Origin of the sequence: Cellulomonas cellasea, from assembly GCF_006538745.1 — a bacterium.
GTDB lineage: Bacteria > Actinomycetota > Actinomycetes > Actinomycetales > Cellulomonadaceae > Cellulomonas_A > Cellulomonas_A cellasea.
In genome coordinates this window covers 1-55,104 of sequence record NZ_BJLR01000013.1, presented here as the reverse complement: position 1 = coordinate 55,104, position 55,104 = coordinate 1, and the positions used below count along the sequence as shown (strand labels likewise).

Here is a 55,104-nt window from a genome sequence, read left to right as displayed (position 1 = left end):
GTACACGGACCCGCTCGCGACGATCGGTTGCCGCCAGCCCTGCTCCTCGCGCAACGTGGCGTAGGTGTACTCGCGTGGGCAGCCCGACCCGTTGGTGATCTTGGTGTAGTCCTGTGCTGCGTACCTGCCCGAGCTGTAGAACACGCGGTACGGGTACGAGACGTACGTCGAGAGACCGCATCCCGCCGCTGCGGCCCTCCCGACGACAGGCGGGGACAACACTCAGCACGATACGACTGCTCAGCAACCGCTTCAACGGTCGTGACGATGTCGGCCGGCGGGGACGATCGGGGCCGCAGCCGACGGCGCGGAGGACGTCGACGAGCACCACCCGCCGCATCACCACTCGCCACTCGCCGCAGCGCCACTCGCCGCAGCGCCACTCGCCGCAGCGCCACCCGACGCAGCGGCGACACGGGGTCGGCGGCTCGCCGTCAGGCCAGCCGGTGCCTGAGCTGCTCGCGCTCGGTCACGGTGGCCGACCTCAGCGCCGCGAGGTCCACCTCGGCGTCGCTCCCCAGCAGCGCCTGCAGGACGTCGTCGTAGCCGAGCATCTGCGGGCTCGGGCTGGCGAGCGCATCGGCGTAGAGGCTGCCCTGTAGACCGTCCACGGCGAGCGCGAGCGCGACGTCGACGGTCCCGCAGGTCGGGGCACCGCGGAATCGCGCGATCTCGCTCGCGGTCGTCAGCACGGATCGCGCGTCCGGGGTGAGCCGCAGCACGTTCACGAGCTCCGGATGAACATGCGCGAAGCGGAGCCGCCCGTGGGAGGCGTTCGAGAGCAGTCGTGCTGCCCGCGCGGCGCCCCAAGAGCGGTCGCGGCGACGAGGTCGACTCGGATAACGCGCATGCGAACCACCCCCGTGAGGTCTCGGCGCGCCCGACGATCCGCGTCCGCTCGTCCGCCGTCAAGACCGAGCACGGAGGCGGGCCCTGGTGGGGCGCCCGTGCCGAGGGCCCGTCCGCGCGGTCTGGTCCGCCGGTCAGCCCTGACTGAGGCGCGCTCCGCCGTCCTCGTCGACGGGAGCGCGGGAGCCGCGCTTCACCGCCGCCTCGAGCCGGGTGCACTGCCGGACCCACGGCGCGAGCACGTGCACCCCGACGACGGCCGCGACCGCGCCACCGAGGGTGTTGAGCAGCACGTCGTCGACCGTGGAGAACCGCCCGAGGCCGAGCACGTACTGCGCCGCCTCGATGCCCGCGGACGTGACGGCGACGACCGCCGTGGTGCGCCCCACGGTCCAGCGGCGTGACGACACCACGGGCAGCAGGAGGCCCAGCCAGAACAGCAGCGCCAGGTTGCCCGCGATCTGCATGGGGGTCGTCGTGGTCATCCCGGCCGCCAGCGCGGTCCGCAGCGGGACCAGGTCGACCGCGCGACCGTCGCGCGCGCCGGCCGGGGTGAGCGTGGCGAACGCCGTGCCGAGGCAGAGCACCGCGAACGCGACCCGGGGGCCGACGCGCGCGAGGTAGGACGACCAGGTGGCGCCGTCGCGCACCGCACGGGCACCCAGGAGCGCGAGGGCGACGCCGCACCCGGCCGCGACCAGCCCGAGGAGGGCGATCAGGCCCCCGAACGCGTGGAGGTACTGCTGCACCTCGACCCACCCTTCCGTCGTGCGCGGCGGCGGACCGCGCGGCGGCCGACCAGCCCGGCCGCGACGACCCTAGGGTCCGCGCCTCGGGGAGGGGTGGAGCGTTGCCGGGGAGAGCGAGGGGGTCCTGTGAGGGCCCGACGCGCCGACGGCCGCCGGTCACGGGGACCGACGGCCGTCGTCGTGCAGCGCGGTGGGCTCAGCTGCAGGGCGCCCCGTTCACCGTGAACGCCGTCGGCGCCGCGTTGGCGCCGCTGTACGAGCCGTTGAACCCGAAGGTCGTCGTCCCGCCCGCGGGCACGGACCCGTTCCACGCCGCATTCGTCACGGTCACCGCGGAGCCCGTCTGGCTGTAGACGGCGCTCCACCCCTGCGTGACCTTCTGGTCACCCGGGAACGTGAACGCGAGCTTCCACGACGTCCACGGCGTCGACCCCGTGTTGGTCAGGGTGACCGAGCCGGTGAACCCGCTGCCCCACGAGTTCGCGGAGTACGTGACCTTGCAGCCGCCGGGCGGCGTCGTGACGACCGGCAGCGTCCGGAACGCGACGCTCGGGGACACGGACGAGAGCTGGCCCGCGGTGTCCTTGGCCCGCACGACGAACGTGTGGTCCGTGTCCGCCGTGAGGCCGGTGAGGACGGCCGACGGCGTGGTCGACGTCGCCACCACCGTCTGGGTGCCGCCCTGGACGCGCAGCACGTCGTACCCGGCGACGCCCGTGTCGTCGCTCGACGGCGTCCACGTGAGCGTCGCGCCCGTCTGCGTTACGGCCGAGGCCACGGGCGCGCCCGGCGTGGTCGGCGGCGTGTCGACCGGGGAAACCCCGCCCGTCGTCCGCACGGTGATCGGCTGCGAGTCGGCGTACAGCCGGGCGTTGTTGCGTGCCCGGACGACGAACGTGTGCTCGGTGTCGGCGGCCAGGCGCGTCACCGTGACGGAGGTCGCGGTCGTCGACGCCACGATCTGCAGCGAGTCGCCGGCGATGCGCACGACCTCGTAGCCGGAGACGCCGCTCTCGGGGTCGGTCGACGCGGTCCAGGTGAGCGTGACGGACGTGTCCGTGATCGCGCTCGCGGTCGGCGTGCCCGGGACGGTCGGCGGGGTGGTGTCGACCACGGGTGCGCCGCCGACGTGCTCGGCGGCCCAGCTCGCGAGCCAGGCGAGCGCCGAGTTCCAGTTGATCGCGACCTCGTTGACCGAGTACGCCTCGATGTGGTCGACGAAGCACTTCTGCGCAGCGCAGCCGGCGAGCTGGGCGGCGGCGATCGGGTCCTGCAGCTCGCTGTTCGGTCCGCCGGAGAACGACCCGGGCGGCGCGATCGGCAGCGACGCGTCGTTCTGCTTCGCCCAGAACCGGTGGTGCAGGTTCTGCACGGCCTTCTCGCCGTACCCCGCGATGTAGGACACGTTGAGCGGGTTGCGGCCCTGGAAGTAGTCGAGCGCGGCGTAGACGCCGGTGCGGTACTTCGCCTGGCCGGTGAAGTCGAACGCGAGCGCGAGGGCGTTGGCGTTGTTGGCGACCTGGCCGTTCGAGCCCCAGTAGTAGACCGACCCGGCGTTGTTCGGCGCCGGGTACGCCTGGGCGTTCGCGCGGGTCAGCGCGGAGTCGGCGAACGCGACGATCGCGGCGCGGGTCGCGGCGACGTCCGCGGCGGGCAGGGCGGTCGGGACGAGCGCGAGCGTCGTGTCGCCGAGGCCGCCCGTCCAGCCCCAGTCGTACCCGCGCTGCGCGAAGCTGCCGCCCCGGTACAGCGACGAGCCCGTGACGTCGGAGCGGTAGGTGTCCGAGCCGGTCGTCGCGTAGAGCTCGGCGGCGGCCCAGTAGAACTCGTCGGTCACCGAGGCGTCGCTGTACGCGCCGCCGCCCGTGCCGTCGGTGCTCGACGCGAGCCGGTTCGGGTTGGCCTTGGCCGCCGCGTACGCGGTCTGCGCCGCGGTCAGGGCCTTCGCCGAGAACGCCGGGTCGAGCGTCTTCCACAGCCGCGACGCCTGCGCCGCGACCGCGGCCATGTTGAGCGTCGCCGCGGTGCTCACCGGCGAGAGGAGCCGGCGCTGGCTGTCCTGCGCGGGGATCGTCGGGATGCCCGTCCAGTTCTCGTCGTGGATCTTGTGGTGCACCATCCCGGCGTCCGTGCGGCCGGCCGGCACCTGCATGCGGAGCAGGAACTCGACCTCCCAGCGCGCCTCGTCGAGCACGTCGGGGGCGCCGTTCGCGCGCTCGGGGATCGCCATCGTGCCGTCGGCCAGCGCCGACCGGTCAGCGCCCGCGACGTGCAGCGTCCGCTCGTACGCGTTCTGCAGCTGCCAGGTCGCGATGCCGCCGTTGACGACGTACTTGCCCTGGTCACCGGCGTCGTACCAGCCGCCGCGCACGTCGAGGCTGTAGCCGCACGACTGCCGGCAGGGGACGCTCGTGTCGCCCTGGTTCGGCGCCACGCCGAGGTGGCCGGCGGCGCGCGCGTACGTGCTGCCGACGTACTGCGACTCGATCGCGATGCCGCTGCGCTGGTGGTAGAAGAACGCGAGCGCGTCGTACCGGAGCTTCTTGACCGGGTCGGCGGAGATGTCGAACGGGAGGCTGCTCGACCCGCCCGCGGACAGCACGTAGCCCGAGCCCGCGGTGTCGAACGCCGAGAAGTCGATCAGGTGGGTCCGGTCGCCGGACAGCGCGTCGGCGCCCCAGACCGTCGTCTGGCCCTCCGCGACGACCGCGCCCCCGGCGTTCCGCAGCGTCCACGGGACCGGGGACGTCGACGAGCTGACCAGCGTCGCGACCTTCGCGACGCCCGGGACGTAGGCGACCTGGTTGACCTTGACCGGCGAACCCGGGTCGGGCGCGGCGACGGCGGCCTGGGGTGCGACGACCCCGGCGACGACCAGTGCGGCGGCGAGCGCGAGCACGGCGGCTCGCCCCCGGCGCGGCCGGCGGTGGTGGGTGATCGGTGACATGGCAGTCCTCTGCTGGGCGGACGACGTGGCGGTGGCGGCCACCAGGCACGGCACCGGCCCGGCGCTGGGACGGTCGTGGCGGGAGCGCTCGGTCCACGCTAGGGCTGCGCCGCACACCGCTTGAGGGCTCGGGTAGAGCGGAATCGATTAGGCGTTGTGGTGCCATGCGGAGGCGCGCGGTGCGGCACGAGAGCGTGGCGTACGTGCGGCCCGCGGCTCCGAGCTGTTCAGGCGAGCGATCACGTCGGTCGAAGTTCGTGCAGTGTCATGCAGTGTCATGAGGGCGCCCCGGTTCGCCCGCCGCTTCCCGCCTGTAGCGCAGAAAGACGTGCTGACCCTGTAGCAGGCGCATCAGCGCCGCGTTCTGCACCCCCTCGGCGTCGGTGTCGGTCGGCCTCTCGACGTTCATCAGGTCGTACATCGTGAATCGATCCAGGTCCATGCACGCGGCCATTGCGGCACCCCACTCACCGGCGGCCGCGACGGCTCCCCGATAGGTGAGGTAGGCGAAGGCGTAAGGGACCAGCGCGAGAAGGAGCCACCACCCGGCGCCGAGCAACCACACCGTGGTGATGACCGTGGCCGCGAGACCGAAGAACGAGAGCCGGATCGAGACGTCCATCTGCTCACGCGCGTCGTCGATGTACGACATACGGGAGGGAGCCGCCGACACGGCAAGGTGCGGAGCCACCGTGATCAGCCGGAGTCCGTACTGCGATCCGACGCTGTCCTCGACCCGGCGTAGAGCGTTTCCGAGCCGGGTCGGCAGGAGGCGGTCCGCGTCGCGCGGCATCTCGGCGAGCACCTTCTTCATCGCGTCGCGGGCAATCACCAGGTCATGCACGGCCGCTCCCTCTGGTGACCGACTCTGAATCGCGCGCCGCTCCCGGACCCGCTCGGCAAGACGGGCGAACTCGGCTTCACCGATCTCCTCGCGGATGCTCTCGTCGAGCTCACGACGCATCTGGCGCCCCACCTCGGCCGATCGCTCCTCGAGCCTGTGCTGACGCGCTCGGTGGCGCAGCGCGAGCGCGGCCGCCAGACGCACCGCGAACGGGCGTGGTCCCCAGTAGCCCTCGAGCAGCTGTGTCGTCGCGAAGAGAAGGGGGTGCACGACGAGTCCCAGCAGGAGAGACGCGCCGAGCACGATGCCGGTCTTCTCCAGGCTCCAGCTGGTCAGCGCCTCCACCGCGCCGTCAGGATCGAACCCGGCAAACGGCGACGCCGCTCCCTGGAGTGCCAGGAGCCACACGATGAACAAAGCCGACGGAAGGAGGGACGCGAGACTGAAGTAGCGACCGATCTGCGTGCCGACGGCCGCAGCAGACTCCGCCATGCCGGTCATCAGCGGGTTTCCGAGGGGCGCCGTTTGCAGCTCTTGCAGAAGAGCCCCTCAGCATCCGACTTCAGCGTCCCGTTCGGGCAATGGGGGCATGGCTCGTCTTCGGCGAAATCGTCAGTCCCGGCGGCACGTCGCGGCGGCCCCGGATAACCGAGAACGAGGGCCGAGAGCGCTGCGGCCGGCACGAGGAGAACCCGTGAGTGAGCGCCCATCGGCCACCTCCCCGTCGAAGAACCATCATGACGCGATCCGAGTGGGACGGCCAGGGTTGCGGCGCGCCGATGCGGGCAGGAGGACGGTTCGGACAAGAATGTGCTGGTCGTACGAAAGGAGCGAGGATGCGCGCGCGACGCGGGCCCCGCGCTCCGTGGCCCCAGCTCCCGGTGTGGGTCGTCCCCGCACTCGTCGTCACGGCTCTGGCGTGGGCGAGCGCGCGATGGGGATACTCGGCGGCCGCAGTCGGCCTCGGGCTGGTGCTCGCGGCGGCGGCGGGGTGGGTCGTGGGAGCGGGTGTCGACGCGACGCCGGAGGATGGGTCGACCACAGCGCCGGTGTCGCAGCCTGCCCGGCAGGGCTCCACAGCGGTTCAAGGGGTCGAGCCACCTCGCGGCGCGATCTTGCGAGGCGCAGACCTCACCGGGGCGGACCTCACCGGCGCGGACCTCCGTGGAGCCGATCTGCGAGACGTCGACCTGACGGGGGCCGTCCTGCGCGACGCGGACCTCCGGGGCGCACGGCTGTCGGACGTTTCGGGGACGCCGGGGCGTCGTCGTGCTCGACTCCGGGGGACGCAGGTACCTGCCACTCCGAGGGTTGCTCGTCGTCGTTGAACGGTAGGGCGACGACATCGAGGGTGCCGAGGGGGCACCCGACCGAGGGGGCGAAGTCGTCGGACGGTTCTGGCCTGGGCGGCAGCGGTGACGGCTAGCGTCGCGGCATGTCGAGAGAACCGTCGCAGTACGAGCTGACCGCCTGGGCCGACCTTGCACGGGCGCGGTCACGCCGGCCGGCGTCGCGCGCCGCGGCGGCCGTGAACGACACCGTCCAGGGCGCTGCCGGTCGCGTGGGGGACGCGGCGCGGGGCGCCGTGAACGGCAGCCCGCGTGCGCGGCGCATGGTGGACAGGATGACGACAGCCGGAGGCGCGGTCCGGGGCAAGGTGCCCGACGGTGTGGCGGCCATTGGCGCGAAGGGTGTCGGGGCGGTCCAGAAGGTCGCCGAAGGCGGCGCCCGGGCGGTCTCCCGGGTGGCGACCGCGGGGCTGAGCCCGACTCGGGTGGTGAAGGCGCACGTCCGGGCCGGGCACGAGGTGGCCGCGCTCGGAGACCTCCGCCGGCTCGACCTCGAGCAGATCGACCGGATCAAGCCCAGGTCCCTGGACGTGGCGTACGCGGCGGTGGCGGCCGCGTCGGGCGCAGCCGCGGGCGTGGCCATCACGGGGACCCAGCTGTCGGTGCCCGTGAGCGGCGGCGTGACGGCCGCGCCGGCGGTGCACGTGGTGCTCGGCGCCTTCGCGGCGGACGCGACCGCCGTCATGGCCCTGGCCAGTGCCGTCGTCGGGCACCACGCCCTGCACTACGGGTATGACCCGGCACGCCCCGAGGAGAAGGTGTTCGTGCTATCGGTCGTGAACTGGGGTACGGCGGCGACGGTCGCGTCGAAGGCGACGGCGTTCGCGGACGTGAGCCGCCTGACGCAGGGCCTGGTGCGCGGTGCGAGGTGGACGCAGCTGAACGACTCGGCGGTGACCCTGGTGACGCGCGCGTTCACCGAGGCCTTCGGGGGCCGACTCGTCCAGCGCGGCCTCGGCAAGGTCGTCCCGGTCGTCGGTGTCGTCGCCGGGGTGTCGTTGAACTGGCTGACGCTCGAGCAGATCGCAGACGCTGCCGATCTGGCCTACCGACGCCGCTTCCTGCTGGAGAAGTACCCGCACCTGGCCGACGACGCGCCCGAGCCGGTCCTGCTCGGCGAGGAGGAGTCCGGAGCCCGCGACGACGAGGTGATCGCCGTGCTGGACCTCGTGCCAAACCCGGAGGGCGACTCTGACGACCAGGCGCAGCCTGCGCAGGTGTGACGGGCGACGAGCCGCTGCCCGCGAGTCGCGTGCACGCAGCGACATGCGCGTGGTGACGACGCCGTTGTATGGGCAGCGCCCGTCGTCGGCAGCGTCGCGGCTACGGCGGGGGGACCTCCCACAGGTCCAGCACGACCTCGAACTCGGGACCGAGATCCACCTGCAGCGCTCCGCGAAGCCGGACCGCTTCGCGGCAGTGGGCGCCCGCAAGCACCGGGTCGTCCCAGCCGTCCCGCCAGTGCTAGTGCTTGTCGAACACGCGAGCCCATGCCCTCAGCTCGCGAGAGAGCGGCTCGGAGATGGGCGGAGCGTCGTCGCGCGTGGCGCCACCGGTGACCCACAGGGGCCACGCGACGCTGTACTCGTTCATCAGCCGGACGCGGGATCGCACCTCGGACACCCCCGGTCCCTGCAGCGGACGTGACCACGGGCAGCCCTGGGGACCGGGGCCTGGGAGCGCAGACGCCCTCGCTCCGCTTGGGAGCGCAGCGTCTGGGAGCCTGCCACGCACGATGCCGACGCACCCACCGGCTTGACAGCAGGGACCCCAGGGGGCGACGGTTTACAACGTCGTAAATCCGTCGGGGGAAGGCTTCCGCAATGCAGCGAGCACGTGTGTCCATCGACCCGGCCTTCGTGGTCGCCCCGGTGAGCCGCCGGATCTTCGGGTCCTTCGTCGAGCACATGGGGCGGTGCGTCTACACCGGCATCTACGAGCCGGGTCATCCCACCGCCGACGAGGACGGTTTCCGCGGCGACGTGCTCGACCTCGTCCGGGAGCTCGGGGTCACCACCGTGCGGTACCCGGGCGGCAACTTTGTGTCGGGGTACAAGTGGGAGGACGGGGTCGGCCCGGTCGAGCAGCGGCCGACGCGGCTGGACCCGGCGTGGCGCACGATCGAGACGAACGCGTTCGGCCTCAACGAGTTCATGCGGTGGACCAAGGTCGCCGGCGTCGAGCCGATGATGGCGATGAATCTGGGCACGCGCGGCCTGCAGGAGGCCATCGAGCTCCTCGAGTACGCGAACTACCCGGCGGGCACGGCGCTCTCGGACCTGCGCATCGAGCACGGCGCCGAGCAGCCGCACGACATCCGGATGTGGTGCCTGGGCAACGAGATGGACGGACCCTGGCAGCTCGGCCACATGACCGCCGAGGAGTACGGGCGCCTGGCCACGCGGACCGCGCTCGCGATGCGGCAGTTCGACAAGGACCTGGAGCTGGTCGCCTGCGGGTCGTCGAGCCGGGCGATGCCCACGTTCGGCGCCTGGGAGGCGACCGTGCTGGAGCACACCTACGAGGTCGTGGACTACGTCTCCGCGCACGCCTACTACCAGCTGCTCGACGGCGACCACGCGAGCTTCCTGGCGTGCTCCGCGGACATGGACCGGTTCATCCACCAGGTCGTGGCCACGGCGGACCACATCGGCGCCAAGCTCTCCTCGGACAAGCGCATCAACATCTCGTTCGACGAGTGGAACGTCTGGTACCTGCGCGAGCTGCAGAGCGGCCAGGGCGGGCTCCCGGAGGACTGGACCGAGGCCCCGCGCACCAGCGAGGAGGCCTACACGGTCCTCGACGCGGTCGTCGTCGGGTCGCTCCTCATCACGCTGCTGCGCCACGCCGACCGGGTGACGGCCGCCTCGCAGGCCCAGCTCGTCAACACGATCTCCTCGATCCGCACCGAGCCCGGTGGGCCGGCGTGGCGGCAGTCGATCTTCCACCCGTTCGCCCAGACCGCCCGCCACGCGAAGGGCACGGTGCTCGACCTGCGCCTGGACGCCCCGACGCTGACGACCGCGACGTACGGCGAGGTCCCGGTGCTCGACTCGGTCGCGACCTACGACGCCGAGGAGGGCCGCGTCGCGCTCTTCGTCGTCAACCGGCACCCGTCCGAGCCGGTGTCGCTCAGCACGAGCCTGCGCGCCTTCGGTGACGCCGCGCTGGCCGAGGCCCTCGTCCTCGCCGACGACGACCTCACCGCCGCGAACACCGAGTCGGACCCGGACCGCGTCGTGCCCCGTGCGCACGGGGACGTCAAGGTCGACGACGGGGTGCTGACCGCCGAGCTCGCGCCCGCCTCCTGGAACATGTTCCTGCTCCAGGTCAGCTGAGAGGCGTCGACGATGATGACCGAGCACGTGCTGTCCCGCCGCGCGTTCCTGCGCGCCGCGGTCGCGGCAGGAGGGATCACCGCCCTCGCCGGCTGTGGGTCCCCATCCGGCGGTGGGGGCGCCGTCCCGCTCGCCTACTGGAACTTCTTCGTCGGCGGCGACGGCGAGCGCATGGTCGGCCTCGTCGACACGTTCCGGGACGAGGCGCCGCGCACCGACGTCACCGCGACGACCCTCGCCTGGGGCGCCCCGTACTACACGAAGCTCGCGATGGCGTGCGCCGGCGGGCGGGCACCCGACCTCGCGACCCTGCACGCCTCGCGGCTCGCGACGTTCGGCAAGGAGCTCGTCGACGAGTGGGACCTCGCCGAGCTCGAGGCGCGCGGCGTCACGCCCGACCAGTTCCCCGCGCCCGTGCTCGAGCGCGTGACGATCGACGGGAGGCTCATGGCGCTCCCGCTCGACACGCACCCGCTCGTGCTCTTCTACAACACCGAGGTCTGCGCGCAGGCCGGTCTCCTCGCGGCCGACGGGACGCTCGCGCCGATCCAGGGCGCCGAGGCGTTCCTCGACGCCGGCCGCCGGGCGGCGGCGGTCACCGGGGCCAACGGCATCGCGTTCGGCGCCGCCGACGCCCTGGCGACCTGGATGGTCTTCTGGTCGCTGTTCCGCCAGCTCGGCGGACGGATCGAGCTGCCCGAGGGCGGGCCCGCGGAGGTCGACCGGGACGCGATGGTCGAGGCGATGGCCTTCCTGCAGACCATGTGCGACGGCACGATCGCCTCGAAGACCCTCGACGGGCCCGCCGCACCGGCGAGCTTCGCGAGCGGGCAGGCCGGCTTCCTGCTCATCGGGCCCTGGGAGATCGTCACCGCGCAGAACGCCGGGACGCCGTTCTCCATGACCCAGTTCCCGGCGATCTTCGGTGACGTCCCGTACGTCCGCGCCGACAGCCACAGCCTCGTGCTCCCGCGCCAGGCGAAGGTCGACCCCGCGGCCCGCAGCGCCGCCTACGACATGGCGGTGTCCATGCTGACGAACTCGCTCGACTGGGCGCGCGGCGGGCACATCCCGGCGCTGTCCTCGGTGGCCGAGAGCCCCGAGTACCTCGCCCTCCAGCCGCAGTCCGCCTACCGGGAGGCCGCCCAGGTCGTGGAGTTCGACCCCGACGCGTACTTCTCCGGCTCCGGCTCGACGCTGATGTCCCGCGCCGGCCAGACCCTGCAGGGCATCACCTCCGGGGCGCTGACCCCCGACGAGGGCGCCGACGACCTCATCGGCTGGCTCGACCAGCAGCTCACGCTCGGGAGCCCGGTGTGAGCGCCGTCGGGAGCGCGCAGAACACCGCGCGCGCGGGCGGACCGGCGCTCGTCGGGCGGGCCGGAGCCGACGGCGGCGCCCGGCGCAGCCTGAGCGTGGGGCGCGGGGGACCGTGGTTCGTCCTGCCGTTCGTGCTCGTCTACGCCGCGTTCCTGCTCTGGCCGCTCGTCTACGGGCTCGGCATGAGCTTCACCGACACGAGCCTGGTCAGCCCCGAGGCGGAGTTCGTCGGGCTCGACAACTACGCGCAGCTCGCGTCCGACCCGCTCGTGTGGCGCACGCTCGGCATCACGCTGCTGTTCACCGTGCTGAGCACCGTCCCGCTCGTCCTCGTCGCGCTCGTCATGGCGCTGCTCGTGCACACCGGGACGCGGGGTCAGTGGTTCTGGCGGTTCGCCTACTTCGCGCCGTTCCTGCTGCCGGTCTCGACGGTCGTGCTGATCTGGCAGTGGCTGTTCCAGGGCGACTTCGGGCTGCTCAACGCGGTGCTCGGCTGGGTCGGGCTCGGGCCGGTCGGCTGGACGACGAACCCCGACATGGCGCTGTGGTCGGTCGTGCTCGTGACCGTCTGGTGGACCGTGGGGTTCAACTTCCTGCTCTACCTCTCGGCGCTGCAGGCGATCCCGGCGACGGTCTACGAGGCCGCGTCGCTCGACGGCGCGGACGGCTGGCGGCGGCTGTTCTCGATCACGCTGCCGCTGCTCAAGGTCACGACCGGGCTGGTCGTCGTGCTGCAGGTGCTCGCGTCGCTCAAGCTCTTCGACCAGGCGTACATCCTCTACGGCGGCAGCGGCGGCCCCGCGGGCAACGCCTCGCCGATCCTGCAGTACGTCTACGACACCGGGTTCGTGAACTACCGGCTCGGCTACGCGTCGGCCATCTCCTACGCGTTCTTCCTGCTCATCATCGTGGTCGCGGTGCTCCAGGCACGCCTGACCTCGCGGAAGGAGTCCTGATGGCCGCCGTGACGGACGCCCCGACGACCCCGGTCCGGCTCCGGCGCTCCCCGCGCCGGTCGCCCGACGCCGTGCCCGCGCTCCGCTCACCCCTGTGGGTCCGGGCGGCGCTCGCCACCGCGCTGACGGTCGTGGCGCTGCTGTGGCTCGCGCCGCTGGCCTGGGCGCTCGTGACCTCGCTCAAGGAGGAGGGCGACACGACGGCGGTGCCGCTCGAGCTCGTCCCCGAGAACGGCTTCACGCTGCAGGCGTACCGCTCGATGCTGAGCAACGACAACCTCATCACCTGGTTCGTCAACAGCACCGTGGTCGCTGTCGTCGTCACCGTGCTCACCGTCGCGCTGTGCGCGTCGGCGGCGTACGGCTTCTCCCGGACACGCTTCCGGGGCCGCAACGTGCTGTTCGCGCTCACGATCGCGGGCGTCATGGTGCCGCCGCAGATCCTCATCGTCCCGCTGTACCGGCAGATGCTGGCGTGGGGGATGGCCGACACGTACGCGGGCATCATCCTCCCGCAGCTCGTCGCGCCCGCGATGGTCTTCATCCTGAAGAAGTTCTTCGACGGCGTGCCGAACGAGCTCGAGGAGGCCGCCCGGGTCGACGGAGCCGGCTCGCTGCGGATCTTCCTGCAGATCGTCCTGCCGCTGTCCCGCTCGATCCTCGCGGCCGTCGCGATCTTCGTCTTCATCGGCGCGTGGAACAACTTCCTGTGGCCGTTCATCATCACGACCGACCCGTCGCTGCTGACGCTCCCGGTGGGCCTCGTGCAGGTGCAGAGCAGCTTCGGGGTCCGGTACGCGCAGGTCATGGCGTCGGCGATCCTCGCCGGCCTGCCCCTCGTCGTCGTCTTCATGCTCTTCCAGCGCCAGATCATCCGCGGCGTGGCGACCACCGGCCTCGGTGGCCAGTGACCGCGTCCGCTCGTCCCGTCCACCCCGAGGTCAGAACCCCCATGAGCTTCGTGAACCCCGTCGTGCTCCAGCGCGCCGACCCGTGCGTGCTCCTGCACGACGGCACCTACTACTTCACCGCGTCGCACCCGCAGTACGACCGCGTCGTCCTCCGCCGTGCGGGGCACCTCGACGACCTGCAGGACGCCGAGGAGGTGACGATCTGGGAGCGGCACGCCGACGGGCCGATGTCGCACCTCATCTGGGCGCCCGAGCTCCACCGCGTCGACGGCCGGTGGTACGTGTACCTCGCCGCCGCGCCGCACGACCACGGCACGGCCGACGTCCCGGGCGCGGCGGAGACTTTCGACCACCGCATCTACGTGCTCGAGAACGCGGCCGAGGACCCGTTCACGGGCGAGTGGGTCGAGCGCGGGCAGGTCGACACGGGCTGGGAGTCGTTCGCGCTCGACGCGACGAGCGTCGTGCTCGACGGCAGCCAGTACCTCGTGTGGGCGCAGCAGGACGTGGCGATCCCCGGGCACTCGAACCTGTACATCGCGCGGATGGCGAACCCGTGGACGCTGGCGACCCCGGCGGTCCTGCTCAGCCGCCCGGAGTTCGACTGGGAGGTCCGCGGCTTCTCCGTCAACGAGGGCCCGTCCGTGCTGGTGCACGGCGGCCGGGTCTACCTGACCTACTCGGGTGCCGCGACGGGGATCGACTACGCGATGGGCCTGCTCACCGCCTCGGCCGACGCCGACCTGCTCGACCCCGCGTCGTGGACCAAGAGCCCCGACCCGGTGTTCGTGAGCTCACCCGAGAACGGGCAGTACGGCCCGGGCCACAACTCGTTCACGCAGACGCCCGACGGCGACGTCGTGCTCGTCTACCACGCCCGCACCTACACCGAGATCACGGTCGACCCGCTGTTCGACCCGAACCGGCACGCCCGCGCGCAGGTCCTGCCGTTCGACGCGGACGGCAACCCGGTCTGGGGCGTCCCCGTCCCGGACACCCGGCCCACGCCGACGTCGATCGAGGTGCTCGGGCCGCGGGGGCTGCCGCTGCCGGCGTGACTCCGGGCTCGGCGATCGGGGTGCGTGGCCGCGGGCGGCGAGGGGGCGTGACTGCGGACCGCGACGGGGTGGCCGGCCGCGCGGGGGTCACCACCCCCGTGGCAGGGCTGCCCGGTGGCGTGGGCCCTGGTGCCGCAGCGGCCCTCCGCGCCACGATGGGTCGCGTGGCCGTCCGTCCGGGCGGTCGGTGCGACGACCCACCGAGGAGTCGCTATGGCGAGCCGTACGAACCCCGATCGCGACCGCGTGACGACCTCGGACGCCCCGGTGCGCCGCGCCGCGACGACGCCGGCCGCCGATGGGTGGCGTGCCGTCCCGGCCGCGTCGGTGCGCGTGCGCCGCGCCGTACCGGCCGACCTGCCCGCGGCGCGCTCCGTCCTCGCCCGGGCGCTCGCGCCGGACCCGCTGATGGACTGGATCTTCGCCGGCCACCCGCACCGCGAGGCGGCCGTCGCGGCGTTCCTGTGGGCGCCGGTCGAGTCGTACGTCGTCGCGGGCACGGTCTGGCTCGCGACCGACGGCCCCCGCGCGGTCGGCGCCGCGGCGTGGTCCGTGCCCCTCGCCGCCGGTTCGCTCGGGGCCGACGGCGGGCCCGTCCTGCCCGGGCAGGCGATGGGCGAGCTGCTGCTGAGCGCCGAGCACGTCGCGGTCGTCCGCGCGGGCTTCACGGCGATGCACGGGCAGCTGCCCGACGAGCCGCACGCGCTGCTGCACCTCCTGGGCGTCGACGCGGACCGGCGCGGCGAGGGGATCGGCGCGGCGCTCGTCGAGGCGGCGCTGGCGGAGCCGCCCGGCGACCTGCCGGCGCACGTCAACACCACGGTCGAGGCGAACGTGCGGTTCTACGAGGCACGCGGGTTCGTGCACGCGAGCGCGGTGCGGCTGGGGGAGAGCGGCCCGACGATGCATGCGCTGCGCCGGCCTGCCGCCGGCCGCCCTGCGAGGCCCGGTGGAGGGCCCGGTGTCGGACCCCGGGTCTAGCGTCCGGACATGGCCACAATCGAGGACAGCCGCGGCACCGCGTTCGAGGACGTCGACATGACGGGCTCCCGTTTCACGAGGGTCGACCTCACCGGCTCGACCTTCCGCGCCGTCGGGCTGTACGGGGTGGTGATGCGGGACGTCGAGGTCTCGGGGACCACGATCGACGGCGAGATCGCAAGCCTCGTGGTCAACGGGGTGGACGTCGCCCCGCTGGTCGAGGCGGAGCTGGATCGTCGGCACCCCGAGCGCGCCCTGTTCCGGGCCACCACGGCGGACGGGTTCCGCGCGGCGTGGGACGTGAACGAGCGGCTGTGGGCCGAGACGGTCGACCGCGCCCGCCGCCTGCCCGAGGAGCAGCTGCACGAGTCGGTCGGCGAGGAGTGGTCGTTCGTCCAGACGCTGCGCCACCTCGCGTTCGCGTCGCAGTCCTGGGTCGGCCGCGGGGTGCTCGGCGACCCGAGCCCCTGGCACCCGCTGTCGCTGCCGTGGGACGGGATGGAGCCCCGGGAGGGCGTGCCGCACGACCGGGACGCCCGCCCGACGCTCGACGACACGCTCGCGGTGCGCCTCGCGGGGATGGCGCTGGTGCGGCGCGCGCTCGACGGGCTGACGGACGAGCAGCTCGACGTCCCTGGAGCGCCGCTCGTCGGCCCCGGTTGGCCCGACGAGGGCAAGGTGCTCACCCCGCAGAAGTGCCTCCGGGTCGTGCTGAACGAGGAGTGGTGGCACCGCCGGTACGCGGAGCGCGACCTGGCGGTGCTCGAGAGCCGCGCCTGACGCGTCGGCCGCGATGCCGGGGAGGGCGGCTGCAGGCCACGCCGAGGTGGCGGTCGGCCGCGGACGCACCGAGGCAGACGCACCGACGCGGACGCACCGACGCGGACGTCGACGACAGGCCTCGCCGAGGGGGCGCCAGGGGGGGCAGACCCCCCGACGGTCCGGTGGTCTGCCGGGTGTCTGCGCGGGTCAGCGGTCCCTACCGTCGTCGAGCATGAGCCACCTCCCGACCGCGGACGCGTCGGTCGCACCGCAGTCCCTCCCCGCGCCCGCGCCCGACACCGAACTCGTCGCGCCGTCGGTCGCGCCACCGGCTCCCGCCGCGCCCGTCCCCGGACCCGTCGCCCGGTCCGTCGCGCCCGACCTCGCGCGCGGGATGCTGCTGCTGTTCATCGCGTCGGCGAACGTGTGGGGCTACCTGTGGTCCGACGCCGGCTGGCTCGACGCCGGGGGCCGCCCGGCCGGGGGCTCGTCGCTCGACCACCTCGTCGACGGGGTCGTCGCGTTCGTCGTCGACAGCCGGTCCAAGCCGATGTTCGCGATCCTCTACGGGTTCGGGCTCGCGACGATGGCGGCGCGCCTGGCCGCCCGGGGCGCCGACCGGCGGACGACGCGCGGGGTGCTCGCCCGCCGCAGCGGCGTGCTGATCGCGCTCGGCCTGGTGCACGCGGCGCTGCTCTACGCCGGAGACATCCTCGCCCCGTACGGCGCGACGGGGCTCGTGGCCCTCGCGTTCGTGCACCGGTCCCGGGCGACGCTCGTGCGCTGGTTCGTCGTCGGCTACGTGCTGTCCATGACCGCCGGTGCGATCGCGGTGCTCGGTGCGTTCGACTCCGGCTCCGGTGCGGGCGACGACCCCGGTGCGGCGGCGGCCGTCGACCCGGCGGCCCTCGGCTACCTCACGACCGTCGGCGAGCGCCTCGTGACCGTCGCGACCGCGACGTCGCTGTTCACCGTGTCCCTCATGTTCGTCCCGCACGTCGTCGTCGGCATCCTGCTGGCCCGCGCGGGCTGGCTCACGCGCCCCGCGGAGCACCGGCGCCGGCTCGGGCAGGTCGCGGTGGCCGCCGCGGTGGTCAACGTCGTCGGCGGGCTGCCGTACGCGCTCGCCGTCGCGCAGGTGTGGCACCCCGGGGAGACGACGCTCGGCGTCGCGGAGCTCGTGCACCACGTCGCCGGGGACGTCGTGGGGCTCGGGTACGTGTGCCTGTTCGGCTGGCTCGCGGCGGTGTGGGGGGAGCGGGCACGTGGGGGCGTGCTGTCGTCGGCGGTGGCCGCGACCGGGGAGCGCTCGCTGACCGCGTACCTGCTGCAGTCGGTGATGTTCGCGCCCCTGCTGAGCGCGTGGGGGCTCGGGCTCGGGGGGCGGATCGGGACGGCGCAGGCCGCGGTGCTCGCGGTCGGGGTGTGGCTCGTGACGGTGCTCGTCGCGGTGGCGATGCACCGCGCGGGCCGGCGGGGGCCGTTCGAGGTGCTGGTGCGGCGGCTCGCGTACGGCCGGACGGGTGCGGCCGCGTCGGTGCCGGTCACCCGCGAGGGGACGCGGCGCGGAGCGCTGCCGGCCGACGGGTCGACGGCCACGGGCTGAGGCTTGCTCGTCCATCGCGTGCGCATCGTCGGCCCCCGCGTGCTCGTCGGGCGCCCGTGCGGGCCGCCTTCGCGCTGCTGACGTGCCGATCCGCGCCGACGGGGCTAGGATCGGAAGCAGGCACGAGGAGGTGTTCTGCATGGGGGTCGCCCGTCGGCGTCGGCTGGTCGTGCTCGTCGCGGCCCTCGCGGCGCTCCTCGCGCTCGCCGGCTGCGGCGTCACGCGCGGCGACGACGGGGGCGAGAACCGCCGGCTGCGCATGATGATCCCCAACTCCCCGGGCGGCGGGTACGACCAGACGGGGCGCGCGGCCACGCGGGTCATGGAGAGCGCGGACCTGACCGGCCGGTTCGAGGTCAGCAACGTCATCGGCGCGAGCGGGACGGTCGCGATGCAGCGGCTCGTCAACGAGCGCGGCGCCGAGGACCTGCTCATGACCATGGGGCTCGGGGTGGTCGGGGCGACCTACACCAACGGGTCCGACGCGCGGGTGAGCGGCGCGACGCCGATCGCGCAGCTCATCGAGGAGCAGGAGGGCCTGCTCGTGCCGGCCGACTCCCCGTTCGAGACCGTCGCCGACCTCGTCGAGGCGTGGCGCGCGGACCCGGGGAGCATCCGGGTCGGCGGCGGGTCGAGCCCGGGCGGCCCGGACCACCTGTTCCCGATGCAGCTCGCGCAGACGGTCGGCGTCGACCCGACGGAGGTCAACTACATCGTGTACGACGGCGGCGGACCGCTCACCACGGCGCTGCTCGGCGCCAAGATCGACGTCGGCACCTCGGGCCTCGGGGAGTTCGAGGGGCAGCTCGCCGACGGGTCGCTGCGCGTGCTCGCGGTCTCGGGCGAGGAGCGGCTCGACGCCGTCGACGCCCCGACGCTCGTCGAGTCGGGCATCGACCTCGTGTTCACGAACTGGCGCGGGGTCCTCGCGCCGCCGGGGATCTCCGACGCGGTCCGCGACCAGCACGTCGCCCTGCTCGAGGAGATGCACGGGACCGACGCGTGGCAGGAGGCGCTCGAGACCAACGGGTGGGTCGACGCGTTCCGCACGGGCGACGACTTCGCGGAGTTCCTGCGCGAGCAGGACGAGCGGGTCGCGAGCACGCTGGACGAGCTGGGGCTGCTGTGAGCGGGGACGGCGGCACGATGCCGGGCGGCGAGGTGCGGGCCGGCGGCCGGGCGGGCCACGACGCGGCGGGGTCGGGGGCGGGCGCGACGACGCCGGGCGGGTCGGCCGCTGCGCACGCCGCGCGGCCCGCGGGTGCCGACGCCCTCGCCGACCCAGGGCCGGACCGCGCGCAGTACGGCCTCGCGGCGGTGCTCGCGGTCGTCGGCGTGTGGACCGTCGCCGACTCCGCGGGCATGGGACCGGGGTTCGCCGACCAGGCGGTGCAGCCCGGCGCGTTCGGCTGGGTCATCGGCGTCGCGCTCGTCGTGCTCGCCGCGCTGCTGGCCGTCGCGACGGCACGCGGCAACCGGCCCGAGGCCGAGTCCGGCGAGGACGTCGACCTCGACCAGAGCACCGACTGGCGCACGCTCGCGGGCCTCGCCGGAGTGCTCGTCGCGACCGTCGCGCTCATCGACTGGCTCGGCTGGGCGATCGTCGGCGCGCTGCTGTTCGCGGGCGCCGCGACGGTGCTCGGCAGCCGGCACTGGGTCCGCAACCTCCTGATCGGCGCGGTGCTGTCGGTCGGGTCCTGGTACGGGTTCTACGTCGGGCTCGGCATCCCCATCCCGGCGGGCGTGCTGGACGGGATCCTCTGATGCGCACGCCCCCGACGGACGGAGCCCGGTGATGGACGCCCTGCTCACCGGCCTCGGCCTGGCCCTCCAGCCGGAGAACCTCGTCTACGCGGTCGTCGGCGTGCTGCTCGGGACGGCGGTCGGGGTGCTGCCCGGCATCGGGCCGGCGATGACCGTCGCGCTCCTGCTGCCCGTGACCTACAACGTCTCCCCGAGCGCGGCGCTCATCATGTTCGCCGGCATCTACTACGGCGGCATGTACGGCGGCTCGACGACGTCGATCCTGCTCAACACCCCGGGGGAGTCGTCGTCGGTCATCACCGCGCTCGAGGGCAACAAGATGGCCAAGACGGGGCGCGCGGCGCAGGCGCTCGCGACGGCGGCGATCGGGTCGTTCGTCGCGGGCACGATCAGCACGGTGCTGCTCGTCGCGCTCGCGCCGACGGTCGCCGAGTGGGTCGTCGTGCTCGGGGCGCCGTCGTACTTCGCGATGATGCTGCTCGCACTCGTGGCGGTGACGTCGGTGCTGGGGAGCTCGAAGCTGCGGGGGTTCATCGCGCTCGCGCTGGGCCTCGCGATCGGGCTGGTCGGGACGACGACGGGCCAGGCCCGGCTGACGTTCGGCAACCCGCTGCTCGCCGACGGCATCGACATCGTCGTCGTCGCGGTCGCGATCTTCGCCGTCGGTGAGGCCCTGTGGGTCGCCGCGCACCTGCGTCGCCGGCCGCTCGAGGTCATCCCCGTCGGGCGCCCGTGGATGGACCGCGAGGACTGGGGCCGGTCGTGGAAGCCGTGGCTGCGCGGGACGGCGTACGGGTTCCCGTTCGGGGCGCTGCCTGCGGGCGGCGCCGAGATGCCGACGTTCCTCTCGTACATCACCGAGCGGCGGCTCGCCGGCAAGCACCGCGCGGAGTTCGGCAAGGGCGCGATCGAGGGCGTCGCCGGGCCCGAGGCGGCGAACAACGCGTCGGCCGCGGGCACGCTCGTCCCGCTCCTCGCGATCGGCCTGCCGACGACGGCGACCGCCGCCGTCATCCTCGCGGCGATGCAGGGCTACGGCCTCCAGCCCGGCCCGCAGCTCTTCGAGGCCGAGCCCGAGCTCGTGTGGACCCTGCTCGCGAGCCTGTTCGTCGCCAACACGCTGCTGCTCGTGATCAACCTGCCGATGGCGCCGCTGTGGGCCAAGCTCCTGCGCCTGCCGCGGCCGTACCTGTACGCGGGCATCCTGTTCTTCGCGGTGCTCGGCGCGTACAGCGTGAACTTCCAGTGGTTCGACGTCGCGCTGCTCGGGCTGTTCGGGGTGCTCGGGTTCGCGATGCGGCGCTTCGGCCTGCCGGTGCTGCCGCTCATCGTCGGCGTGATCCTCGGGCCCCGGCTCGAGGAGCAGCTCGGGCAGGCGCTGCAGCTCTCGCGCGGCGACGTCTCGGCGCTGTGGAGCGAACCGGTCGCGGTGATCGTCTACGCGGTGATCGTGGCGCTCCTGCTCGGGCCGCTCGTGCTGCGGCTGATCCCCGGCCGGCAGGGGCCCGAGCGGCTGGAGGACGAGGTCGAGTCGCTCGAGGAAGAGGTGAGGTCATGACCGTCGTCGTGGGCTGGACGGCCGACGCCCGGGGGCGCGCGGCGCTCGAACGCGGCGCGCACGAGGCGCGGGCGCACGGCGAGCCGCTGCTCGTCGTCAACGCCACGACCGGGACGTCGACCGTCGACGACCGGTTCGCGGGGGAGCAGGACGTCGCCGACGTGCAGACGCTCCTCGACTCGCTCGGCATCGAGGCGGAGGTGCGCCAACCGGTCGTGCGTGACGTGACCGACGCGCTGCTGGACATCGCCGAGGAGGTCGACGCGTCGGTGCTCGTCATCGGCATCCGGCACCGCTCGCCCGTCGGGAAGCTGCTCATGGGGTCGACCGCGCAGAAGATCCTGCTCGACGCGCGGTGCGCGGTGCTCGCGGTGAAGGCGGCGGACGGGTCGCGCTGACGCCCGCGGGGTGCCCAGCGGCGCGGCTCGGTGGCGGCTCGGTGGCGGCTCGGCGTGCCGGCGTGCGCGCGCACGGAACCGCTCAGCCCACCGGGCGGCCCAACGCCGGAGCGGTGCCGAGGTGTCACGCTGTACGGGGGCGGAGCCGCCCCGACGAGCCCGGGGGGGTGGAGTCGTGTCACGGTTCGTGCGGCGCTGGGCGAGGGCAGCGGTGGTGGTGCTCGTGGGGGGTGCGCTCGGTGCGCAGGGGGTAGGTGCCGCGGTGGCGGCCGACGAGGTGCCGGGTGCCGCGTTCCCGGGCGCCGCTGCGGGCGAGGCGGCGAACGGGTTGCCGACGTACCGGTGCAGCCAGCTCTGGAACGCGGCCCTCGGGGTCGTCGTCGACACCACGGTCGAGGGGAACGTGGTGGTCGACGCCGAAGCTGACTGGGGCTGCGCCATGCACGAGGTCACGGTCACCGGCGACGTCACCGTCCCGGTCGGCGGCCGCCTCACGGGCGCCCCGCTCACCGTCGGTGGGGACCTCCGGGTCGCGGGCCACGCCGACGTCAGCGGGTACCGCGAGGACTCCGCCGTCGACGGCGACGTGCTCCTGGAGGGTCGCGCGGACGTGAGCCTCGACCTCGGGGCCCGCGCAGTCGGTGGTGACGTGCTCCTGGACGGCGGTGTCGGTTCCGTCTTCTGGATCCGTGCCGCGTCGGTGGGTGGCGGTGTCACCGGTCGGGTGGGCAGCGCGACCCTGCACGGCGTCGCCGTCGCGGGTGCGTACGACGTCGCCGTCGAGGGGACGACCCGGCTGCGCGGCGGCACGAGCGTCGCCGGGCCGGTCACCGTGCGGGGCGGACGGCTGCTCGTGCACGACGTGACGGTGGGCCGCGACCTCACGGTGGACGGTGCAGGCGACGTGCTGGTGTGCCGGGCGGACGTCGCCGACGACCTGCTGGTCACGCGGCTCACCGACTACGCGCGCATCGGCGTCGAGCGGGACCTCCCGTGCGCGACCCGGGTCGGCGGCTCCCTCGTGCTCGTGGACGTCCCGCACAGCGTCGACCTCGGGGACGTCGACGTCGCGCGCCACCTCGTGTGCTCGGGCGTGAGCGGTCCGCGCGGCGTCACGCGCACGCCGGCGCTGCGGGTCGGCGGGGGCGAGTACGGGTCCTGCCGGTGACCGTGGCGCCACCAGTGCCTGGCCCGGAGCGGGTGCCGCTGGCGGCGCGGCCGGTCACCGCTTCCCGGTCGGCAGCCCGTCCCCCGTGAGCCGCCCCGAACCCGCGGGCGAGGCCGGCCCGGCGCCGCGGGTGGCGAGCGGCGCCGACGGTGCCTGCGCGGCGTCCGCCGCTGGTCCCGGCTCGGGCGGCACCTCCGGCAGTCCCGCGGGCTTCGTGGGCGTGTAGAGCCACGTCGCGAAGAACGCGTCGAGCTCACGGCCGGAGAGCCGCTCGGCGAGCGCGACGAGCTCGGGGGTGCTGACCACGTCGCCGCGCTGCGTGCGGGTCCACGTCCGCAGGATCCGGAAGAACGTCTCGTCGCCGACCTCGCTGCGCAGCGCGTGCAGGGTCATCGCGCCGCGCTGGTATACCTGCGGGTAGAAGAGCTGGTCCGGGCCGGGATCCCCGATCGTGAGCTGCCAGAACGGGTCGTCCGCGGGTATCGCCGCCCGGGCGTCGAAGATCTCCTGGGCCGTCGCGTACCCCTCGCGCTCCGCCCACAGCCACTCGGCGTAGCTCGCGAAGCCCTCGTTGAGCCAGATGTCCCGCCACCGCTCGAGCCGGAGGCTGTCGCCCGCCCACTGGTGCGCGAGCTCGTGCACGACGACGCTGTCCGCGCTGATCGGGTCCGTGAAGAAGTACTGCGCGTAGATCGGCCGGGTCTGGGCCTCGAGCGCGAAGCCGAGCAGCGGGGTGTCGGGGACGATTCCGCCGGCTGCCCGGAACGGGTACCGCCCGAACAGCTCCTCGAGGAAGTCGATGACCACGGGCTGCCGGGCCAGCGCTGCGGCTGCGATCTCGCCGCGCGCGTCGGGCACGTCCTGCGCCGTGCCGACCGTCCAGTCGACCTCGTTCGGCGCGGACCCCTCCGGCGCGCCGGGCACCGTCCAGCCGTCCCACGTGTGGCCGTCGTCCTCGAACGACGTGCTCCCTTCGCCGGTCGAGACCTCGATGTCGTCGACCACGAGCCCCGAGTACGCGACGACCGGGTCGCTCACCAGGGAGATCGCCACCTCGGCGTCCCCGCCGGCGTAGGCCCCGAGGTCGACCTCCCACCGCTCGTACCCGGAGCTCGAGCCGGTCGCGGACCACCAGGCACCGGTCGTGCCGGTCGGCAGGCACGGCTCCTCCTCGCCCGCGGAGGTCTGGTAGTGCAGCAGGAACGGGTGCTGCTCGAGCCACCACGGGCACGCCCAGCGCGTCTCCTGCGTGGCATACCCGCCGGTGTCGGGCAGGGTCGTCCACTCGTCCGTCCCGACGGGGCGCGCCTCGACGACCAGGGCGTCGTAGAGCGGCTCGGTGTCGCGGTCGACCCAGAAAGACAGCGTCGCGCCCTCGGCGGGCACGCTGATCGTCCGCGAGAGCCGCTGGTAGGCGTTCGACGCGCTCCCGGAGATCGCCGCCTGCCGGCCCGTCCGCGGCCCCGCCTTCGCGAGGTCGGGGTCGATCGCGTCCCAGTACCGGATGCCGTCGGCCTCGTACGCGGTCAGGTCGAGCCGCCCGACCGCGAGCACCGCGAGGTACGACGCCATGGGGTCGCGCGCGTCCCACGTCCACGTCGTCCACCCGCCGTACGTCCGCTGCCCGCGCAGGACGCCGTTGCTCACCGCGGTCAGCCCCTCGGGCACCTCGACCGCGATGGTGAAGGCCGCGGCGTCGACGGGGTGGTCGTTCGCAGGGAACCAGGTCGCGGCGACGTGCGGCTCTCCGGTGACGACGGCGCCGTCGTCGGTGTGCAGGAACCCGCCGCCCTCCTCGAGCGGCTCGGGCACGCCGTCGTAGGTCACGACCACCCGGAACCACCGGTGGTCGCGGATGCCGCGGGCCGGGGTCACGGTGAGCTCGCCGCCGTCCCGGGCCCACGTCGCCGGTCGACCGTCGACGGTCACGGAGCGGACGTCGAGCCCGACGAGGTCGAGGTTGAACGCCGACAGGCCCTGCGTGGCCTTCGCGGTGAGGGTCGCGCGCCCGGTCAGCAGGTCGGACCCGGGGTCGTAGCGCAGGTCCAGGTCGTAGTGCCGGACGTCATACCCGCCGTTGCCGTCGAGCGGGAAGTACGGGTCACCGATCCCCGGAGCCCCCGGGGTGAATGCCGGTGGACGCGGCGGGTACGGCGACCCGGCGACCGACGCACCTCCCGTCGGCACCAGGAGCAGGACCGCCCCGACCAGAACCGCTGCTGCCCGTCGCCCCCGTCGCACCGACATCGTCGCCCCCTCGCGCGTGCCCCGATCTCAGGCAAGTGACGCTATTGCGCGCTCCACGCGGCTCACAATCGTCCGTGTCCTGCACGAGGGGGCGGACCTGGCGGGAGGATGCCGAAGGGTGGTCGGTCGACCCAACGACCGGCAGGACCGAGCTCGGCCTCGGCGTCGCTGCAGGTCCGGGTCTCGACGGGCGGCCCGGACGCTCTGAAACGTTTAGACCTTGCGCGACGGGAAAGCGTTCTCCTAGTCTGCGGAAACCGCTTCCCCGGAATCGCGGGCGGAAGGTCCGTCCGGCCTGACTGCGCCGCCCCGGGAGGCCGGCAGTCCCACATGCAACGGGACGACTCCGCACGCCGAACGACAGTCCCACACGCAGCGGGACCACAGCACACGCCGACCCGTCACGGAGCGGCGTCCATGCCGGAGACGGCCACCCGCGGACGCCCCGCGTCACACCGGGAGCACCACGGCACAGCACCACAGCAACGCCCCGAGTTCAAAGACGAAGGAGAGGCCACGATGAGAGCAGCACGAGCACGACGTCCCCTGGCAGCAGGAGCCACCCTCGCCCTGGCGGCGACGATGGGCCTGACCGCCCTGGCGACGTCGGGGGCGCAGGCCGCCGTCACGGGCACCGCCAACGGCTTCGCGGCCGGTACCACCGGCGGAGCGGGCGGGCAGACGGTCCGCGCCACGACGGGCACCGCGATCCACGCCGCTCTGTGCGCCCGCGCGAGCAAGACGACCCCCATCACGATCGAGGTCGAGGGCACGATCAACCACGGCAACACGTCGCAGGTCTCCGGCACCGGCTGCAGCACCGCGGCGGGCGTGATCGAGCTCAAGGGCATCAGCAACGTCTCGATCGTCGGCGTCGGCAGCGGCGCGACGTTCGACCAGCTCGGCATCCACATCCGTGACTCGAGCAACATCATCATCCAGAACGTCACGATCAGGAACGTCAAGAAGTCCGGCTCGCCCACGTCGAACGGCGGCGACGCGATCGGCATGGAGAGCACCGTCCGCAACGTCTGGGTCGACCACGTGACCCTCGAGGCGTCGGGCGGCGAGTCCGCCGGCTACGACGGCCTGTTCGACCTCAAGAACGACGTCGAGAACGTCACGCTCTCCTACGCGATCCTGCGGAACTCGGGCCGCGGCGGCCTCATCGGCTCGAGCGAGACCGACACGGGCAGCGGCAACATCACGTTCCACCACAACCTGTACTCGAACATCGACTCGCGCACCCCGCTGCTGCGTGGCGGCGTCGCGCACATCTACAACAACCACTACCTCAACCTGCACGAGTCGGGCATCAACTCCCGCGCCGGCGCCAAGGCCAAGGTCGAGAACAACTACTTCGAGGACTCGAAGGACGTGCTCGGCACGTTCTACACGGACCAGGCCGGCACGTGGCAGACCGCCGGCAACATCCTCGACAACGTCACGTGGTCGGCCAAGAGCAGCGACGCGAACCCGGCCGGCCCGAGCATGGCGTCGACCACCACGGTCAGCGTCCCCTACTCCTACCGCCTCGACGGGGCCAGCTGCGTCCCGGCGATCGTGAGCCAGACCGCCGGCGCCAACAAGGGCCTGCGCGTGTCGGACGGCTCGTGCACCCCGACGACGCCGTCGCCGAACCCGACGACCCCCGTCCCGACGCCGACCACCACCACCCCGGCGCCGAACCCGACCACCCCGGTCCCGACCCCGACGTCGGGCACGCCGACCGGCACGAACCTGAGCATCGGCGCCGGCGCGGACGGCTCGAGCAAGGCCGACGGCACGAGCTACGGCAACGTCATCGACGGCAGCCTGAGCACCTACTGGTCGCCCAGCGGGTCGACCGGCAAGGTCTCGGTCAAGTGGGGCTCCGCGAAGACGGTGTCGAAGATCAACATCCGCACCGCCTCGGGCAGCGGCACGATCGGCTCGTGGCGCGTCCTGAACGGTGACAGCGGCGCCGTCCTGGCCACCGGCAGCGGTGCCGGGGTCATCTCGTTCGCCTCGACGTCGCTCAAGAAGGTGACGTTCGAGATCACGTCCGCCTCGGGCACCCCGCGCATCGCGGAGTTCGAGACGTACGCGGGCTAGTCCCGCCGAGGTCCGGCTGTGGGTGGTGCCCTTCCCCCGGGGCGCCACCCACAGCCGCGCCCGGGCCCGGGTGCCGCGCCGTGGCCGGCCCGCCGGGCCGGGCTGCCGGGCCGGGCCGCCGGGCCCGGGCCGGGCTGCCGGGCCGACGGGCGCGACATAGCCTCGAGGCATGACCGGACCCCCGCTGACCACGCCGGACGGCCGCTACCTCGTGGTCCGCGGGCGCCTGTGGCGGTGCTCCGACCCCGCCCTCACGCCGGAGCGCCGCGACGAGCTGACCCGCGAGCTCATGCAGGCCCGGCGCGACAAGCAGGCGGCGATGCGGCGCGAGGACCGCGAGCAGCGCGAGGACGCACGGGCCCGGGTCGACGCCGCGAAGCGGGCCCTCGGTGAGCGCGGGCCGGTGTGGTGGTCGGACGGCGCCCCGGACCTGACCCGGCACCTCGCCCGGACCACGCCGTACGCCGACTGGTACGCGTCGCTCGCCGACGCCCCGGCGCCGGCCGACGCGTCGCCGTCCGCCTCCCGCGCATAGTCCCGAGCCCCGCACCGGGGGGCCGCCCGCGCCGCCCCGCTGCGCACGACGGCCCCGCCGCCCGCCCGCGCGGGCGGCGCGCCGCCGCTCACAGCAGTCCCGCGAGCCGGTACAGCACGAGCGAGCCCGCGACGGCGACGTTGAGGCTCGCGCCCGTGCCGACCATCGGGATCTCGACGACCTGGTCGAGGAGCCCGAGCGCCTCGGGCGGGATGCCGGTCTGCTCGTGGCCCAGCACCACGACGGTCCGGCGCCGCGCCGCGGGCAGGTCGCCGAGCCGGACCGCCTCCTCGGCGAGCTCGACCCCGACCACCGCCGACCCGGCCTCCCGCTGCGCCGCGAGCCACCGGACGCGGTTGCCGGTCCAGTGCACGCAGGCCGGGCGCCGCAGCGTGTTGCCGCGCTCGAGCGCCTCGGGGACCCACGGCAGCCGCGGCACGGCGAGGCACGCGCCGACGGCGTCGCACGTGCGCAGGAGCGTGCCGAGGTTGACCCCGTGCAGCGGCCACAGCGGGGCGACGACGAGGTGGTCCCAGCAGCCGTGGGCGGTGCGGCGGCGCTGGCGGCGCAGGTCCGTGCGGCTGCGGACCCGGACGGGGCTCACGGGCGGGACGCCGTCGCGTGCGCGTGCGCCGCTCATCGGCGGTGGGGGGTCGACCCTCCCGGACAGGTGGTGCTCGTGCGTGCTGCAGGTGTCATCCTGGTCGGCGCTTCGCGGCGCGCCGGGGCCATCACCGAAGGGGCGGACAGCATGCCACGACGGGAGCCGCGGGCGACAGGGGGAGCGCGCCCGGCACCGGCGTGGACCGGCGGCCGAACGCGGCATGGCGTGTCCCTGACCAGCGCTAGGGTGCGGGCACAGCAGTCGTCCCCGGGTCCCCGGGTGGACGAGCAGGGGCCATGCCGGTGCACCCTCCGACCGGCGGACAGGGGTGTCGACGGTGTTTCTGATCTGGGGCATGCGCGTGCTGAACGCGGTGCTGGGGACGGGGCAGTTCCACTGCCCGCGGTGCGGGGTCGACGCGGAGTACCGCCGGGTCCAGCCCCGGCAGTGGTTCACGTTCTTCTTCCTCCCGGTGGTCCCGCTGCGCCGGCTCGAGCCGCACGTCGAGTGCACGCAGTGCGGCACCGCGTTCCGCGACGCGGTGCTCGCCGAGCCGACGACGCAGCTGTTCGAGTACCAGGTCGGGCTCGCGAACCGGGCCGCCGTCGCGCACCTCGTCGCGTCGTCGGGCGCACCGGGCCCCGTGCTCCGCGAGCCGGCCGTGGCGCTGCTCGCGTCGTCGGCCGGGGTCGCGCCCACGTACGACGCGGCCGCGCTCGCGCAGGACGTGGCCGCGTTCGCCGACCCCGACGTCGCGCTCGCGTACCTCCGGCCGCTCGCGCAGACGATGACGACCGAGGGTCGCGAGGAGTTCCTGCGCCGGGTCCTGACGTTCGCCGACCGGCACGACCGGACCGCCGACCGCTCCGCGCTCCTCGCCGGGTACGCCGCCGCCCTCGGGCTCAGCGCCGCGCACGCCGCGGGGATCGCCGCCACGGTGCGCCGCGCCGACGGCTCGCACCCGGGCGGCGCCGCGTGAGCGTCCCGACGATCCCGTTCGCGCCCGGGGTCGACGCCCGGTTCACCGCGCCGCCGGGCTGGGCCGTCCCCGCCGGCTTCGACCCGCGGCGCGGGCACTTGCCCGACCCGGCCTGGCCCGCCGCCCCCGACGGGTGGGAGTTCTGGGCCGCACCGCCCGCGCCGGGCCGTGCGGCGGGGTTCGTCGCGAGCGCCGGCCCGACCCGGCTGGCCCTCGGCGGGATCCTCGCGGTCGTCGCCGTCGCCCTCGTGCTGGGCCAGGTGCGGGGTGACGACGGGGCGACGGACGGCGTGGGCTCGTGCTGGTCGGCCGGCACGACCGACGTCCGCGCCGTCGGCTGCGACGACAGCGCCGCCGCGTATCGCGTGACCAGCGTCGTCGACTCGGCCGTCTCCTGCACCGGCCCCGCCGGCTACCTCGAGGACGGATCCCGCCTCCTGTGCCTCGAGGCGATCGGCTGAGGACTGCACCACCTCGGGTCCGCCGCGGCGGCCGCACCGGACCCGAGCCGCGCGACGCCCGCGCGGCACCGAGCACGCGTCGAGCCCGACCCGAAGGAGCCCCCATGACCGCCCGCTTCACCCCGCCGCCGAGCTGGCCGCCGGTCCCCGACGGCTGGACGCCGCCCCCGGGCTGGCAGCCCGACCCGTCCTGGCCGCCCGCGCCGCCCGGCTGGAACTTCTGGTCCGACGCCGCCCCGGGTGCGCCGGCGCCGGCGGCCTCCGTCGGCGGGTCGTGGATCACGCTCGGCCACCCGTCGCAGGCCTTCATCTACGAGGCATGCACCCCGCAGGTCTCGCTCGACGGGAGCCTCGTCGCCCGGGGGTGGGGCACGCACCCGCTCCCCGTCACGCCCGTCGACGCGACGCTGCAGGTCCACGTGCCGTACCTCGGCGCGAAGGCCGGACGCGCGTCGGTGGTCCTGCCCGCCGGGCAGGGCGTCGAGCTGCGGTACGAGGCGCCGTCCGTGGTGTTCCTGCGCGGCGCCATCGCCGGTGGCGGCGAGAAGCCGCGCAGCCCCGGCTACCGCGGGGTCATGACGCTCAACTGGATCGCGATCGGCGTCGCCGCGATCGCGGTCGCGGTCGTCGTCACGATGCTGCTGACGGGCTGACCGGTTAAGACGTGTCGCCCGGCTCCCTGCGTCCCCTAGGTTGGCGCGCAGCCGGCGGCACGGGCGCTGCCGCGGTGACGTGGCGCGCCACGTGACCGGGTCGTCGACCGTCGGCCCGGAACCACGCGAAGGGGGCCCTCCGCCATGCTCGTGCAGGCCGCACCGTGACCGGGACGACGTCGGCGACGGGCCCCGCACCGGGCCGCGTGCGGACCTGGTACGCCGCGGCGGTCGCACCCCGCGTCGCGACCGCGCGCCTGCTGCCGACGGGCGGGGCCGGGCTGGTCGCCGGGCTCGTGCTGCTCAACCTCGTGCTCGGGCTGCTCCCGGTGCTGTTCGTCGTCGCGACGAGCCGCGTCGTCGGCCAGGTCCCGGTCGCCGTCGGCGGCGGGGTCGGCTCGGCGGCGTGGGACGTGCTCGTGCGGGACTTCGTGCTCGCGGCAGCGGCGTTCTGCGGCCAGCAGGTCCTCGCGCCCGCGCAGACCGCGCTCGGGGTGCGCCTCAAGCGCCGGGTCGACGGCCGGCTGCGCGACCGGATGCTCGCGAGCACCCTGCGCTCGACGGGCATCGCGCCCATGGAGGACCAGGCGACGCTCGACGCGCTGAGCGAGGCGACGCGTCAGGTGGACTCCGAGTTCCACACCCCGGGCGACGCGTGCGCGGGCCTCCTCGCGCTCGTCGCGCGGTACGTGCGCCTCGCCGGGTTCGCGGTGCTCGTCGGGCTGGTCTCGACGTGGTGGGCGGGCGCGGCGCTCGTCGTCGCGACGATGGTGTTCCGGTACGGGCAGCGCGGCGGGCTGCGGAAGTACTCGACGGCGTGGCGCGGGGTCGTCGGCGTCCGCCGCCGGGCCGAGTACCTGCGGGACGTCGCGATGGGCGCGGGCGCCGCGAAGGAGCTGCGGGTCTTCGGGCTCGCGGGCTGGTTCGCGGACCGCTACGAGGACGCGACGCGCGAGATGCTCGCCCCGGTGACCGCGCGCCGGCGCCTCATCTACCTCAAGCCGTACCTGCTGTACACGGCGGTCGGGCTCGCGATCGGGTCGGGCGTGCTCGTCGTGCTCGCGCGCGGTGCCGCGGCGGGCGACCTCACGCTGACCGGGCTCACGCTGGGGCTGCAGTCGGTCGTCGCGGCGCTGCTGCTGGGCGAGTACTACCCGGAGTCCGACGTCCCGACGCAGTACGGGATGCAGTCGATGGCGGCGCTCGAGGAGTTCGAGGAGCGCATCGGCGCCGCGCAGGACGCCGGCCGCACCGCCGGCACCGGCCCCGTCCCGCCCGCGAGCCCCACGGTGTCGCTGCGGTTCGAGGGCGTCGCGTTCCGGTACCCGGGGGCGAGCCGCACGGTGCTCGACGGCCTCGACCTCGAGCTGCCCGCGGGGCTCAGCACCGCGGTCGTCGGGATCAACGGCGCCGGCAAGACGACGCTCGTCAAGCTCCTCACGCGCCTGCACGAGCCGACGGCGGGCCGGATCACGTCCGACGGCACCGACCTCGCCGACCTCGACGTCGCCGCGTGGCGCCGGCAGGTCTCGGTGATCTTCCAGGACTTCGTGCGCTACGAGCTCTCGGCGGCGGACAACATCGCCCTCGGCGCGACGCACGTGCCGCGCGACGACGCCGCGGTGCGGGACGCGGCCCGCGACGCCGACGTGCTCGACGTGCTCGAGGCCCTGCCGCTCGGCCTGGACACCCCGCTGTCCCGCGCGTACGAGGACGGCGCCGACCTCTCGGGCGGCCAGTGGCAACGCGTCGCGATCGCCCGGTCGCTGTACGCGCTGCGCGCGGGGGCGCGCGTGCTGGTGCTCGACGAGCCGACGTCCGCGCTCGACGTGCGGGCCGAGGCGGCGTTCTTCGACCGCTTCGTCGAGCTCACGCGCGGGGTCACGTCGGTGCTCGTCTCGCACCGGTTCTCGAGCGTGCGGCGCGCCGACCGGATCGTCGTGGTCGACGCCGGCCGCGTCGTCGAGCAGGGCACGCACGCTGAGCTGCTCGCGCTCGACGGCCACTACGCGCGGCTGTTCCGGCTGCAGGCCGAACGGTTCGAGGCGGGGTTCGACGGGGACGAGCACGACCACGGTGGCGCGGACGGCCCGGTGGGCGACGCGGTAACGACGGGGGAGCGGTCATGAGCCGGAGCGTGCTGGGAGCGTTCGAGCTGCTGCGGATCGCGGACCGGATCGACCGCGGCAAGCTCGTGCTGGCGCTCGTGCTCATGCTGCTGCAGGCCCTCGCGCTGCCGCTGTCCGCGCCGGCGCTCGCGGCCCTCACCGACTCCGCGGTCGAGGGCGACGCTCGGGGCGCGGCCCTCGCGGCCGTCGCCGTCGCGGCGCTCGTCATCGCGTCGCTCACCGCGGGGCACTTCGCGCACATCTTCTACTTCGAGCTCGGCGACCTGGCCGTGATGCGCCTCGAGCGCGAGCTCATCGAGCTCGCGAACGGCTCGCCGCGCCTCGAGCACCACGAGCGACCCGACTACGCCGACAAGCTGCAGGTCCTGCGCACCGAGCTGCACCGCTCGGGCTGGGGGTCGATGCAGGCGCTGCTGTCGAGCCTCGGCCTCGCCGTCGCGATCGTGCTCACCGGGGTCCTGCTCGCGGGGCTCAACCCGTGGCTGCTCGCCCTCCCGCTCGCCGCGCTCCCGCCGCTCGTCCTGGGCCGTCGCGCCGAGGCGGTCGTCGGCCGGGCACGCGAGCGGGCGGCGCTCGACAACCGGCGCGCACGTCACCTCTTCCTGCTCGCGACCGACGCGGGGCCGGCCAAGGAGCTCCGCGTGTGCGGGCTCACCGACGAGGTACGCGCCCGGCACGCGTCCGCGTGGGAGCACGCGTCCGCGACGCTCTGGAGCGGCGAGCTGCGGGCCGGGGTGCTCCGGGTCTCCGGCCAGCTCGTGTTCGCGGTCGCGTACGTCGCGGCGACGCTGCTCGTGGTGCGCGACGCGGTCGCCGGGCGCCGGACGGTCGGTGACGTCGTCCTCGTGATCACGCTCGCGGCGCAGGTCAACGCACAGGTCACGTCCGCGGTGACGATCCTGCAGCAGCTCCAGCGCACCGCCCGGACGATGAGCGACCTCGCGTGGGTCCGTGCCGTCGTCCGGCCCGCGCGCACCGCCGTGACGGCGCCGGCGCCCGAGCGGGTCCGCGACGGCATCACGTTCGAGGGCGTCGCGTTCGCCTACCCGGGCACCGAGCGCCCGGTGCTCGCCGACGTGGACCTGACGCTGCCCGCGGGCTCGACCGTCGCGATCGTCGGGGAGAACGGCGCCGGCAAGACGACGCTCGTCAAGCTCCTGTGCCGGTTCTACGACGCGACGGAGGGCACGGTCCGCGTCGACGGCGTGGACCTCGCGACCGTCGACGCGGCGGCGTGGCGCGAGCGCGTGGCCGCCGGGTTCCAGGACTTCTCCCGCTTCGAGCTGCTCGCGCGGGAGAACGTCGGCGTCGGCGACCTCCCGGACATCGGGTCGGACGACGCGGTGCTCGCGGCCCTCCGGCGGGCGCACGCCGAGGGGGTCCTCGACCGGCTCGACGACGGGCTCGACACCCAGCTCGGGACGTCCCACACCGACGGCGCGCAGCTCTCGGGCGGGCAGTGGCAGAAGCTCGCGCTCGGCCGCGCGATGATGCGCGAGGCGCCGCTCCTGCTGGTGCTCGACGAGCCGACGTCGGCCCTCGACGCCCAGGCGGAGCACGAGCTCTTCGAGCGGTACGCGGTCCACGCGCGCCGCGTCGGCGAGCGTACCGGCGCCATCACGCTGCTCGTCTCGCACCGGTTCTCGACGGTCCGCATGGCCGACCTGATCCTCGTCGTCGCCGGGGGACGCGTCGCGGAGGCCGGGTCGCACGCCGAGCTCGTCGCCCGCGGGGGCCTGTACGCCGAGCTGTTCGAGCTCCAGGCCGCCGCGTACCGGTGACGCGTTCGCCGGGCGTGGCGCGGCCCGGTCGGGCTACGGTCGTCGCCTCGGGAACCGAGACTCCACGGGGGCTGCTGCGGAAGCGTGGGTGACTGATGGGCGGCGTGATCTTCCTCCCCGACGGGCGTGACTGGTCGGTGTCCTCGTCGGTGTTCGCGTGGGTCGTCGAGGCGCTGGCCGACCGCGCGCAGGACCCCGGGCTCGCCGGGCACCTGCGGACGATCGCGGACCACAACCTCGGGAGCCTCGCGCTCGACGACGTCCCCCCGTGGCAGCGCGCCGAGCTCGCCGCGCTGATCCGCCAGCTCCCGTGGGTCGCGCGGGCGGCGCTGCCCGTGACGTCGGCGCGCGACACGGTCGTCGCGCAGATCACCGAGCTCGCGGAGCTGGTCGAGCAGCAGGGCTGACGGCGGCCTCGCCCGGCGCTCGCCGTCCGTGCCAGGGTCGGTGCGACGGTCACCACCCGGCGCTGGAAGGAACCGCATGGACCTCACGGAGCTGCAGGCGCGGGCACGCGCCGTCCGGGCGCGCTACGCGGACGTCGAGCGGGCGGCCTACGGGCGGAGCTGGACCACCGAGGAGCTCATGCTCGGCTTCCTCGGGGATGTCGGCGACCTCGCGAAGCTCGTGCAGGGCAAGGCCGGCGTGCGCCCGCGGGCGGACCTCGACGAGGCCCTCGCGCACGAGCTCGCCGACTGCCTGTGGTCGGTCCTCTCCCTCGCCGACGCGTACGGGGTCGACCTCGAGGCGGCGTTCACGTCGACGATGGACGGGCTCGACGCGCACCTCGCGGCGCGGCAGGCGGAGGGGTCATGACGCGGTTCGTGGTGGACGCCGGTGCCGTGCTGCGGATCGCGGCGGACGGCGTCGCGGTCGGGGACGGGCACGAGCTGCTCGCGCCGACCCTGCTGCGCTCCCAGACGCTGTCCGTCCTGCACGAGGCGGTGCACCGCGGCGACCTCGCGGCCGACGTCGCACGCGAGCGGCTGCGGCTCGTCGGGCGGCTCCGGATCCGGCTGCTCGGGGACGCCGTGCTGCGGCGCGCGGCGTGGGACGTCGCGACGGAGCTCGGCTGGGCGTCGACGTACGACGCCGAGTACGTGGCGCTGACCCGGCTGCAGGGTGACGCGCTCCTGACGACGGACGCGGGGTTCGCCCGCCGGGTCGAGGGCGTCGTCCGCGTCGCGTCGCTCGACGAGCTAAGCGCGCGGGACTGACAGCTCGGGCCGTCAGGTCGCGTGCCGTGCGCCCGGAGACGGCTGGCCGCGCGGTCGTGCGTCAGGCGCTCGCCGACCGCTCCTCCGCGGCCGCGAGGTCCGGGAACAGCCGCGCGAGGGCGGCCCGCGCGTGCTGCACGGCGAGGTCCTTGGCCTTCGCCTCGAGCATGATGTCGAGGGGGCCGGGCGCGCTGCGGAGCAGGTCGACGAGGTCGAAGGGCGAGATGAAGTCGGCGTGCGGCGTGAGCTTCGGGGCCACCGGGACGTGCTCGGTCCGCCGCGTCCCGGGCACCTTGCGGTCGACGAGCTCGAGGTCGACGCGCGGGCTCGACAGGTGCACCTTGGGCCGCACGTCGGGCGCCCACGTCCGGTAGGTCGCGGCCAGCGCGTCGGCGGGCGGCAGGTCGACCGAGCCGGCCGTCGCGCGGTGATGGTGGTGGTCGTACGCGATGCGGACTCCCGTGCGGCGGTGCAGCTCGAGCACGTCGGCGACGCCGAACGGCCCGTCGTCGTTCTCGAGCGCGAGCCGGGCCTGGGCGCTCGGCGACAGGGTCTCGAAGGCGCGCGCCCAGCGGTCGAGAGCGGAGGGCCGGTCCCCGTAGAGGCCGCCCACGTGGACGACGACGGCGGCCTCGGGGCCCTGCCCGAGCGCGTCGAGCAGCGCGGTGTCCTGCTCGAGGTCCGCGACCGACCGTGCCGTGAGCCCGGGGTCCGCGGAGTTGATCACCGTGTACTGACCGGGGTGCGTGGACAGGCGCAGCCCCTGCGCGCGGGCCCGGGCGCCGAGCGCGTCGAGCCGCTCACGGCACTCGTCGAGCTGGCGCCGGTAGTGCAGCTGCGGGAGGTCCGGGTGGGTGCCGTAGGGGATCGTCTGGCTCGACAGCCGGAACACCGTGACGTCGATCGCCCGCAGGTGGTCGAGCACCGCGTCGAGCAGCTCGAGCGAGCGGGACAGGTGCGGTCCGCTCTGCCAGCGCCGGGCGTCGGCGGAGGCGAGGCCGCCCGCGCCGAGCACCTTCACGGGGAAGCCGAGGCGGTAGGGGAAGGTCACCGGTCCATCGTCGGTGCGGCGCCCGGGGTGCGCGCGCCGGCGGGCCGGACCCCGAGGAGCCCGGCCCGCCGTGCCGACGTCCGTCGGACGACCGCGCGGTGCGGCCGGTCAGCCCTCGGCGAGGATCGTGTCGATCTGGCCCATCGCGCCGGTGAGGCCCTCGACCATGCCCATCTCGACGAGCTGCTGCATCTGCTCGGCCGACTGGAAGCTCGACGTCACCGTCATGCGCGTGCCCTCGGGGATCTCCTCGAGCACGACCTGCGCGCGCGTCGTCGGCATCGAGTCGTTCGGGGTGCCGTCGTCGTCGGCGAAGCCGTCCTCGAACGCGAGCGACCACGGCTCGTCGACCGAGTCGAACCGCCACCAGCCGTGCGCCTTCTCGCCCTCGGGGCCGGTCATGTAGTACGTCGCACGCCCGCCGGTGGTGAGGTCGTGGTCGACGAACGTCGCCGGCCACGTCGGCGGTCCCCACCAGCGCTCGAGCTGGCGCGGGTCGGACCAGAGCTGCCACACGCGCGCGGGCGGGGCGGCGAGGTCGGCGACGATGCTGAGGCTCAGCGCCTCGTCGTCCTTCGTGGTGCTGACGACCGTCATCGGACGTCTCCTTCGGGTGGGAGGGCGAGGAGGTCGTCGATGCGCCCGATGCGGCCGCGCCAGAGCTCCTCGTAGACGTCGAGCAGCCGCACGGCTGCCCGGATGGTGCCGATGTCGCCGCGCACGATCTGCTCGCGTCCGCGACGCTCCTTGCTGACGAGGCCCGCCCGTTCGAGGACGGCGACGTGCTTCTGCACCGCCGCGAAGCTCATCGCGTAGCTGCGGGCGAGCGTCGAGACCGAGGCCTCGGAGCCCATCACCCGCTGCACGATGTCGCGGCGCGTCGCGTCGGCGAGGGCCCCGAAGAGGCGGTCCACGTCGTCGTCGTCCGGCCGACCTACAACCATAAAGTTGTACGTTAGCCGCCGACGGGGGCGAGCACAAGGGTCGGGGAGCAGCCTGCGGACGCGCAGGTCACATGTTCATCAGGCTGCCGGGGTCGTCGTCGCTGCCGACCTGCGGGAACGACCGCGCGTCCTCCTCGGTCGTCTCCTCCTCGGCCAGGATCTCGTCGACCGTGTCGTCCGCCTCGGGCGTGCGGTCGGTGCTCTCGCTCATCGTGACCTCCTCGTCGACGGGGCCGCGGGACGCGGTCCCCTCCCAGGCTAGGCACGCGCCCGGGGCTGCGCCGGTCGGGCTGCCGGCGGGCCCGGCGGTCGGGCTCCCGGTCGAGGCCCCCGGTTCGCAGAGCGGGCCCGCGGGCCGAAACGCATACTGGCGCCATGGCGACGGAGCGGGAGACCTACCGCTACCTGCGGCTCGCCACGATCGTGCTCCTCGTGATGCTCGCGGCGGCCGTGGTGGGCCAGGCGGTCGCGGCCGGCTGCTGGCAGACGTCGATCAGCGCCTACTACTGGACGGCCGCGCACGGGGCCGTCGTCGGGGCGCTCTGCGCGCTCGGCGCCTGCCTCGTCGTGTACCGCGGGAGCTCCGACACCGAGGACGTCGTGCTCGGGATCTCCGGGTACCTCGCGTTCGTCGTCGCGATGGTCCCGGTGCGGCCCGAGCCGCTGTGCGGGGGCCCTGGGCTGCCGGTGTGGGACGTCAGCGCGAGCGTGCGCAACAACGTCGGCGCCGTGCTCGTCGCCGCGGCGCTCACCGAGCTGCTGACCTACCTGATCGGGCGCCGCGCGCGCCCGCGGCGCGACCTCGACGGGCCCGGGCGGTTCTGGCGGTGGGTCAAGTGGGCGGTCCTCGTGGCCGTCGCCGCGGCGTACGTGCTCGCACCCGAGCAGCTCGAGCAGCACGGGCACTACGGGGCGGCGCTGCTGATGTTCGCGGGCATCGTCGTCGTGGTGGTCGCCAACGCGTTCTCGTCGCGGCGCGAGGAGCCGTCGTCGCGGTTCTCGACGGCGTACTGGGTCGTGGCGGCGTCGATGGTGCTGACGCTCGTCGTCGAGCTCGCGCTGCGGCAGGGCGAGGCCGGCGCCGAGCGGGGCGTGATCGTCGTCGAGGCGCTGCTCGTGCTGGAGTTCGCGGCCTTCTGGGCGGTCCAGACCGTCGAGCTGTGGGGCTACCCGACGCGGACCGCGCGGGTGCAGAGCCGCCGCGCCCAGGCGCTCGCCCCGGGCGCCCCCGCCGCGGACCGCGCCGGTCACCTCACGCCGGCGCCGCACGGCGGCTGAGCCCGCCGGCTGGTCCCGGCGGCTGTCGACGGCCACCGCGCCGCGCCGCACGGCCGCCGCGCCGCGCCGCACGGCCGCCGCGCCGCGCCGCATCGGTCGCGCTCGCGCCCCTCGTCGGGCATCGTGCAACGTGTGACGACTCACCCGAACGGGTCAACGGAGACCACGTCCGCGCCCGGCTGCCCGGTCCGCAAGCTCACCCGTCCGGACGACGCCGCGCTGCCCGCCCTCGAGCTGAGCGCCGCGGGCGCCGAGCCGCGCTGGGTCGTGCGGACGTTCGACGTCGCGCGCGAGGTGCTGCGTGCCTCGGAGGGCGTCCGGCAGGCGGGGTTCGGCGGCGACCGGATCCACCGGGCCGGCCCGAGGATGCGGCCGCCGATCCTCTACCTCGAGGGCCAGGACCACCACACGCAGCGCCGCGCGGCCGCCCGGCTCTTCGCGCCCAAGGTCACCGAGGACTACCGCGACATGATGGACGAGGTCAGCGAGCGGCTGGTCACGACCATCGGGACGCGCCGCCCCGTCGACCTGAGCCGGCTGTCCCTGCTCATGGCGGTGCACGTCGCCGGGCGGGTCATCGGGCTCACGAGCTCGTCGGTGCGCGGCATGAGCCGACGCCTCGACGCGTTCTTCGCGGGCGACTCGACCGAGAAGGTCACGGACCTGGGCTCGCTCGTGCGGTCGCTGCGCCGCAACTCGGCGCTCGCGCGGTTCCACTGGTTCGACGTCCGGCCCGCGATCCGCGCGCACCGCCGCCGCGCCGCCGCCGGGGCACCCGGACCGGACGACGTGATCTCCCAGCTCGTCGAGCAGGGCTTCAGCGACCTCGACATCCTCACCGAGTGCGTGACGTACGGCGCCGCGGGCATGGCCACGACGCGCGAGTTCATCACCGTCGCCGTCTGGCACCTGCTCGACGACCCGGCGCTGCTCGCCCGCTACCGCGCGGCCGGGCGGGACGAGCGCCTCGCAATCCTCGACGAGACCCTCCGGCTCGAGCCCGTCGTCGGGCACCTGTACCGCCGGACCACGGCGCCGCTGACGCTTGCGGGTCCGGACGGGCCGGTCGACCTCCCCGAGGGCACGCTGATCGACGTCGACATCCGCGCGGTCAACGCCGAGCACGCCGTCGTCGGCGACGACCCGCTCGGGCTGTGCCCCGGCCGCGACCTGCCGCGGGGCGTGCCCGCGACCCTGATGAGCTTCGGCGACGGCCACCACCGCTGCCCGGGAGCGCCGCTCGCGATCATGGAGACCGAGGTCTTCGTGACCGCGCTGCTGCGCCGCGACGTCGTCGCCGACGGGCCGCCGAACGTCCGGTGGAACGAGGTCACGCAGGGCTACGACCTCGACCGCTTCCTGGTGCGCGTCCGGGGCTGAGCCCTCGGACGGCTCCCCGGCGGGCGCGCGCACCGCGCACCGGGGGCCGCCGCTCCTCAGCCCGCGTCGAGCACCTCGCGCAGCCGCCGCGCGAACGCCTCCGGCTCCTCGACGAACCCGAGGTGGTCGCCCGGGAAGAGCACGGGCTCGGTCCCCAGCCGCTGCGCGAGCGCCGTCGACGTCAGGTCGCACACCTGCCCGGTCGAGCCCTCGCCGAGGCCCACGACGACGCGCGGCCCGCCGGTGCGCAGCGCCTCGACGTCCGGCTCCCACAGCGCCGTCCCGCGCAGCTCGTGCAGGAAGAACCGCCGCTCGTCGGCGACCTCCTGCGGGTCGCGCTCGGGGAACCCGTCCTCGGGCTCGGGCTGCGCGCCCGACGGGCCGTGCTCCCCGGCCTCGTCGATGTTCGCCTCGGCGAGGAACAGCGCCCACGCCGCCCCGGGCCCCTCGGCGAGGTAGGTCGCGACCATGTGGTCGAGTGCCTCGCGGCGGCGCTCGCGGTCGTCGAGGAGCTGCTCGAGCGGCGGCTCGTGCGCGACGACGGTGCGCACCTGCTCCGGGTGCGCCTGCGCGAGCGCGAGCACCGTCACGGCCCCGCCGCTCGAACCGAGGACCGCCGCGGGCCCGGCGCCGAGGTGGGCGAGGATCCGGGAGAGGTCGTCGGCGCGCAGCTCGGGCGTCGAGTCCTGCTCGGGGTCGTCGAGCGGGCTGCGGCCGATGCCGCGCGGGTCGGTCGTGACGACGGTGTGGTCGACCGCGAGGAGCTCGGCGATGGGCACGAACGCGTCCGCGCCCATCGGCGCACCGACGAGCGCGACGACCGGCCCGGCGCCGCGGACCTCGTAGTGCAGCCGCACGCCGGGGGCGTCGAGGGTCCCGGTCGTCACGGTGCCCGCCGGGGCGTCGGCGGGGTTGGGGGTCGGGGTGTCGGTCGGGGTCGTGGTCACGGGGTCCTCCGGGGCGTCGACGGTGCGGGTCGGAGGGTGGACCGGCGTGCGGCGCGTAACTGAGCGACGGTGCGCCGCTGGCCCGGCCACCTCGCGCCCCGGGCGTGCGCCGTCGAGGTCGTCCGGGTCCGGCGCTCCGCGGGTGCCTCCGCCGCGGGGCCACCGCGCGCCTCTCCGCCCCGGCACCCCCGCGCGCCTCTCCGCCCCGCCCGACCGGTTCAGTACGGTATGTCCGCTCGGGACACCACGGGGGATCGACGGAAGACGGCGGATCATGCGGATCGCGGGGAGCTCGAGGTTCGACGCACGACCGGTGGTGACGCGATGAGCGTCGTGACGGTCGCCGTGCTGCTGGGCATCATCGTCCTGCTGCTGCTGAGGTCGCGGCAGGTCCGCGGCGAGATCGCGGTGGTGTGCATCCTGTTCGGGCTCGTGCTGGGGGCGACGCCCGCCGGGCCTGCGGTGCGCCAGTTCCTGGAGTTCATCGGGAACTGGATCTGGAACCTGCTGCAGTCGTGGTGACGGCGGCCTGACCCGGCGCACGCGCCCGCGGGCCGAGCGCACCGTCTCGGCGCACGGTGCCGGCGCGCGGTCAGGTCGGGGGCAGGCCCCGGTCGTCCGGGAACAGGTCGCGGTCGACGTCCGCGCGCGGTCCGCGCTCGCGCCGCCGGGAGACGTGCCCCTCGTCGGCGGGCCACCGCTCGCGGACCCGTCGACCCTCCTCGGCGGGGAGCCGCTCCCCGGTGCGCCGTCCCTCCTCGGCGGGCCGGTGGGCGTCGCGGGCCCGGCCCTCGTCCGCGGGCCACCGCTCGTCGCGCCGGTCGTGCGCGGGCGGGCCGTCGTAGCCCGCCTCGCCGTCGCGGTCGTCGTCCCACACCGACCCGCGCTGCCCGTCCCACGGCGCGTCGGCCTCGGGGTCCCACGCCTCCGCGCCGTCGCGGCGGTGCGCCCGCCCGCTCGTGCGGCGCACTCGACCGCCGGCCCGCCAGCTCGCGCGCGGGAGGCGCTGCACGATCCCGCTGCCGGTCGCCTCCGAGCCGACGTGCAGCAGGTGCAGGTCGGACGTGTGCGCCGGGTTGGCCGGCTGGGCGCGCACGAGCAGCACCGCACCGCGCCGGGGCCGGTCGTGCCAGAACCACGCGTCGCGCGAGGCGCCGTCGGCCGTCTCGACGAGGCACCGCGAGCCGTGCGTCGCGGTCTGCTGCACGCGCCGGACGCGCACGAGCTCGATCCCGGGCGCCTCGCTCGCGGCGACGGCGTCGTCGTGGATCCGGGCGAGCTCCGCGCGGCGCTCCTCGCCGCCGAGGACCCACCACCGCCGCGGCCCGAGCCGCCACCACGTCCACACCCACGCGGTGACGAGCACGAGGACGGCGAGCACGGTCACGACGGTGAGCACGCCGTGCAGCGGCCCGGTCGACAGGAGCGTGAGGACGAGGGCGACCGCGGCGACGCGGGGCGCCCAGCGCCGCGCGAGCCACAGGTGGTCGTCGGTCAGCAGGTCGTCCGTCGCGGCGACGGCGACGCGGACGCGCGCGCCCTGCTGGCGGAGCGCCGCGGCGCCGGGCCCGACGACCGCCCGCACGCGTGACGTCGACGACGGCCCGGCCGGCGTGCCGGGCCCGCCCGGGCCGGCCCCGTCCGCCCGCGCGTTCCCGGCCCCGCGCGACGCGCCCGGCCGGATCGACAGCCGGGGGACGCCCGGACGGCTGCGGGTGCGCGGCGTGCCGGCGCCGCGCGGGGTGATCAGCCGGTCCTGTCGGCGCGGTCCCCACCCCGGCACGTGCGGGGTCGGGAACTGCTCGGGTGCGGGGTCCGCCTCGGGCGTCGCGGGGCGGCCGATGCGCGCGTCGCCGTTGAGGTGCGGCTCGGCGGTCTGGAGCGTCGGCCCGGGCAGCGGAGCCCAGGGGGGCGCCCCGTCGGCCTGCGGGTCCGGGGTCGGGACGTCGCGCGTCGCGCACACCGGGCAGTCCTCACCGGTCCCGGGCGGCGCGAGCAGGACGTGGTGACCGCAGCGCGGGCACGGGTAGGCCATGCGCGCACGGTAGTGCGCGCGGGGCGGTTCGTCCCGGTTTCGACACCGCGAGCCCGGCGCGCGCGCCGTCCGGCCGCCCCAACGATCCGGGGGCGGGGTGCGTTCTTGAGGGTGAGAGTGCTGCGCGCGGACAGCGCACGGTGCGGGGCCGAGCCGGCTCCCGGCTGGGCTCGGAGTCGGCAGCGAGCAGAGCGGGCGCGAGCCGTCGCGTCCCGCACCCGGACCGAGCACGGAGGTCCGCACATGACCCGCACACCCGTCCGTCGCCTGGTGCGACGTGCCGCCGTCGCCGCGGCCGGGGCGGTGGTCGTCCTGCTCGTCGGCGTGCCCGCGACGCACTGGGCGCTGGCGGCGTCGCCGGTCCCGACCAGGACGGGCCCGAGCCCGGTCGCGGTGTCGTCGCCGAGGCCGTCGACGTCCGGACGGCGGACGGTCTCCGCGTCGGTGACCCGCTCTCCGCGGTCCACGCGGCGCACCCGGACCTCCGCGGCCCGGGCAGCCGCACCCCGCCGGCCCCGTCGGCGCCCTACTTCTCCTCGGTGGGGGAGTTCCCGGTCTCGTACGCGTTCGTGACCGAGGGGACCGACCCCGGGTCGCCCGTGACCACCGTCCTGTCCGGGTGGGACTGCGGGGAGTGACCTCGCCGGCACGTGGCCCTCGTGCGGGGCGTGCGCCGGGCCGACCCGGCCGCGACCCGCGCGAGCTCCACGGCGCCCAACGGTTCGAGGACCTGGCGTTGTCGGTGGTGACAGGGTCGCGCGACGAGAGGACGTCCGGTGGCGGGGTGGAAGCCGGACCTTCGACGACGTGCACGCGGCCGAGGCGTCCCGCACCCGCGTGCGCGCTCAGGAGCTCAGCGCGGCGGTCGGCGGGATCCTCGCCGCTCGGACGGCGGGGTACAGGCCCGCCCCCGCCCCGACGAGCACCGTGGCGGCGACCGCCGCCCCCAGGACCGACGGCGGCAGCGCGAGCACCCACCCGTGGGCGAGCGTGAAGACCACGGTGACCCCGAGGCCCAGCAGCGCACCGCCGACGCCCCCCACGAGGGTCAGCAGGACCGCCTCGGCGAGGAACTGCGCCCGCACGTGCGCACGCGTCGCTCCCAGGGCGCGTCGCAGCCCGATCTCGCGCCGTCGCTCGAGGACGGACACGATCATCGTGTTGGCGACCCCCACGCCCCCCACCAGCAGGGCCACCGAGCCCAGGCCGAGGAGGAGCCCCGAGAACGTGCTGTCGGCCGCGTACCGCGCGGCGAGCGCGTCGGAGGGCCTGCTGACCGTGACCTCCTCGGGCGCGGCAGGGCTCACGGTCGCGGGGAGCAGCGCCCGCACGTCCGCGACGGACTCGTCGGTCGAGCGCTCGAACACGGTCGACGGGCTGCCGGAGTACCCGAACCGTTCGGTCGCGACGTGCTCCGAGACGAGCGCCGACGGGTCGAGCTCCGGTGCGAGCGCGACAGGGGCGAGGACGCCGACGACCGTGAACGGCTGCCCGGCGAGGACGACCTGGCTCCCGACCCGAGTGACGCCGAGCCGGCGGGCGGCGTCGTGGCCGAGGACCACCGTCGGGAAGGCGTCGGTCGCGGGACCGTGCCACCGGCCCGCGGCGAGCTGTCCTCCCGTGACGTCCAGGAGGGCCTGGTCGGCGGCGAGCACGCTGATCCCGTTCGTGTTGCGGGGGTCCACGTGCTCGCTCCGGTACACGGTGAGGTCGTCGAGCCGAGCGACCGAGCTCGCGTCGAGCACCCCGGGGAGCCGGCGGACCTGGGGCACCGTCTCGGGCGGCAGGACCGCGTCCCGCCCCGCGAGGGTCTGACCGGGGGTGATGGTGAGCAGGTTCGTGCCGAGCGTCGCGAGCTGCTGGGCGAACCTCGCCTCGCTCGACGTCGAGATGCCGACGACGGCGACCATCGCGCCGATGCCGATGGCGATCCCCAGCGCAGACAGCACCGCCCGGGCGGGCCGTGACCGCAGTCCGGCGACGCCCAGGCGGAGCACGTCGCGGGTGAGCAGACGGGACGGACGCCGGTCCTTCATGCGGGGGCTCCTTCGGTGGTCGACACGTCGGCGAGCAGTCGCCCGTCCTGGAGCGTGACCTGGCGGGGCAGGCGTGCGGCGAGCGCCGGGTCGTGGGTGATGACCACGAGCGCGGTCCCCGCGCGGTGAAGGTCGAGCAGCAGCTCCAGGATGGCCGCCCCGTTGGCGCTGTCGAGGTTCCCCGTCGGCTCGTCGGCGAGCAGCAGCGCGGGGCTGCCGACGACGGCGCGGGCGATCGCGACGCGCTGCCGTTCGCCGCCGGACAGCTGGTTCGGCCGGTGCCGGGCCCGGCCCGCGAGCCCGACGAGCTCGAGCGCGTCGAGGGCCCGCTGCCGCCGGGCACGGAGCGGGGTCCCCGTGTACAGCAGGCCGTCCGCGACGGCGTCGACCGCGCCGATCCCCTCCGTGAGGTGGAACTGCTGGAAGACGAAGCCGATCCGGTGCGCACGGAGCGCGGAGAGGTCGTCGTCGTCGAGCGAGGCGACGTCGGCGCCGTCGACGACCACCTGGCCGTGGCTGGGACGGTCCAGCGTCCCGAGGAGGTTCAGCAGCGTGGACTTGCCCGACCCCGACGGGCCGACGACGGCGACCGCCGCGCCGGCGCCGATGCTCAGGGTCACGTCGTCGAGGGCGCGGACCGGCGGGTGCCCGTGGTCCCGGGTCACCCCACGCAGCTCGACGAGGGGCGGGAGCGGCGTTCCGGACGTCGCGGTCATGCGGGGACCACCACGTCGTCACCCTCGTGGAGGTCACCCGCGGTGATCTCCACGAAGCCCTGGACGAACGACCCGGTCTCGACGGGCACCGGGACGATGCCGGCCGCCGTCCTCTTCTCGACGCCGAACCCGCCGCCGGGCAGGGCGAGGAGCGCGGTCACGGGAACCGCGAGCACCCCCTCGTGCACGCCTCGCTGGAACACCACGGTCACGGAGATGCGTTGCAGGTCGCCTGCCGCACCGGGGTCGTCGAGCGTCAGCCCGACCAGGATCACGTGCGTGGTGTCGCTGCCGCTGGTGACCTCGGTGGGGGAACCCACGGAGGCGATCGCGCCGGGGACGTCCGTACCGCCGGGCAGGCGCACGGTGACCCGAGCCCCCTGCTGCGCCACGCGCTGGTCGGCGACCGGGAGCTCCACCGTGACGACGCGGCCCGGGCTGGTGAGCGTGAGCACGTCCGCTCCCGGCCCCACCTGGTCACCGAGGGCCGCGGTCACGGCGCCGACGCGGCGCGGCGACGGCACAAAGACGACGCGCCCGAGCTCGACCTGCCCGGTGCGGGGCAGACCGAGCGACTCCTGCCAGTCACGGACCGCCTCGCGTGTCCGCCGGTCGAACCGGGAGTCGGGCTCGCCGCCGAAGAACCCCAGCGCGCGCAGGTTGTCCTCGAGCTGCGTGACGTCCGGCCCCTCGCTCATCGAGACGTCGAAGGCGCGCCAGGCCGGGAGGGTCCCGAGCAGGAGCACCACCGGGGTGTCGTCGACCCGGAACAGCGAGCCCCCGCGATCGACGACCGTCCCGATCGCCGGCAGGCCCGTGAGCACGCCGCCGATCCCGCTGCTCGTGGGCTGCGGCTCGCCGAAGTCGAGGACGCCCGGCACGGTGACGGCGTCCACGAGGTCCTGCCGCGTGACCGTGTGGGAGCCGGTCGTGACCGTCTCGGGCGCCGCGTCGTCCCGCCCGTCGGTCCCCGAGGCCACGGCGAGCCCGGTCGCCGTACCGCCGAGCGCCGCGACGGCGACCAGGGCCAGCGCGATCCGTGTCCTGCGTCGCGCGCTCACTCGGCGGGAACCGAGTCCGGGGCGTGCGTGCCGCACGCGTCGATGGCTTCCTCGGTCACGTCCGCGGGCATGCCGAGGCCGGTGCCCGGCTCCGGGTCGGCGACGTCGAACCCGTGCTCGCGCAGGCACGCGGCCAGGGCGAGGAGCTGCTCGTGCTGCTCGTCCCCGGCGTCACCGCCCGGCGACTGCGCGCGGACGGGGGACGGGCCGAGCTCCTCGACGCAGGCCGCCTCGGCCGCCTGCCGTTCGGGCGTCTCGTCCTGCGGGGCGCTCGCCACCGTGCCGCCGTTCGCGCTGGGGTCCTCCATGTCGATGCCGTGGCCCCGCATGCACTCGGCGAAGTCGAACGCCCACTGCATGGGGTCGGACGTCGAGGAGCCGGCGCCCGTCTCGCTGCTGCGCTCCGGGGTCGGGTCGGTGGACGCGCACGCCCCGAGCGCGAGAGCCAGCAGCGGGACGGCGAGCAGCGCGCTCAGCCGGTCAGGGGTCCGGTGTCCGATGATCATGTGACGGGTCCTCTCCTCCGGCGCCCCGCTCGTCGGGCCGCTCGCCGACCATTCGCAGGCACCGCGTGTCATGAGGACGTGAGCGAAAACGCTGACGTTCTCGTAATCCCCGGTCTGCTTCACTCGGGGTGCTGCACGGTCGGTGCGGGTGCCGGGGGAAGGAGGACGGATGCGGGTGCTCGTCGTCGAGGACCAGGTGTTCCTCGCCGAGGCGGTGCAGACGGCGCTCCGCAGGGAGGCGATCACGGCGGACGTCGCCCACGACGGTGACGACGCGCTGGCGGCGCTCGAGGTCGTCGACTACGACGTCGTCGTCCTCGACCGGGACATCCCGGGGACGCACGGCGACGACGTCTGCCGCGTCCTCGCCGGCCGCGAGGGGAGCCCGCGCGTGCTCATGCTCACCGCGGCGACGCGGCTCCACGAGAAGGTGTCGGGGTTCGAGCTGGGGGCGGACGACTACCTCGCGAAGCCGTTCGAGATGGCGGAGCTCGTCGTGCGCCTGCGCGCGCTGCACCGCAGGAACGGCCCCGCCCTGCCCCCGGTCCTGGACATCGACGGGCTCGCCCTCGACGCCTTCCGCCGGGAGGTGTACCGGGACGGGCGTCTCGTCCGGCTGTCGCGCAAGGAGTTCGCCGTCCTCGAGGTCCTGATGCGCGCGCGCGGCGGTGTGGTCAGCGCGGAGTCGCTGCTGGAGAAGGCCTGGGACGCGAACGCCGACCCGTTCACGAACGCCCCGCGCGTGGTCATCAGCGTGCTCCGCCGCAAGCTCGGGGAACCGTCGGTCATCACCACCGTCGCGGGGACCGGGTACCGCATCGAGACGGGCGCCCGGTCGTGAGCGGGCGGCCCGCCTGGCGGCGGCTCGGGACGGTGCGGGTCCGCTTCGCGCTCGTCTACGCCGCACTCCTGGCCAGCACGGGGGGCGCGCTCGTCGGCCTGTTCCTCGCCTACATCCGCCTCGCAGGGCTCGTGCAGGTCGGCACCCGGCCCCGCGAGGCGACGGGAGCGGTCACCGCCCCGGTCGAGCCCCCGGTCGTCGAGGCGGAGCCTGCCGACCCGCTGATCAGCCTCGTCGTCTTCGTCGCGCTCGCGGTGCTCGTGATCGTGACGGCGATGTGGATCGGGTGGCTCGTCGCCGGCCGGCTGCTCCGTCCGCTCGACACGATCAACGCCACCGCCGTGCTGATCGGGCAGGGCGACCTCTCGCGCCGGGTGCAGCTGACCGGACCGGACGACGAGTTCGCCAACCTCGCTCGTGCCCTCAACGCGATGCTCGACCGCCTGCACCGGTCGCTCGACGCGCACCGCCGCTTCGCCGCGAACGCGTCGCACGAGCTCCGCACGCCCCTCGCGACGAACAAGGCGATGCTCTCCGTCGCGCTCGACGACCCGGCCGACACCGACTTCCTCGAGCTCGCGCGCCGCCTGCGGCTGACGAACCAGGAGAGCATCGACACGGTCGAGGCGCTCCTCGACCTCGCCGAGACGGAGGACAGCACCGTCGGGACCGACGCGCTCGACCTCGCTCCGCTCGTCCGGCGTGAGCTCGACGCCGCCCGGCAGGAGATCGAGCACCGGGGGGTCACCGTCACCTCGGACCTCTCCCGGGCGCCGACGACCGGGAGCCGGGTCCTCTGGGCGCGGTTGATCGCCAACCTCGTGCAGAACGCCGTCAAGCACAACCATCCGGGCGGCGAGATCTGGCTGGCGACGGGGACGGCCGAGGGTGGCGCCTACCTCGACGTCGAGAACACCGGGAGCACCATCCCGGCGGACCTCGTGCCCACGCTCACCGAACCGTTCGTGCGGACGCGAGGGCGGACGCAGACGAGGGCGGACGACAGCCGCGGCCTCGGCCTCGCGATCGTCGCCTCCATCGCCGCCGCGCACCGGGCCCGTGTCGAGGTCACCGGGCGGGACGGCGGCGGGCTCCGGGTCACCGTCCGGGCGGAGCGGCACGGCAGGCATGCCGCGACCGCGCAGGTGCTGACCTAGTCGAGGGGGCAGCACGTCTCGACTCGGACGAGCATCTCCGCAGGTCAGGTCGCTGCCGGCGGTCTACAGCCACAGCCGTCCTGCTGGAAGGGGAGGCACGCCCTTCGGAACCGAGCCGTACGCGAGGTGCGGCACGCGACGGCCGCGACCCCAGCGCGGTGAGGGACTCGAGCACGGGGGCCGCTCCGGTCGCGCCTCACGGGCACGGCTCACCGGCGCACCGGGCGGCGACCCGCTCGAACGCCGCGACCATCGGGCGCGCCTCGCCCTCGCGGTGCACGAGCGCGACGTCGCTTCGGACCCGCGCCTCGGGCAGCGCCAGGCAGCGGACGTCCGGGCCGGCGATCGTGCGCACGCACTCGGGCGCGATCGTGACGCCGAGGCCCGCGCCGACGAGCCGCAGGATGGTCAGCCAGTGGCTCGCCTCGTGCGCGACGGCGGGCCGGAAGCCGCGCTCCTCGCACAGGCTCAGCGGCTTCTCGAACGCCCGCGCGCCGGCGCTGCGGGGCGGTCCGACGAACGGGTCGTCGCGCAGCGCGAGCACCGACGCCTCGGCGGCGGTCGCCGCGGGGTGCGTGGCGGGGACGACGGCGACGTAGGCCTCGGTCAGCAGCGGCGTGGTCACGAGGCCCGGCACGGGGTCGGGGTCGCGGACGACGCCCGCGTCGATGCTGCCGTCGAGCAGGCCGTCGACGACCCGGGCGGTGAACGACTCGTGCAGCCGCAGCTCGACGCCCGGGAGCTCGTCGAGGTGGCGCCGCAGGACCTGGGGCAGCACGGTCATCATCACCGAGCCGACGTAGCCGAGGTGGAGCACGCCGGCCTCGCCGCGCCCGATGCTCCGCGCCTCGCCCACGTCGCGGTCGACGTTGCGCAGCGTGCGCCGGGCGCGGTCGAGGAACGCGTCGCCGGCAGGGGTCGTGCGGACCGAGCGGGACGTGCGGGTCAGCAGCGGGCAGCCCACGGCGGCCTCCAGCTGACGGATCGCCTGCGAGAGCGGCGGCTGCGCCATGTGCAGGCGCTGCGCGGCCCGGCCGAAGTGGAGCTCCTCAGCGACGGCGACGAAGTAGCGCAGGTGGCGGAGCTCGATGTCCATACGCCCAGCATCTCAGTCGAGACGAACAAGATCCTGGACGTGTCGCCGGGTGCCCGCTGTGATGGACCCATGGACCTCACGATCCGTCCGCTCGCCACCGCGGACGACGCCACGGCCTTCCGCACGCTCAACGAGGAGTGGATCACCCGCCACTTCACGCTCGAGGACGAGGACCGGCGCCAGCTCGACGACCCGTTCGGCGTCATCGTCGAGCCCGGCGGCGAGGTGCTCGTCGCCGAGCTCGACGGCCGCGTCGTCGGCTGCGTGGCCCTGCGCCCGGCGGCCGACGGGGTCTACGAGCTGTCGAAGATGGCCGTCGACCCGGCGCTGCGCGGCCGCGGCGTCGGCCGGCGGGTCATCACCGCGGCCGTCGAGCGCGCCCGATCGCTCGGCGCCACGTCGCTGTTCCTCGGCAGCTCGACGCGGCTCGCGCCCGCCGTGCACCTCTACGAGTCCGTCGGCTTCACGCACGTCCCGCGCAACGAGATCGACATGCCCTACGAGCGCGCGGACGTGTTCATGGTGCTGCGGCTCGACCGGGCGGCGTGAGCCCCCGCGTCACAGGCTCGTCGCCGTCCGCACGAGGCCCGCGACGCCGCGCGAGCGGCTGTGCGGCGGCCACGCGATCACCGTCGTGACGGCGGGCGCGTCGAGCACCGGGACCGCCGCGACGTCGCCCCGCACGAGCGTCACCGCGGACTCGGGCACGATCGCGCACGCACGGCCGAGCGCGATGAGCTGGAGGAGCTGCGCGTGGTCGTGCGCGGGCGGGCCCGGGCCGTCGGCGTAGGTGCCGTCCGCGGCGGGCCAGCGCGGCAGCGGCAGCCCGGGCAGGTCGCTGACCTCGGCCGTGAGCACGTGCGGGCGGGTGGTCAGCGGGTGCCCGGCGGGCAGCAGCACGACCTGGCCCTCGGTGCGCAGCTCCTCGACGTCGAGCCCGGCGACGTCGTCGAACGGCAGGTGCAGCAGCGCGACGTCGGCCCGGCCGTCGCGCAGCACGCGGGACTGCTCGCCGATGCCGCTCAGCAGGACCTCGACGGGCACGGCGTCGGGCTCCGCGGCGTAGGCGTCGAGCAGCTTCGCGAGCAGCTCGGTCGACGCGCCCGCCTTGGTCGCGAGCACCACGCCGGGCGTCCCGGTCGTCGCGTGGGCGGCGCGGCGGGTGCGGCGCTCGGCGGCCTCGACCGCGTCGAGCACCGCGCGGCCCTCGTGCAGCAGCGCCTCGCCGGCCTCGGTCATCGCGACCGCGCGGCTCGTGCGCTCCAGCAGGGTGACGCCGAGGCGGCGCTCGAGCTGGCGGATCGCGCGCGACAGCGGCGGCTGGGCCATGCCGAGGCGCTCGGCCGCACGCCCGAAGTGCAGCTCCTCGGCGACGGCGACGTAGTACCGGAGCTCGCGGGTCTCCATGCGGCCAGCGTAACCGGGCGCGGCGGCATCGATACCTCCGGGGTATCGGTCGTACCCAAGCGGTATTGGACCGTGCTGAGGCCCGACGCCCAGGCTGACTGCCATGAGCGAGAAGACGACAGCGCTGGTCACCGGCGCGAACAAGGGCATCGGGTACGAGATCGCCGCGGGCCTCGGGGCCCTCGGCTGGCGCGTCGGGGTCGGCGCGCGCGACGACCGCCGGCGCACGGACGCCGTCGAGAAGCTGAGGGCCGCGGGGGTCGACGCGTTCGGCGTCCCGCTCGACGTGACCGACGACGCGAGCGTGGCGGCCGCCGCCGCGCTGGTCGAGGAGCACGAGGGACGGCTCGACGTGCTCGTCAACAACGCCGGCATCACCGGCGGCGGGCCGCAGGAGCCGACGCAGGTCGAGCCCGCGACGATCCGCGCGGTCGTCGAGACCAACGTCATCGGCGTCGTCCGCGTGACGAACGCGTTCCTGCCGCTCCTGCACCGCTCGGCGTCGCCGCGCGTCGTCGTCATGTCGAGCAGCGTCGGCTCCCTCACGCTGCAGAGCACTCCCGGCGCGGACACCGGCCCGATCTCCGCGGCGTACTCGGCGTCGAAGACGTTCCTCAACGCCGTCGTCGTGCAGTACGCCAAGGAGCTTGCGGGGACGAGCATCCTGATCAACGCGGCGTGCCCGGGTTTCGTCGCGACCGACCTCAACGGCTTCCGCGGCACGCGCACGCCCGAGCAGGGGGCGCAGGTCGCGCTGCAGCTCGCGACCCTGCCCGACGACGGGCCGACCGGCGGGTACTTCAGCGACGCGGGGCCGATCCCCTGGTGAGGCGGGCGCCGGCCGCCATGGCCGATCGGGTCCGCCCGGACCCAGACCTGGGGGACACGTCCTACCGGCTGACCGAGTCCAGCACCTCGGCGAGCTCCGCCGGTCGGCTCACCATCGGCCAGTGCCACGTCGGGAGCTCGACGTAGGTCCAGTCGCCGTCGACCATGTGCGCGAACACCGGTGCGTGCGGCGCCATGTGCTGCAGCTGCTCGAGGCTGAAGCTGCACAGCACGCCCGTCCGTGGCAGCCGTTCCCAGGCGCCGGTGAGCGCGACCGGTTGGGTCGCGGTGAGCCACGGCTGCGGCTGCGAGCCCTCGACCAGCGCGGCGACGGCAGCGTCGTCGACCTCGGGCACCTCGGCGGCGAGCAGGGCCCAGGGCGGCGGCGGGAGCTTCCAGCCCTCGCCGTGCGTCCTGACCAGATCGTCGTTGGCCGCGCGCGCGTCGGGTCCCTCGAAGTCGGCCTGTGCCATGCCGTCCGGCAGGGGCCCCGTGTCGACGTAGACCAGACGCGCCACGCGCTCGGGCACGCGGTCCGCCGCACCGGTCGTCACCAGGGCGCCGTAGCTGTGGCCGACGAGCACGACGTCGTGCAGGTCCTGCTGCTCGAGCAGGTGCACGACGTCGTCGATGTGGGCCGTCAGGTCGGTCTCGGGCGAGGCGAGGTGGGCGCGCTCTCCCATGCCGGGAAGGTCGACGGCGTGGACGACGTGGCCGCGCGCACGCAGCGAGTCGGCGACCGGCTTCCAGACCCGGGCGCCGAGCCAGAAGCCGGGGACGAGGACGTAGGTGGTGGTGTTCATGACGGCCACGCTAGGTTGGAATGTGGACAGGAACCGCCCGGTATGCCGAGCCTGCGCCACGGCTCTTCTCCAGGAGCGCCGAGGGCGGCCGTGACCCGCCCGACCGCTCGCGTGCTGGCCATGCTGGAGCTGCTCCAGACGGGCGGGCAGCGCACCGTCGGCGATCTCGCTGCCCGGCTCGGGGTCGACGAGCGCACGGTCCGGCGCTACGCCGAGCACCTCGCCGACCTCGGCATCCCCGTCCAGGCGCAGCGGGGCAGGTACGGCGGCTACCGGCTCTCACCGGGCTACAAGCTGCCGCCCCTGATGCTCACCGATGACGAGGCCGTCGCCGTCGTGCTCGGCCTCAGGGCCGCAGAACGCGCAGGGCTCGCCACCACCGATCACGCAGCGGCGGCGAGCGCGCTCGCCAAGGTGTCGCGTGTGCTGCCGCGGGCCCTGGGCCAGCGGCTCGACAGCCTGCTGTCCACCGCACAGTTCACGAGCCCGGTGCGGGCCACCGCTCCCGCCGGCGCCGACACGCTGCTCGGTCTCGCCTCGGCTGCACGAGCGCGGCGCACCGTTCTGGTCGAGTACACCGCCTGGGACGGGCGGGAGTCGCAGCGTGCGCTCGATGTCTACGGCTTGGTCTTCCACTCCGGTCGGTGGTACGTCACCGGACGTGACCATGGCCGCGACGACCTGCGGACCTTCCGACTGGACCGCATCGCCTCGGTCACGCAGGGCGACGGCTCCTACGACGTGCCGGCTGACTTCGACGCCACGACGCAGGTCGTCTCGGGCATCGCCGCGGTCAGGTGGTCGCACGAGGTGTCCGTCGTGCTGCGGACCACCCTCGCGGACGCGGGCGCTCGACTGCCCCCGAGCGTGGGACGGCTGAGTGAGCACGCCGACGGTGTGCTCCTGGAGACGCGCGCCGAGCACCTCGACGGCATGGCCCGCATGCTGGCCGGGCTCGGCTGGGACTTCGAGGTGATCACCCCGAGCGCTCTGCGCGACGAGGTCCTCGCCCTGTCCGACCGCCTCCGAGCCAGTGCGGCGCGCGGCGCCTCCGCTCTCGCAGCCGCCCGTGACCCGCAGGGGAGAGACACGCCCTAGGAGGTGTCTCCCCTCTCTCGGCGCAGATGTCAGCGGCGACCGCGCGCAGGGAGTAGCCGGAGCCCGGTCCCACGAGGTGACGGACGAGGCAGAATCCGAACCTGCCGGACGGAACTGCCGGACGGAACTGCCGGGCGGAACTGCCGGTACCGGTCGTCGGCTGGCGGTGACACGACGTCTGCGCAGGTCAGGGCGATTTCGAGTGGCCGAGCCCATGGCCGCCTCCGGGGCAGAGGACACATCATCGCGCTGCCCTAGGTTGTCGCTGACATCACATCCGCGCATCAACGACGACAATCGGGGAACGATGAAACGACGGCTCGTATTGGCCGCAACTCTGGCCGTATCTCTCTTCGGATTGACGACCGGCCTCGGCGCACCGGTGCAGGCGGTGCAGCCGGCGCAGTGCAGCTCACCGTCCGGAGCTGCCGAGACCGACCCGGGCGCCAGCACCGGCTCGTTGCCGGAGACGGTTCCGGGGCCGGACACCAGCGGCGACCTGTCACTGGAGACGGACGAGGGCACGGACCCGAGCACCGAGCCGGCGCCCGCGACGGAGGAGGGCACGGACCCCACCACCGAGCCGGCGCCGGCGACGGAGGAGGGCACGGACCCGAGCACCGAGCCGGCGCCGGCGACGGAGGAGGGCACGGACTTCGCCG

General features: G+C 74.6%; 54 protein-coding genes and 1 pseudogene (1 of these 55 only partly in view). 34 read left to right on the top strand and 21 right to left on the bottom strand.

Features of this window, described 5'->3' with window-relative positions; genetic code table 11:
• The 5 genes from CCE01nite_RS06000 to CCE01nite_RS05980 form a co-directional block, all read right to left on the bottom strand.
• Positions 1–222 carry the 5' portion of a hypothetical protein gene (locus CCE01nite_RS06000; protein ID WP_141372080.1) on the bottom strand. It extends 105 nt beyond the left edge of the window, so the window shows 222 of its 327 coding nt (coding positions 1–222); its start codon is at positions 220–222; its stop codon lies off the left edge, out of view.
• Between the two features lie 212 nt (positions 223–434).
• A complete protein-coding gene (locus CCE01nite_RS05995; RefSeq protein WP_034624576.1) occupies positions 435–728 on the bottom strand; it encodes a hypothetical protein in 294 nt (97 codons plus the stop codon).
• Between the two features lie 255 nt (positions 729–983).
• Positions 984–1,598: a VanZ family protein gene (locus CCE01nite_RS05990; RefSeq protein ID WP_052103332.1), complete on the bottom strand. Its 615-nt coding sequence runs from the start codon at positions 1,596–1,598 to the stop codon at positions 984–986.
• Between the two features lie 196 nt (positions 1,599–1,794).
• Complete coding sequence (locus CCE01nite_RS05985; RefSeq protein ID WP_034624573.1) at positions 1,795–4,545, bottom strand: glycoside hydrolase family 9 protein; 2,751 nt, start codon at positions 4,543–4,545, stop codon at positions 1,795–1,797.
• A gap of 265 nt (positions 4,546–4,810) precedes the next feature.
• Positions 4,811–5,890, bottom strand: a complete 1,080-nt coding sequence (locus CCE01nite_RS05980; RefSeq protein ID WP_141372079.1) for a hypothetical protein — start codon at positions 5,888–5,890, stop codon at positions 4,811–4,813.
• A 236-nt stretch (positions 5,891–6,126) separates the two neighbouring features.
• Here CCE01nite_RS05980 and CCE01nite_RS22355 point away from each other — a divergent pair, with 236 nt between their 5' ends.
• Together CCE01nite_RS22355 and CCE01nite_RS05970 are read left to right on the top strand one after the other, a co-directional pair.
• Complete coding sequence (locus tag CCE01nite_RS22355; protein ID WP_211254494.1) at positions 6,127–6,717, top strand: pentapeptide repeat-containing protein; 591 nt, start codon at positions 6,127–6,129, stop codon at positions 6,715–6,717.
• Positions 6,718–7,013: 296 nt separating this feature from the next.
• The gene (locus CCE01nite_RS05970) at positions 7,014–7,961 is read left to right on the top strand and encodes an EcsC family protein (RefSeq protein WP_169743971.1); all 948 of its coding nucleotides are present in this window, start codon (positions 7,014–7,016) and stop codon (positions 7,959–7,961) included.
• A gap of 241 nt (positions 7,962–8,202) precedes the next feature.
• On the opposite strand, the gene CCE01nite_RS21235 is transcribed toward CCE01nite_RS05970, so the two are convergent.
• A complete protein-coding gene (locus CCE01nite_RS21235) occupies positions 8,203–8,361 on the bottom strand; it encodes a hypothetical protein (RefSeq protein ID WP_170223940.1) in 159 nt (52 codons plus the stop codon).
• Between the two features lie 200 nt (positions 8,362–8,561).
• Here CCE01nite_RS21235 and arfA point away from each other — a divergent pair, with 200 nt between their 5' ends.
• From arfA to CCE01nite_RS05905, 13 genes are all read left to right on the top strand, one after another.
• Positions 8,562–10,076 carry an arabinosylfuranosidase ArfA gene (gene arfA, locus CCE01nite_RS05965; RefSeq protein WP_034624567.1) on the top strand — a complete coding sequence of 505 codons (1,515 nt, stop codon included), beginning with the start codon at positions 8,562–8,564 and terminating at the stop codon, positions 10,074–10,076.
• 12 nt (positions 10,077–10,088) lie between these two features.
• Complete coding sequence (locus CCE01nite_RS05960) at positions 10,089–11,396, top strand: extracellular solute-binding protein (protein ID WP_052103330.1); 1,308 nt, start codon at positions 10,089–10,091, stop codon at positions 11,394–11,396.
• Entirely contained in the window at positions 11,393–12,352 is a 960-nt protein-coding gene (locus CCE01nite_RS05955; protein ID WP_084142402.1) for a carbohydrate ABC transporter permease, read from the top strand. The genes CCE01nite_RS05960 and CCE01nite_RS05955 overlap by 4 nt, the downstream gene beginning before the upstream one ends.
• Positions 12,352–13,263 (top strand): carbohydrate ABC transporter permease, encoded by a 912-nt coding sequence (locus CCE01nite_RS05950; RefSeq protein ID WP_034624565.1) that lies wholly within the window; start codon positions 12,352–12,354, stop codon positions 13,261–13,263. Before CCE01nite_RS05955 ends, CCE01nite_RS05950 begins: the two co-directional genes overlap by 1 nt.
• 41 nt (positions 13,264–13,304) lie before the next feature.
• Entirely contained in the window at positions 13,305–14,321 is a 1,017-nt protein-coding gene (locus CCE01nite_RS05945; RefSeq protein ID WP_034624560.1) for a glycoside hydrolase family 43 protein, read from the top strand.
• Positions 14,322–14,534: 213 nt separating this feature from the next.
• Positions 14,535–15,302, top strand: coding sequence for a GNAT family N-acetyltransferase (locus CCE01nite_RS05940; protein WP_034624556.1), 768 nt, complete (start codon positions 14,535–14,537; stop codon positions 15,300–15,302).
• Positions 15,303–15,311: 9 nt separating this feature from the next.
• The gene (locus CCE01nite_RS05935; protein WP_034624552.1) at positions 15,312–16,082 is read left to right on the top strand and encodes a DinB family protein; all 771 of its coding nucleotides are present in this window, start codon (positions 15,312–15,314) and stop codon (positions 16,080–16,082) included.
• Between the two features lie 214 nt (positions 16,083–16,296).
• Positions 16,297–17,670: a DUF418 domain-containing protein gene (locus tag CCE01nite_RS05930; RefSeq protein ID WP_084142401.1), complete on the top strand. Its 1,374-nt coding sequence runs from the start codon at positions 16,297–16,299 to the stop codon at positions 17,668–17,670.
• 139 nt (positions 17,671–17,809) lie between these two features.
• Entirely contained in the window at positions 17,810–18,799 is a 990-nt protein-coding gene (locus CCE01nite_RS05925; protein WP_034624548.1) for a Bug family tripartite tricarboxylate transporter substrate binding protein, read from the top strand.
• Positions 18,796–19,434, top strand: coding sequence for a tripartite tricarboxylate transporter TctB family protein (locus CCE01nite_RS05920; RefSeq protein WP_246056346.1), 639 nt, complete (start codon positions 18,796–18,798; stop codon positions 19,432–19,434). Before CCE01nite_RS05925 ends, CCE01nite_RS05920 begins: the two co-directional genes overlap by 4 nt.
• 31 nt (positions 19,435–19,465) lie before the next feature.
• Positions 19,466–20,992, top strand: coding sequence for a tripartite tricarboxylate transporter permease (locus CCE01nite_RS05915; RefSeq protein ID WP_034624544.1), 1,527 nt, complete (start codon positions 19,466–19,468; stop codon positions 20,990–20,992).
• Positions 20,989–21,390, top strand: coding sequence for a universal stress protein (locus tag CCE01nite_RS05910; protein ID WP_034624540.1), 402 nt, complete (start codon positions 20,989–20,991; stop codon positions 21,388–21,390). Before CCE01nite_RS05915 ends, CCE01nite_RS05910 begins: the two co-directional genes overlap by 4 nt.
• 262 nt (positions 21,391–21,652) lie before the next feature.
• Positions 21,653–22,558: a hypothetical protein gene (locus CCE01nite_RS05905; RefSeq protein ID WP_141372077.1), complete on the top strand. Its 906-nt coding sequence runs from the start codon at positions 21,653–21,655 to the stop codon at positions 22,556–22,558.
• Between the two features lie 54 nt (positions 22,559–22,612).
• Here the strand turns inward: CCE01nite_RS05905 and CCE01nite_RS21755 are convergent, their stop codons facing one another.
• Positions 22,613–24,805: a M1 family metallopeptidase gene (locus CCE01nite_RS21755; RefSeq protein WP_211254493.1), complete on the bottom strand. Its 2,193-nt coding sequence runs from the start codon at positions 24,803–24,805 to the stop codon at positions 22,613–22,615.
• Between the two features lie 519 nt (positions 24,806–25,324).
• On the opposite strand from CCE01nite_RS21755, the gene CCE01nite_RS05895 reads away from it, so the two are divergent.
• The gene (locus CCE01nite_RS05895; RefSeq protein ID WP_034624533.1) at positions 25,325–26,899 is read left to right on the top strand and encodes a pectate lyase family protein; all 1,575 of its coding nucleotides are present in this window, start codon (positions 25,325–25,327) and stop codon (positions 26,897–26,899) included.
• Between the two features lie 169 nt (positions 26,900–27,068).
• A complete protein-coding gene (locus CCE01nite_RS05890; protein WP_052103325.1) occupies positions 27,069–27,434 on the top strand; it encodes a hypothetical protein in 366 nt (121 codons plus the stop codon).
• Positions 27,435–27,522: 88 nt separating this feature from the next.
• Here the strand turns inward: CCE01nite_RS05890 and CCE01nite_RS05885 are convergent, their stop codons facing one another.
• Positions 27,523–28,074, bottom strand: coding sequence for a TrmH family RNA methyltransferase (locus CCE01nite_RS05885; RefSeq protein WP_052103322.1), 552 nt, complete (start codon positions 28,072–28,074; stop codon positions 27,523–27,525).
• Between the two features lie 301 nt (positions 28,075–28,375).
• Between CCE01nite_RS05885 and CCE01nite_RS05880 the strand changes: the two genes are divergently transcribed.
• The 8 genes from CCE01nite_RS05880 (at position 28,376) to CCE01nite_RS05845 (ending at position 35,258) form a co-directional block, all read left to right on the top strand.
• Positions 28,376–29,017 carry a zinc ribbon domain-containing protein gene (locus CCE01nite_RS05880; protein WP_141372076.1) on the top strand — a complete coding sequence of 214 codons (642 nt, stop codon included), beginning with the start codon at positions 28,376–28,378 and terminating at the stop codon, positions 29,015–29,017.
• Entirely contained in the window at positions 29,014–29,478 is a 465-nt protein-coding gene (locus tag CCE01nite_RS05875) for an LppU/SCO3897 family protein (RefSeq protein ID WP_141372075.1), read from the top strand. Before CCE01nite_RS05880 ends, CCE01nite_RS05875 begins: the two co-directional genes overlap by 4 nt.
• Positions 29,479–29,582: 104 nt before the next feature.
• Positions 29,583–30,131 (top strand): hypothetical protein, encoded by a 549-nt coding sequence (locus CCE01nite_RS21750; protein ID WP_034635128.1) that lies wholly within the window; start codon positions 29,583–29,585, stop codon positions 30,129–30,131.
• 164 nt (positions 30,132–30,295) lie between these two features.
• The gene (locus CCE01nite_RS05865; RefSeq protein WP_052104494.1) at positions 30,296–32,260 is read left to right on the top strand and encodes an ABC transporter ATP-binding protein; all 1,965 of its coding nucleotides are present in this window, start codon (positions 30,296–30,298) and stop codon (positions 32,258–32,260) included.
• A complete protein-coding gene (locus tag CCE01nite_RS05860; RefSeq protein ID WP_034635127.1) occupies positions 32,257–34,041 on the top strand; it encodes an ABC transporter ATP-binding protein in 1,785 nt (594 codons plus the stop codon). Before CCE01nite_RS05865 ends, CCE01nite_RS05860 begins: the two co-directional genes overlap by 4 nt.
• A gap of 95 nt (positions 34,042–34,136) precedes the next feature.
• Positions 34,137–34,448, top strand: coding sequence for a hypothetical protein (locus tag CCE01nite_RS05855; RefSeq protein WP_034635126.1), 312 nt, complete (start codon positions 34,137–34,139; stop codon positions 34,446–34,448).
• A gap of 76 nt (positions 34,449–34,524) precedes the next feature.
• Positions 34,525–34,857: a MazG nucleotide pyrophosphohydrolase domain-containing protein gene (locus CCE01nite_RS05850; RefSeq protein WP_034635119.1), complete on the top strand. Its 333-nt coding sequence runs from the start codon at positions 34,525–34,527 to the stop codon at positions 34,855–34,857.
• Positions 34,854–35,258, top strand: coding sequence for a type II toxin-antitoxin system VapC family toxin (locus CCE01nite_RS05845; RefSeq protein ID WP_034635117.1), 405 nt, complete (start codon positions 34,854–34,856; stop codon positions 35,256–35,258). Before CCE01nite_RS05850 ends, CCE01nite_RS05845 begins: the two co-directional genes overlap by 4 nt.
• Positions 35,259–35,319: 61 nt before the next feature.
• Here the strand turns inward: CCE01nite_RS05845 and CCE01nite_RS05840 are convergent, their stop codons facing one another.
• From CCE01nite_RS05840 to CCE01nite_RS21225, 4 genes are all read right to left on the bottom strand, one after another.
• Entirely contained in the window at positions 35,320–36,309 is a 990-nt protein-coding gene (locus tag CCE01nite_RS05840; RefSeq protein ID WP_052104493.1) for an apurinic/apyrimidinic endonuclease family protein, read from the bottom strand.
• A gap of 108 nt (positions 36,310–36,417) precedes the next feature.
• Positions 36,418–36,906 (bottom strand): SRPBCC family protein, encoded by a 489-nt coding sequence (locus CCE01nite_RS05835; RefSeq protein WP_034635115.1) that lies wholly within the window; start codon positions 36,904–36,906, stop codon positions 36,418–36,420.
• Positions 36,903–37,253 (bottom strand): ArsR/SmtB family transcription factor, encoded by a 351-nt coding sequence (locus tag CCE01nite_RS05830; RefSeq protein ID WP_034635113.1) that lies wholly within the window; start codon positions 37,251–37,253, stop codon positions 36,903–36,905. The genes CCE01nite_RS05835 and CCE01nite_RS05830 overlap by 4 nt, the downstream gene beginning before the upstream one ends.
• Before the next feature lie 67 nt (positions 37,254–37,320).
• Positions 37,321–37,464: a hypothetical protein gene (locus CCE01nite_RS21225; protein WP_157464227.1), complete on the bottom strand. Its 144-nt coding sequence runs from the start codon at positions 37,462–37,464 to the stop codon at positions 37,321–37,323.
• 164 nt (positions 37,465–37,628) lie between these two features.
• Here CCE01nite_RS21225 and CCE01nite_RS05825 point away from each other — a divergent pair, with 164 nt between their 5' ends.
• Together CCE01nite_RS05825 and CCE01nite_RS05820 are read left to right on the top strand one after the other, a co-directional pair.
• Positions 37,629–38,531, top strand: a complete 903-nt coding sequence (locus CCE01nite_RS05825) for a hypothetical protein (RefSeq protein ID WP_052104492.1) — start codon at positions 37,629–37,631, stop codon at positions 38,529–38,531.
• Positions 38,532–38,663: 132 nt separating this feature from the next.
• Entirely contained in the window at positions 38,664–39,911 is a 1,248-nt protein-coding gene (locus CCE01nite_RS05820) for a cytochrome P450 (RefSeq protein ID WP_246056345.1), read from the top strand.
• 56 nt (positions 39,912–39,967) lie between these two features.
• Here the strand turns inward: CCE01nite_RS05820 and CCE01nite_RS05815 are convergent, their stop codons facing one another.
• Positions 39,968–40,858 carry an alpha/beta fold hydrolase gene (locus CCE01nite_RS05815; protein ID WP_246056344.1) on the bottom strand — a complete coding sequence of 297 codons (891 nt, stop codon included), beginning with the start codon at positions 40,856–40,858 and terminating at the stop codon, positions 39,968–39,970.
• 324 nt (positions 40,859–41,182) lie between these two features.
• On the opposite strand from CCE01nite_RS05815, the gene CCE01nite_RS05810 reads away from it, so the two are divergent.
• Positions 41,183–41,380: a hypothetical protein gene (locus CCE01nite_RS05810; protein ID WP_141372073.1), complete on the top strand. Its 198-nt coding sequence runs from the start codon at positions 41,183–41,185 to the stop codon at positions 41,378–41,380.
• A 70-nt stretch (positions 41,381–41,450) separates the two neighbouring features.
• Here CCE01nite_RS05810 and CCE01nite_RS05805 read toward each other — a convergent pair whose 3' ends face one another.
• The 5 genes from CCE01nite_RS05805 to CCE01nite_RS05785 form a co-directional block, all read right to left on the bottom strand.
• The gene (locus CCE01nite_RS05805; protein ID WP_141372072.1) at positions 41,451–42,893 is read right to left on the bottom strand and encodes a hypothetical protein; all 1,443 of its coding nucleotides are present in this window, start codon (positions 42,891–42,893) and stop codon (positions 41,451–41,453) included.
• A gap of 845 nt (positions 42,894–43,738) precedes the next feature.
• Positions 43,739–44,929 carry an ABC transporter permease gene (locus tag CCE01nite_RS05800; RefSeq protein WP_034634333.1) on the bottom strand — a complete coding sequence of 397 codons (1,191 nt, stop codon included), beginning with the start codon at positions 44,927–44,929 and terminating at the stop codon, positions 43,739–43,741.
• Positions 44,926–45,645, bottom strand: a complete 720-nt coding sequence (locus CCE01nite_RS05795) for an ABC transporter ATP-binding protein (protein WP_034634331.1) — start codon at positions 45,643–45,645, stop codon at positions 44,926–44,928. Before CCE01nite_RS05795 ends, CCE01nite_RS05800 begins: the two co-directional genes overlap by 4 nt.
• Positions 45,642–46,706, bottom strand: a complete 1,065-nt coding sequence (locus tag CCE01nite_RS05790; RefSeq protein WP_052104416.1) for an efflux RND transporter periplasmic adaptor subunit — start codon at positions 46,704–46,706, stop codon at positions 45,642–45,644. The genes CCE01nite_RS05795 and CCE01nite_RS05790 overlap by 4 nt, the downstream gene beginning before the upstream one ends.
• On the bottom strand, positions 46,703–47,212 hold the full coding sequence (locus CCE01nite_RS05785) for a hypothetical protein (protein WP_052104415.1): 510 nt from the start codon (positions 47,210–47,212) through the stop codon (positions 46,703–46,705). The genes CCE01nite_RS05790 and CCE01nite_RS05785 overlap by 4 nt, the downstream gene beginning before the upstream one ends.
• A gap of 169 nt (positions 47,213–47,381) precedes the next feature.
• On the opposite strand from CCE01nite_RS05785, the gene CCE01nite_RS05780 reads away from it, so the two are divergent.
• Together CCE01nite_RS05780 and CCE01nite_RS05775 are read left to right on the top strand one after the other, a co-directional pair.
• Entirely contained in the window at positions 47,382–48,053 is a 672-nt protein-coding gene (locus CCE01nite_RS05780) for a response regulator transcription factor (protein ID WP_034634330.1), read from the top strand.
• Entirely contained in the window at positions 48,050–49,210 is a 1,161-nt protein-coding gene (locus tag CCE01nite_RS05775) for a sensor histidine kinase (RefSeq protein ID WP_034634328.1), read from the top strand. Before CCE01nite_RS05780 ends, CCE01nite_RS05775 begins: the two co-directional genes overlap by 4 nt.
• Before the next feature lie 196 nt (positions 49,211–49,406).
• Here the strand turns inward: CCE01nite_RS05775 and CCE01nite_RS05770 are convergent, their stop codons facing one another.
• Complete coding sequence (locus tag CCE01nite_RS05770; protein WP_034634326.1) at positions 49,407–50,306, bottom strand: LysR substrate-binding domain-containing protein; 900 nt, start codon at positions 50,304–50,306, stop codon at positions 49,407–49,409.
• Positions 50,307–50,375: 69 nt separating this feature from the next.
• On the opposite strand from CCE01nite_RS05770, the gene CCE01nite_RS05765 reads away from it, so the two are divergent.
• Positions 50,376–50,855, top strand: a complete 480-nt coding sequence (locus CCE01nite_RS05765; protein WP_034634325.1) for a GNAT family N-acetyltransferase — start codon at positions 50,376–50,378, stop codon at positions 50,853–50,855.
• Between the two features lie 9 nt (positions 50,856–50,864).
• Here the strand turns inward: CCE01nite_RS05765 and CCE01nite_RS05760 are convergent, their stop codons facing one another.
• Positions 50,865–51,713, bottom strand: a complete 849-nt coding sequence (locus tag CCE01nite_RS05760) for a LysR family transcriptional regulator (protein WP_034634324.1) — start codon at positions 51,711–51,713, stop codon at positions 50,865–50,867.
• A 103-nt stretch (positions 51,714–51,816) separates the two neighbouring features.
• On the opposite strand from CCE01nite_RS05760, the gene CCE01nite_RS05755 reads away from it, so the two are divergent.
• Positions 51,817–52,542, top strand: a complete 726-nt coding sequence (locus CCE01nite_RS05755; RefSeq protein WP_034634321.1) for an SDR family NAD(P)-dependent oxidoreductase — start codon at positions 51,817–51,819, stop codon at positions 52,540–52,542.
• Positions 52,543–52,603: 61 nt separating this feature from the next.
• On the opposite strand, the gene CCE01nite_RS05750 is transcribed toward CCE01nite_RS05755, so the two are convergent.
• Positions 52,604–53,344: an alpha/beta fold hydrolase gene (locus CCE01nite_RS05750; RefSeq protein WP_034634319.1), complete on the bottom strand. Its 741-nt coding sequence runs from the start codon at positions 53,342–53,344 to the stop codon at positions 52,604–52,606.
• 42 nt (positions 53,345–53,386) lie between these two features.
• Here CCE01nite_RS05750 and CCE01nite_RS05745 point away from each other — a divergent pair, with 42 nt between their 5' ends.
• Positions 53,387–54,442 (top strand): helix-turn-helix transcriptional regulator, encoded by a 1,056-nt coding sequence (locus CCE01nite_RS05745; RefSeq protein ID WP_345968997.1) that lies wholly within the window; start codon positions 53,387–53,389, stop codon positions 54,440–54,442.
• 259 nt (positions 54,443–54,701) lie between these two features.
• Positions 54,702–55,104 (top strand): annotated as a pseudogene (locus CCE01nite_RS22350) (hypothetical protein); the annotation flags it as partial.

Excerpts from the sequence above, each read along its gene's own strand:
- CCE01nite_RS05985 (WP_034624573.1), bottom strand. The coding sequence starts at position 4,545 with ATGTCACCGATCACCCACCACCGCCGGCCGCGCCGGGGGCGAGCCGCC.
- CCE01nite_RS05980 (WP_141372079.1), bottom strand. The coding sequence starts at position 5,890 with ATGACCGGCATGGCGGAGTCTGCTGCGGCCGTCGGCACGCAGATCGGT.
- CCE01nite_RS22355 (WP_211254494.1), top strand. The coding sequence starts at position 6,127 with ATGACGCGATCCGAGTGGGACGGCCAGGGTTGCGGCGCGCCGATGCGG.
- CCE01nite_RS05970 (WP_169743971.1), top strand. The coding sequence starts at position 7,014 with ATGACGACAGCCGGAGGCGCGGTCCGGGGCAAGGTGCCCGACGGTGTG.
- arfA (WP_034624567.1), top strand. The coding sequence starts at position 8,562 with ATGCAGCGAGCACGTGTGTCCATCGACCCGGCCTTCGTGGTCGCCCCG.
- CCE01nite_RS05960 (WP_052103330.1), top strand. The coding sequence starts at position 10,089 with ATGATGACCGAGCACGTGCTGTCCCGCCGCGCGTTCCTGCGCGCCGCG.
- CCE01nite_RS05950 (WP_034624565.1), top strand. The coding sequence starts at position 12,352 with ATGGCCGCCGTGACGGACGCCCCGACGACCCCGGTCCGGCTCCGGCGC.
- CCE01nite_RS05945 (WP_034624560.1), top strand. The coding sequence starts at position 13,305 with ATGAGCTTCGTGAACCCCGTCGTGCTCCAGCGCGCCGACCCGTGCGTG.
- CCE01nite_RS05940 (WP_034624556.1), top strand. The coding sequence starts at position 14,535 with ATGGCGAGCCGTACGAACCCCGATCGCGACCGCGTGACGACCTCGGAC.
- CCE01nite_RS05935 (WP_034624552.1), top strand. The coding sequence starts at position 15,312 with ATGGCCACAATCGAGGACAGCCGCGGCACCGCGTTCGAGGACGTCGAC.
- CCE01nite_RS05930 (WP_084142401.1), top strand. The coding sequence starts at position 16,297 with ATGAGCCACCTCCCGACCGCGGACGCGTCGGTCGCACCGCAGTCCCTC.
- CCE01nite_RS05925 (WP_034624548.1), top strand. The coding sequence starts at position 17,810 with ATGGGGGTCGCCCGTCGGCGTCGGCTGGTCGTGCTCGTCGCGGCCCTC.
- CCE01nite_RS05915 (WP_034624544.1), top strand. The coding sequence starts at position 19,466 with ATGGACGCCCTGCTCACCGGCCTCGGCCTGGCCCTCCAGCCGGAGAAC.
- CCE01nite_RS05910 (WP_034624540.1), top strand. The coding sequence starts at position 20,989 with ATGACCGTCGTCGTGGGCTGGACGGCCGACGCCCGGGGGCGCGCGGCG.
- CCE01nite_RS21755 (WP_211254493.1), bottom strand. The coding sequence starts at position 24,805 with ATGTCGGTGCGACGGGGGCGACGGGCAGCAGCGGTTCTGGTCGGGGCG.
- CCE01nite_RS05895 (WP_034624533.1), top strand. The coding sequence starts at position 25,325 with ATGAGAGCAGCACGAGCACGACGTCCCCTGGCAGCAGGAGCCACCCTC.
- CCE01nite_RS05890 (WP_052103325.1), top strand. The coding sequence starts at position 27,069 with ATGACCGGACCCCCGCTGACCACGCCGGACGGCCGCTACCTCGTGGTC.
- CCE01nite_RS05885 (WP_052103322.1), bottom strand. The coding sequence starts at position 28,074 with ATGAGCGGCGCACGCGCACGCGACGGCGTCCCGCCCGTGAGCCCCGTC.
- CCE01nite_RS21750 (WP_034635128.1), top strand. The coding sequence starts at position 29,583 with ATGACCGCCCGCTTCACCCCGCCGCCGAGCTGGCCGCCGGTCCCCGAC.
- CCE01nite_RS05860 (WP_034635127.1), top strand. The coding sequence starts at position 32,257 with ATGAGCCGGAGCGTGCTGGGAGCGTTCGAGCTGCTGCGGATCGCGGAC.
- CCE01nite_RS05855 (WP_034635126.1), top strand. The coding sequence starts at position 34,137 with ATGGGCGGCGTGATCTTCCTCCCCGACGGGCGTGACTGGTCGGTGTCC.
- CCE01nite_RS05850 (WP_034635119.1), top strand. The coding sequence starts at position 34,525 with ATGGACCTCACGGAGCTGCAGGCGCGGGCACGCGCCGTCCGGGCGCGC.
- CCE01nite_RS05845 (WP_034635117.1), top strand. The coding sequence starts at position 34,854 with ATGACGCGGTTCGTGGTGGACGCCGGTGCCGTGCTGCGGATCGCGGCG.
- CCE01nite_RS05835 (WP_034635115.1), bottom strand. The coding sequence starts at position 36,906 with ATGACGGTCGTCAGCACCACGAAGGACGACGAGGCGCTGAGCCTCAGC.
- CCE01nite_RS05830 (WP_034635113.1), bottom strand. The coding sequence starts at position 37,253 with ATGGTTGTAGGTCGGCCGGACGACGACGACGTGGACCGCCTCTTCGGG.
- CCE01nite_RS21225 (WP_157464227.1), bottom strand. The coding sequence starts at position 37,464 with ATGAGCGAGAGCACCGACCGCACGCCCGAGGCGGACGACACGGTCGAC.
- CCE01nite_RS05825 (WP_052104492.1), top strand. The coding sequence starts at position 37,629 with ATGGCGACGGAGCGGGAGACCTACCGCTACCTGCGGCTCGCCACGATC.
- CCE01nite_RS05810 (WP_141372073.1), top strand. The coding sequence starts at position 41,183 with ATGAGCGTCGTGACGGTCGCCGTGCTGCTGGGCATCATCGTCCTGCTG.
- CCE01nite_RS05805 (WP_141372072.1), bottom strand. The coding sequence starts at position 42,893 with ATGGCCTACCCGTGCCCGCGCTGCGGTCACCACGTCCTGCTCGCGCCG.
- CCE01nite_RS05800 (WP_034634333.1), bottom strand. The coding sequence starts at position 44,929 with ATGAAGGACCGGCGTCCGTCCCGTCTGCTCACCCGCGACGTGCTCCGC.
- CCE01nite_RS05795 (WP_034634331.1), bottom strand. The coding sequence starts at position 45,645 with ATGACCGCGACGTCCGGAACGCCGCTCCCGCCCCTCGTCGAGCTGCGT.
- CCE01nite_RS05785 (WP_052104415.1), bottom strand. The coding sequence starts at position 47,212 with ATGATCATCGGACACCGGACCCCTGACCGGCTGAGCGCGCTGCTCGCC.
- CCE01nite_RS05780 (WP_034634330.1), top strand. The coding sequence starts at position 47,382 with ATGCGGGTGCTCGTCGTCGAGGACCAGGTGTTCCTCGCCGAGGCGGTG.
- CCE01nite_RS05770 (WP_034634326.1), bottom strand. The coding sequence starts at position 50,306 with ATGGACATCGAGCTCCGCCACCTGCGCTACTTCGTCGCCGTCGCTGAG.
- CCE01nite_RS05765 (WP_034634325.1), top strand. The coding sequence starts at position 50,376 with ATGGACCTCACGATCCGTCCGCTCGCCACCGCGGACGACGCCACGGCC.
- CCE01nite_RS05760 (WP_034634324.1), bottom strand. The coding sequence starts at position 51,713 with ATGGAGACCCGCGAGCTCCGGTACTACGTCGCCGTCGCCGAGGAGCTG.
- CCE01nite_RS05755 (WP_034634321.1), top strand. The coding sequence starts at position 51,817 with ATGAGCGAGAAGACGACAGCGCTGGTCACCGGCGCGAACAAGGGCATC.
- CCE01nite_RS05750 (WP_034634319.1), bottom strand. The coding sequence starts at position 53,344 with ATGAACACCACCACCTACGTCCTCGTCCCCGGCTTCTGGCTCGGCGCC.
- CCE01nite_RS05745 (WP_345968997.1), top strand. The coding sequence starts at position 53,387 with ATGCCGAGCCTGCGCCACGGCTCTTCTCCAGGAGCGCCGAGGGCGGCC.